Here is a 53,379-nt window from a genome sequence, read left to right as displayed (position 1 = left end):
CGCTTTGGCGCTGTTGTAAGGTTGCGGTCATGGTTTTATGATTGCTTTTCGTTTACGTATGTATGTGTTAGGCGTTTGTGCCTATGAAAATAATTTACATTGCTTTACAAAATTTAATCAAGTACTTTAAGTTTTGTAAAACTGATTGCCAATATTAGCTTTACTTATCTAAAGGTTAGACATATATTGCTGAGGTAGTGGCGTGTCTAGCCTTAAATGTTATAAAAAAATTGTAGGTTGGGTTGAGGAACGAAACCCAACCTACGTCATTAAATCTAATGCACTAAATTAGCTGAAACAGTCCACTGCTAGCGCGACCAGGCTAAAATAATGTAATAAGTTTTCTTGTGGGGTGGGCCGAAAAGCCATTGGTGTCAACTTAACGCGAAACCGCACGTCCGTCAGGGATTATAAATCCCTGTCTCATAGCTAAAGTCCTCTGAAGAGGACTAAATAGCGCGAACATTTTCAGTCTACTGAAGTAGACTTGAGCAATTATTGACACTCCCCGTCCTGAAGTTCGGGGATTCTTGGATCGCGCTTAGTCCATCGACTTTACCCTCACCAAGCTTCACCTCGACGTGCCCCGCCGATGAGTAGAGAAAATTCCGTGCGCTCCCTAGGAGCCAAAACTTTCTCAGGATTTGCCGCCCGTTGCGAGACAGGTTCCTCCACCGAAGTGCGAGCCTCTGCCTGTGTTGCGGATTCCTCTAGTCTATCAAAAAGCCGGGAAACGAAGCACGGGGCTTGTACCTATCTTTTCGGTCAGGGAATTATATTCCCTGGCTGGCGAACAACACCCAATGAGTATGCTATTTTTGGCTTAAGTTGACATTAATGGCATCTTGCCCACCACGGACGGGCGAGACGCCCATCCCACAAGAGTTATTTTTAATGCAACATTTAAGGCTAGACACGTCACTACTGGACTGACACAGCTAAAATGATGCAATAAATTTTCTGGTAGGACAGGATGGAAAAACCCCCACAGACGGGCAAGATGCCCATACCACAAGAGTTTTTCTAATACACTATTTTAGTTATGTTACGCCACTACTAGCGTGTCAAGGCTAAAATTTCATACAAGGTAGGTTGAAACCACGGAGGATTGTGGGCAACCTAGTTTTCCCTGTTAAAAAACTTTTCTACGCAACGAACAAATATTTCTACGCCCATGATTAAAGCAGTTTCATCAAAATCAAACCGGGGATGATGATGAGGATAGGCTAAGTCTTTGTCTGGATTAGCAGAACCTAAGAAGAAATAGCAACCAGGTACTTCTTGGAGGAAAAATGACATGTCTTCGGCAGCCATAGTTTGGCATTCTGGGACGACACTCATAGGGGTTTCTACTACTTGTTCTGCTACCGATCGCACTAATTCTGTAATCTCTGCATTGTTGATTACTGGAGGGTAAAGTCCCCAGTATTTTAAGTCATAATTCGCGCCGTGACTCTGGCAAATTCCAGCAATAATCTGCTCTACTCGTTGTGCAAAAAATCCCTGATAAGTGGGGTTAAAATACCTGACTGTCCCACTCATTTTAGCTGTATCAGCAATTACGTTATGTTTGGTTCCTGCGTGTAGTTCACCTACCGTAACCACCGCCGAATCAATGGGATTAACATTGCGAGCGACAATTGTTTGTAAAGCGTTGACAATTTGAGCCGCAACTACTACAGAATCAATGGTTTGATGAGGCATAGCCCCATGTCCACCTTTGCCAAAAAGCGTGCAATTGAAGGACTCTACAGCCGCCATTAATGCCCCACTCCGAACGCCCACCGTTCCTAAAGGCAGATTATTCCATAAGTGCAATCCGATAATTGCGTCAACATCAGGGTTTTTCAATACCCCAGCATCAATCATCGGTTTTGCGCCCCCTGGTGATTCTTCCGCCGGCTGAAAGATAATTTTGACGGTTCCAGAAAAGTCTTGGCGATGCTGCTGAAGATAGTAAGCTGTACCTAGAGCGATCGCTGTATGTCCGTCATGTCCACAAGCGTGCATCACTCCTTGATGCTGAGATTTGTAGGGCACTTCGTTGAGTTCTTGAATTGGCAAAGCATCCATATCGGCTCGAATCGCCAATACTTTGGCAGTGGGGAGTTGTTCGCCTTTGATGGTGGCAACGATGCCAGTTTGAGCAATGCCAGTTTGATGCTCTATTCCCCATTCTTGTAAATTATACCGAACAAACTCAGCTGTCAGTTTTTCTTGAAAACCCAACTCTGGTTGTTGATGCAATCGACGCCGCCACTCGGTTAATTGTGGTTGCAATGAGCGGATTGCCAGCCGGATACGAGAGAGGTCAACAGAAGCAGGGTTTGGGAATGTGGAAACCATGTGAAGACAAGCTAGTTTAAACAAAGCTAACTTAGATTATCTTCTCAGTTTAATTGCTCAGAAAGTGTTGAGTGTTTCCAAATCTAAATCTGATGCCACTTTGGCAAGTTTTTCTAAATCAGCAGGGTGATCTAAATAAGGTATGCAGCCTAAAACAGGCGTATTAGTTAGTGATTGAATTAAATCTGGTGGTGTCCAGTCTGCTATTTCTGCATCCGAACGGGGCTGCACGCAGTTGATTACAATGCCTTTGAGATCCACGTGTGATTGTCTAGCTAATGCTACATTCGCAACTGCTTGGGCGATCACACCTAATCTTACTGGTACTACTAATATAGTTGGTAAACGCCATTCTCCTGCCAAATCAGCTACTGTCAATTCCTCTGTGACTGGAGAACCTAACCCTCCCAAGGCTTCTATAAGGACGAAATCGCGACGCTTTTGCAGATTTGACAAAGCTTGCCAGACAACCGCTAAATCCACAGAACGATTTTCCCTTGCTGCTGCAATGGGAGGAGCCAGAGGTGCTTGAAAATATAAAGGTGTGATTTCTTGTGCAGATTGTTCTAGTGTAAACAGCTTTTGATACCACTCGCGATCGCCTACTCCCGACTGAATCGGTTTCATGATTCCTAAAGATTGCTGTGGATGATATTTCTGCCAATAGGCTGCCAAAGCTGTAGTTAAAACAGTTTTGCCAGCTTCTGTATCAGTTCCAGTAATGAGTAAGGTGTTTGAGGGCATGGGAATTGAGAATTGAGAATGGGGAATTTTGTTAACGCAATGGTAGCGAGTCCGCGTTTGCTTTTAGCGTCTCGTAGAGAGCGTCATTTTGAATTGTTTAACTACGAATTACGAATTAACGTTTAATGTGAATTAAGTTGGGAAAAATTGGTCTTGCTGATGTCATAAATCTTTGCCCTCACCCTAAATCCCTCTCCCAGTTTGGGAGAGGGACTTTGAAATTGCTCCTCTTCTCCCACACTTGGGAGAAGAGGTTGGGAGATGAGGGCTATTGTTGCATTCATCAACGGTATTCTAATTCACATCAGACGTAACTACGAATTACGAATCACGTTAGCGCAGCGGTAGCGAGTCCTCGATAGCGTCAGCGTAAAGCCTGCGGCATAGCTTCGCTTAGAGCGACACAGGAGCGTCGCGTCATTACGAATTATTTAATTCGTGCTGCTTGTGGGGAAAGTTTCAAACCTTTGCTTTTTCCCTGTTCGGTATCATTTGAGGGTTTACAAATTCAATGCTGCTAGTAGTTCTAAAACGACTCCGTTAGTCCAGCCGAAGCCGATTTCGTTGGAACTATAGCCGAAGCAGATTTCATCGGAGACTTTAGCAGAACAACGCTCAACATCATATTTCTCAACTATGGTACCGTGACGCTCGAATTCTTTAATTACCATAGCCAAAAAATTGTGAGCGATCGCATCACCTTCTTGCTGATAACCATAACGATGCAGTCCCTCGACAGCAATCAATGTTAAGGGTGCCCAACCAAAGGGTGCGTCCCATTGATTACCTGTAACACGAGTGCTGGTGAAAATTCCTCCCGGCGCTTCAAACACATAGATGTTTTCGGCAACGCGTTTGGCTTGTTCTGGTGAAGCCATGCCCATCCACAGGGGATAAAATGTGGTGGCAAATTCGTAGCGGCGGCGCTCTCCATTTTGCAGGTGATAATCTAGGTAAAGTCCCTGTTTTTCATCCCACAGGTACTTATTAATTTGATTGCGGCGATTCTCTGCCCGTTCGCGCCATTGTTGCACCAAGTCTTCGTTGCCAAAAATCTCGTTAATTTGCGCTAAGTCTTGCTCCATTTGATACAGTAAACTGTTGAGGCACACGGGAGCGTAGTGCAAGATATCAATACTGAAAGGGCCAAATCGGTTGGTGATATCAAAGCCAGACTCACGCATGGAGCGATCGCCTTTGTAAAATAAATTGGTCAGTTCGTCATTTTCCCGGTCATAGTAAAGACTCACATCGTAATCTTCTACCTCAAAGGTGCGGTAATATTCCTTAACACGCTCATAGTGACTTCGCCCTTCCTCATCTCGCTCAGAGAACAAAACTTCCGGTGCGGGGCCGTCCCCAAAGGCATAAAATCGGGATAAGCCCGTCGCTGGATTAAGGTGAGGCGGTACCACCCAGTAATAGTAAAATCGCTCTAGCAAAGGCACAGTTGACTTCAACCATTCTTCATCTTGGGTATGTTGAAACAGCGTCATCACCATCATACTGAGGACGGGGGGCTGCGATCGCGACAACATGTAAGTCCGGTTGGAATTTAGGATAGTACCGTAATGCTGCACCTGATATAGCAGTTGTTCAACCTGGCTTTTCGCTAAATCCAATTCTCCATCTCGCAACAATCCCAGCAAGATAAAGTAACTATCCCAGCCATACATTTCATTAAAGCGCCCACCAGGCACAACATAAGGCCCAGGCAAATACAGCAACCCATGGCCTCGAATCGCCTCAACTTCTGCTGGTAAAGTGCGAATCGCAATCTGTTCCATATCCTTAGCAGACAATGAGCGCTCCAACACAGACTGAACATTGGGACAATCTTCTTGGGGCGAAATATAGACAATCCAAGGAGTACCGGGCTTGTGTTCTAACTTGTCATCTTTGGCTGATTGTAATAAATGTTCGTGCGATCGCGTTAACGTTTTCCACGTTTTTTTAATATGTGCCCGCACGGCATTGATTTGCTTAGTAGCAAAAGTTGATTGAGTGTTCATCATATGTTTTGGGAATGGGGGGACTGGGGATTGGGGACTGGGACTGGGGACTGGGGATTGGGGACTGGGGAATTAAGAGGACGCGGGGAGTATAAATGAAAGTTTCTCCGCGTCACCGCGTCTTCCCTCTACTCCCATTGGTATCAAGTTAACGTAGAACCAATGTCCCGCAAGGAATTGAAGTTCCTTGCTGATAGCAAAAGTCATTCTTAGATGACTGAATATCCCCCAAGATTTTGAGTCTACTTCAGTAGACTTGAGCTATTAGCCAAGAAATAAATTTCTTGGCGGGTGAGGAAGCCAACACCGAAGCTATTTCTAGCTTAAGTTGACACCAATGCCCTACTCCCCACTCCCCACTCCCCACTCCCTCAATTACTGACTAACAACGCAACTGGAAAATCAGCCAGGGCGGCACCAATAGATAATGTTCCTTTTGCCTCTAGGGGTTGCTGAGTCAGGACGTTTTTCCAAGTGGAATTACTGTTTGGTAATTCTAGCTGTGTGTCTTGCCATACCGATTCACCTAAAGGGTCTTTTCCTGGTTTGATCAGGCGAGTGAAAAAGCGAGGGGCGATCGCGATCGCTGTTTGATTGCCCAAGCGACGGGCAAAGGCAATAACTTGATTAGCGTGGGTTCCTTGAATTTCTAATGGGAGATAGTCGCCATCTTGAAATAACTGACGATAATCTGTTCTGGCTTTGAGTACTTGCGCTGTTAAGAACAGTTTGATTCTGCCGTCGGTCTTGTGGCTGAGCAAATCTTGTATTAAGCCGAGAATATCTGCCTGAATTTGCTCTTTGATGGCGCTTAAATAAGTACGTCGCTGCTCAAAATCTACAGGACGGCGGTTGTCTGGGTCAACTAAGCTCAACTCCCAAAGTTCTGTTCCTTGGTAGAAGTCGGGTACGCCAGTTGCAGTGGCTTTCAAGAAAGTTTGCGAGAGGGAGTTGAACATTCCATAGTATGCAACCTGCTGCTGTAGGGGATAAAAAGCTTCGAGAAATTGCCCCGAAACCGCAGGATCTAGCACTTTTTCTACAAAGGAGGTGCAAGCTTGTTCGTATTCGCTGTCTGGCCGCAACCATGCAGTATGAACTTTCGCTTCCCGGATGGCTTTAATCATGTATTCCTTGACACGTTCAACGAAAGATGCATGTTCGTCTTCGGTAAAGGGAAAAGCCCCTACTAGTGTTTGATAAAGGAAATATTCATCGTTGCGATCAGGCATGGCAAAGCCGTGGCGATGGCTGCGATGTCCTTGATTAAAGTGACTCCAAATATTTACCTGTTCTTCCCACTCTTCGGGAATTTCTGACAGCACATTTAACCTGGCTCGCACATCTTCACCGCGCTTGGTGTCGTGGGTGGCTGTGGCGTTCATTGTATGGGGCCAGTTGGCTTGGTGCTGCTGGTTAAAGCGATGGAACTCAGCTACAGAAACACCAAAATGACTGGGATTTCCGCCCACTTCATTCAGTGATAGCAAGCGGTTGTAAACATATAATGTAGTGTCTTCTACGCCTTTGGCCATTAGGGGGCCGCTATATTGCTGCATTCGCAAAACAAAGTAGATCCATTGGTCGCGTTCTGTTTGATTGAGAGAGTTATCAAACTCTAATAACATCACCTTTTCGATAAAGTCCAGCTCGTGCTGCAAGAGGGGTGTTTGTTCCTTAGCGGCGCTAATTACTTCCCCAATAAAAACGCGATCGCCATCTTGAATGCCATCAGGGGTGATGTAGGTACGGTAAATCGGGAACAGCGTCAAAACTTCGGCGATCGCTCGTTTGAGTCCATTCAGTGTAAAGTCGTTGCCATAGCGATATTTGCTGGAAATATTCTTTAATAAACTAGCTAAATTATCCAGATCTCCTACTAAATTCTTATCTAAAATTAGTTGTTTTTTCTCTTTAACTAAGGATGAATAATTTACTTTTGCACCCAAGAAAGCATGGTAAATTTTATCGAACCAAGATTCAGTTTCCGATTGGCAAAATACACCATTTACATAGTTTAAAAAGTCGTATCCTGATGTGCCTTGAATTTTCCAGTTATTAGGCAAATCTTCAGTAAGTTCTAAAATCTTTTCTACAGTGATGTAAACATCACCCATCTTTTCTTGCAACCGTTCTAGATACTGGGTTGGGTGATAAAGCCCATCAATATGGTCAATGCGTAAGCCAGTAAATTTACCTGACTCAACCAATTTTTGAATCAAACTATGGGTGTTGTTAAATACGCGCAAATCTTCAACTTTGACGGAAATTAGTTCGTTGACAGTGAAGAAACGACGGTAATTCATTTCTTCCGCTCCTACTTTCCAGAAGGCAAGACGGTAAAATTGATCGTTCAGTAAATCATCTAGCAAGTTAAAACTTTCTGAATTTCCCGCCTCTCCATTAAAAGTTTTGAGGTTTTCGTCAATAAATTCGTGAATAGCATCGTTTGTAGTGTAGAGTTCCCAAACTAAACCTTTGATAAACGCGATTTGGTCTTGTCGCTGTTTTCCTGCTACTTCTGAAGGTACATTTTTGAGAATGTAAAGAACCCCTAATAACTTAATAAAATCAGGATGATTGCGTCCTAATGTCCGCGTGAGTTTGCCTAAATTGTAGGTGAGAAATTTGGTGTAAGACTCTAACCGCAGTGGTACTTTTAAGCTGTAATAGTTGACAGTTAAACCACTTTGTTCATATTGCAGTTGAATATCTCCGTTTTCTAAGCAGACACCATAAAAGTCTCCCAGCAAAGGAGCTAAAATTCGTTCTTCGCGATCGCCAAAAGGTGAATTCCAACAAATATCAAAGTAATCAGTGTAGCTAGAATCTGGGCCATGTTCCAAAATATCCATCAAATAGGGGTTTTCGCTACTGTATGCCATATGGTTAGGTACAATATCTTGTAGCCACCCCAAACCAAGGGATTGTAATTTGCTGACTAATGCCTCAAAAGACTCGGTAGTTCCTAATTGGGGATTGAGTTGTGCTGCATCTACTACATCATAACCATGAGTACTGCCAGTTCTAGCTTTAAAAATTGGCGAAGCATAAAAATCAGAAATACCCAAATCTGCTAAATAAGAAGCGATCGCTTGAGCGTTTTCAAAGCCAAATTCGGGTGTGAATTGAATTCGATAAGTTGCTGAAGGAATACGCATGGTTTTGTTTTTTGGGGAATAGGGACTGGGGAATAGTTCGTAGGTTGGGTTGAGGAACGAAACCCGACATTAACATTGCTTTGTTGGGTTGCGCTTCGCTTAACCCAACCTACTTTTCTGAATTACTGGAATAATAACTCTGTATTTGTAACCATAATTACGAATTACGCGCTTCGTAGCGGTAGGTTAGCGCAGCGTAAAGCCTAAGGCATAGCTTCGCTTAGAGCAAGGTAAGAGCGTCATTACGAATTAGTTTCATACAAAACTATCGAGGTAGATTGCAATGTCAATTCTTGCCCCACAGATAAATCCTCTGGTGCTTGAGAACCAGATCCCAACCATGAGGTATCTGCTGAGTCTAGGAGTTTGCGACTATTACCTGGAATTGGCAAAGTTACACTGACAGCAGATGAATTAAAATTCATCGCCAAAACTAACTCACTTGTCTCGCACCAACGCCGCACCATAACTAATTTTTTATCTTCATCGCTAGCCGCTTCTATAAAGTTACGGTCTTGTTTTAAAAGTGCTGGGTGCGTCTTCCGCAAATTAATTAACTGGCGATACCATTCCCACAGTATCTTGTGCTGACCTTCGTGGCGTAATTGCCAGTTGAGTTTAGAACGCAAGAAGGTTTCCGCCGCTTCTGGATCTGGTGGATCTTGTGCGTAGTGGAATGCTTCAAACTCTTGTTTGCGTCCAGCGCGAACGGCTTGAATTAAATCGGGATCGGAGTGACTAACAAAGTAGATAAAGGGTGCAGTTTCGCCGTATTCTTCTCCCATGAACAGCAGTGGCAAATATGGCGACAACAGTACAGCGCCGGCTGCTAACTTTAATCCCTCAAATGATATCCGCTCCCAAAGCCGTTCTCCTTTCATTTGGTTGCCGATTTGGTCGTGATTTTGAATACACACGACAAACTGTGATAAAGAGCGATCGCGGCAAGATATGCCATGAAATCGTTTACGGTGGGGAGCATAGCGCCAATCGTAGACAAAAGTATCTGTGTAAGCTTTTGCTAAATCAGCACACTTGCCAAAATCTTGATAATATCCTTGGCGATCGCCTGTTAAGAGAGCGTGCAATGCATGGTGAAAGTCGTCATTCCATTGGGCATCGATGCCATAGCCACCCAATTCTGGTGGACGAATGATTTGCGGATTATTCAAGTCACTTTCGGCAACTAGATGGCGTTGCCATGTTTGCCGCTGTGAAAAATTATCAACAGCTTCCGCTAATTCCCACAAAAAATGCTTAGCTCCTAAATCATAAATTGCATGAATTGCATCCAACCGCAAAGCATCAATGTGGAATTCTTGCAACCAATACAGCGCATTTTGGATGAAATAATTTCGTACACCTTGGCTATGGGCGTCATCGAAGTTCAGCGCGTCGCCCCATGGTGTCTTGTAGGTTTTGGTAAAGTAGGGTGCGAATTGACCCATGTAATTCCCTTCAGGGCCAAAGTGATTGTAAACCACATCCAGCACTACAGCAATGCCGTTTTGATGGCAGGCATTTACTAGCTGCTTGAGATCAGCAGGGCTACCGTAGGAATTTTGCACAGCAAACGGGTAAACGCCGTCATAACCCCAGTTACGGTATGTCAAAGCTGCCTCAATATGAGTATCGCCCGGAAACTGGGCGATCGGCATGATTTCAATGGCATTAATCCCTAGTTCCTGCAATTCTGATAAGCGGGGAATGATAGCGCTAAAGGTTCCTTCGGGCGTGAATGTACCAACATGGAGTTCATAGAAAATCATCGATTCTAGTGAAATGCCATCCCAAGCTTGATCCGTCCATGTAAACTGATGATCAACAACTTGAGACGCACCGTGAACGCCATCGGGTTGATATTGCGACGCCGGATCGGCATGGGTGTCTTGGCCATTCAAAACATACTGATACATTGTGCCTGGATACACATCATTAACTTTTGCTTGCCAGTATCCCTCTGCCTGATGTTTGAGTGCAATTGCTTGTTTTTGTGGTGTCAAAATTTGCACCGCGATGCTTTCTAATGTTGGACACCAAACTGTAAACTCGCACTCTCCGTTACCCAAGTAGTGAGCGCCAATTTTCACGCAGTATTCTCCCTGTAGATCGTGTGTTATGTCGAATAGCAGTCTGTGAGGGACTGGGGATCAGGGATTGACATTGCGTAATGTAAATTCGGATCAAGAAAATTATTTCCCAGTTTCCAATCCCCAGTCTCCAATCCCCCTAATTACAAACACGCCAGATAAAATCATGGTCGTTCTACCAGATAATTGGCTAGCATCGCAAGGTGGATTTTGGGTTGGAATTTTATCTACTTAAGGCATAATTGGTATTTGAATCACAAACTCTGAACCCTCATTTGGGAGGGAATTCACTTCTTCAGAATTAAACATGGAACGTGTTATCTCTGCTTTAGGAATCATATTTTTTGTCACTATCTCTTACATTTTCTCTGTGAAACGTAATGCAGTGCGTTGGCGCACAGTAGCATGGGGATTGGGATTAGAATTTATACTTGCATTAGTAATACTTAAAACTCCTTGGGGTTTAAATGTGTTCAAATCTTTGGGAGATATTGTTAGTAATTTTTTAGCATTCTCTGATGTTGGTGCCAAATTTGTGTTTGGAGAAAATTTTAAAGATCATTTATTTGCTTTTCAGGTACTGCCGACAATTATCTTTTTCTCAGCTTTTATCAGCGTCTTATATTACTACGGCATTTTGCAGCGAGTAGTGAATGTATTGGCATGGGTGATGATCAAAACGATGAAAACATCAGGTTCGGAGTCTTTATCTTGTGCAGGTAACATTTTTTTAGGGCCTACAGAATCGGCACTGATGGTTAAGCCTTACGTAGCTAACATGACGCAATCAGAACTCCATGTAGTGATGACAGGAGGTTTTGCTACAATTGCCGGCGGAGTTTTAGGAGCATATCTTTCCTTTGGGATACCGGCAGAACACCTAATTGCAGCTTTTTTTATGACTGCACCTACATCGTTGGTGGTATCAAAATTACTATATCCAGAAACAGAAACATCACAAACAGCTGGTAAAGTCAAGATGGATTTAGAGACCGATTACGTTAATGTAATTGATGCCGCAACTACCGGAGCAATTGACGGCGTGAAGCTAGCAGTTAACGTTGGGGTAATGATTATTGCTTTTTTGGGTTTGCTGGCTGCTTTCAATGCCCTGCTGGGATGGTTGGGGGCGCGTGTTGGTTTGGCGCAGCTATCATTAGAGTGGATTTTATCGTTTGTGATGGCTCCCGTAGCCTTTTTGATGGGTGTGCCTTGGGCTGATTGTACACAAGTGGGGGCATTGTTGGGTAAGAAAACTATCCTCAATGAATTTATTGCTTTCTTAGATTTAAAAACATTAATTGAGAGTGGCAAAATATCGCAACGGGCAGTAATTATAGCCACTTATGCATTGTGTAATTTTGCAAATATTGGTTCAATTGGGATTACTATTGGTGGCATTGCCGGGATGGCACCACAACGCCAACATGATTTAGCTCGCATGGGTGTAAGGGCAATGATTGGTGGATTACTTGCCAGTTTTATCACCGCTTCTATTGCTGGGATGCTGATTTAAAAGGACTGGGAATGCTCCCGAGCAACTCAGCTTAAACTGCTAAAATTTGCTGTGTTGTGAGAGTCAAATTTGGAAAAATAAAAGAAACAATTCTATTGTTACCTGAAAATTCTGTTTGCTTATAGATGCCATCAATCAGCAATAAAACAATAACTTGATATTTTTTCAGATCTACAATCCAATATTCAGAAATACCTACGCTCTTATATTCTTGCTCCTTAATTTTATAGTCTGTTTTTTGAGAGCTAGGACTAACAATTTCTACAGCCAATAGTGGCGCATCTTTCAAAACAGCAGATTGAGTTTTATCAGCTTTAACTTTAGTCTACTGTGCTTGAGTAATAACACATAAATCTGGAGTGCGAGAGCGGTCTTTCCCCGTTTTAGGGTTAATGCCTACATACACCCCCACATCACGTTTGACTATCCAAGGTTGTCCTTGTTTGCTAATTTCTGCTTTAAAAGTATCAGACAAAAAATCAATTACATCTGAGTGTTCGCCTGTTGGTAATGGAACCATCACTAGTTCTCCATCAACCAATTCATAGCGATTATCAGTCCCGTCATCGTAGGTAAGATATTCCTCAAAACTCAATTGTGTTTGTGTATTCGTCATAAATTTTATGACTCTTGAATTTTCGTGCTAGAGAGCGCTAGTAAAGCTTTTGGTTTCAAAGTAAAGCTTGCTATGGACAGGCAAGACGCCATTGGTGTCAACTTAAGCTAGAAATAGCTTCGGTGTTGGCTTCCTCACCCGCCAAGAAATAAATTTCTTGGCTAATAGCTCAAGTCTACTGAAGTAGACTCAAAATCTTGGGGGATATTCAGTCATCTTTAGATGACTTTCGCTATTAGCAAGGAACTGAAGTTCCTTGCGGGACATCGGTTCTATGTTAAGTTGACACCAATGGCTTTTCGGCCCATCCCACAAGAGGAGAATTAATGCAGTATTTTAAGGCAGTTGCGCGACTACCTGAAAAGCTAAAAAGATAAAGTTTATACGATAAAACAGCAGCGATCGCTTCGATCTTGGTAAATTAGCAGAAGCAATCAAATCAAGGCTAGCTAGCTGCAATCACAATGGTATCTAGTTCTACTTCCTTCTCGGATATTCAAAACCATTGGGCACGCCCGTTCATCGAGGCCTTGGCGGGGCGTGGTATATTAAATGGATATCCCAATGGCACTTTCCGCCCGGATAACTCAGTCACTCGCGCTGAGTTTGCCGCTATTATAGGGGCTGTCTTTGCTCTACCTCCCAAGCGGCAATATGTTCCTTTTGTTGATGTCCCAGCTAATCACTGGGCAATAAATGCAATTAAAAAAACTTACGAAACAGGGTTTATCTCTGGATACCCCGATAAACGCTTCCGCCCCAATGATCGGATTTTTCGGGGCGATGTTTTAGTAGCTATAGTCAATGGTTTGGATTTAGCCGCTAAGATCCAGCCTGACTTGCTGAATGCATTACCACAAATTTATCAAGATGCAGCTGCGATCGCAAGTTATGCTAAAAATCAAGTAGCGATCGCTACTCGTGTCGGATTAGTCGCCAGTCACCCCAATATCAAATTACTCAACTCGACCATAGCCGCAACTCGTGCTGATGTATCGGTGATCATTTATCAAGCTTTAGTCTATCTGGGTAAAGCACCAAAGATTAACTCCGCCTATATAGTCGTCCCCCAAACACTCACAACACCAACACCGACGCCAACACCGACGCCAACACCGACGCCAACACCGACGCCAACACCCACACCTATACCTGCTGGTAGTATCAAAGTTAGCCATCGGCGTGAGTTCCGGGGGGCATGGGTAGCATCTGTTTGGAATAGTGACTGGCCCTCAAAAGCAGGACTCCCCGTTGCTCAACAAAAAGCCGAACTCACCGAGATTATTAATAAATTACAAGCGCTAAATTTCAACGCCTTAATCTTGCAAGTGCGGCCAGAGGGAGATGCTTTGTATGCTTCTCAATTAGAACCCTGGAGTGCTTGGATTACAGGAACTCAAGGGAAAGCACCAGAACCATCTTACGACCCATTAGAGTTTGCGATCGCAGAATGTCACAAGCGTAATATTGAGCTTCACGCTTGGTTCAACCCCTACCGCGCTAAAACCAGCACCAAAAGTTCGCCCAATGTCCGCCCCCACATAGCTGTAACTAACCCAGAAGTAGTTTACCAATGGGGTAGTCAGTTGTGGATGGATCCAGGTTTGAAAATTGTGCAAGATAGAGCCTACAACGTCATTCTTGATGTTGTGCGTCGTTATGATATAGATGCGGTTCACTTGGATGATTATTTTTATCCCTATCCCATCCAAGGTAAGTCTTTCCCCGATGAGAAAACCTACGCCGCTTACAAAGCATCTGGTGGTGGACTCAACTTAGGCGACTGGCGACGGGCAAATGTTAATCAAATGGTACTACGCCTATCTGAAGGAATTAGAGCCACAAAGCCCTACGTCAAATTTGGTATTAGTCCCTTTGGTATCTACCGCCCTGGACAACCAGCAGGGGTGACTGGCTTGGATGCCTACGAGGTGCTGTATGCTGATTCTAAGAAATGGTTAGAACAAGGTTGGGTGGATTATATCGCCCCTCAACTTTACTGGCGTACTGACCAAACAAAACAGAGTTACCAAGCATTGCTGAAATGGTGGACACAAGTCAATCCCAAGCAACGACACATCTATGCAGGGAACAATATCGGTCAATTGGACGGTAAAGCTTGGAAGAATGAAGAAATTGAAAAGCAGATTAAGATTAGTCGCAATCTGGCGGGAGATTTGTCACTAGGGAATATCTTTTTTAGTATGAGTGCGATCGCTGACAATCGCCAAGGCATTTATGACAATTTCAACAATTCATATTATCCTAAACCTGCACTGGTACCTACGATGTCCTGGCAAAATCCAATATCACTAGCCCCACCAAAAGAATTACAAGTCAAAAACAGTAAACTAAGTTGGCAGCCTGGTGACGATAAACCAGTTCGTTCTTGGACACTGTATCGCAAAAGTGGCGACACTTGGACACTCCAACGGGTTTTATCAGCTGGTACAACCTTTGCCACCGTCGAACCAGGAACCTATGCTGTGTGTGCAGTAGATAGGTTAGCCAATGAAAGCGGGGGTGTAGTAATTTCAGTCAGTTGAGCAATTTGCCATAGCTCACAAACTTGCTCAACTCCTAGAATCAGAATCATCACTATCAAATGGGTAACACTCAAATATTCCATTTTACTGAGGGATTTGATGCGTTTGGCGTTCCCTCAGCATCAAGGAATTACGCCATAAAAAAAGAGGGACTTTCCCTCTGTGTAGGTTATTTATTTGTAGAACAACTTCTTATTCATCAATAGCTGGTGGGATTTCTTCATCAAGTTCTATTGCTGATGGAATCTCTTCATCCACTTCGGTTGCTGGTGGGATATCTTCTTCAACCGCAGCTACTACAGTTTCAGTTGCTTCCGTTTCTTCAGTTACTTCAGTTACTTCAGTTGCTTCAGTTGCTTCAGTTACTTCAGTTACTTCAGTTGCTTCAGTTGCTTCAGGTACTGCGGGTGCTGCGGTAGCACCTTGCTGTTTAGCTAGTAGCTGTTCTCGATACTTAGCAGCCATTTCTTCTGCTTTGTCGTAAACCAAATCGCGGTTTTTAATCATGTCACCGGGTTCTGGTTCTAGCTGCTTGGTAGACAAGGAAATCCGACCCCTTTCTGCATCCAAGTCAATAATCATCACCTTCACTTCATCATTGACATTGAAAACGCTGTGAGGTGTATCAATATGCTCGTGGGAGATTTCGGAGATGTGCAATAGACCACTGACGCCGCCGATATCAATGAATGCACCGTAAGGTTTGATGCCACGAACTGTACCAATTACTACTTCGCCAACTTCCAAGCGGTTCATCTTGCGCTCAACTAGCGCTCGACGATGAGATAGAACTAGACGGTTACGTTCTTCGTCTACCTCTAGGAATTTTAAGGGCAGTTCTTCGCCTACTAATTCTTCTTTGGGCTTGCGGGTGCTGATGTGGGAACCGGGGATAAAACCACGTAACCCCTCGATTCTGACCAATGCCCCCCCACGATTGGTTGCAAACACGCCAGAGCGGACAGTTGCATCTTCTGCTTGCAACTGACGCACGCGTTCCCAAGCCCGCATGTATTCAATGCGACGAATGGAAAGGGTTAACTGACCATCTTCATTTTCATCGGTGAGGATGAAAAATTCTCGCGTTTCGTTTGATTGTAAGACTTCTTCCGGGCTGTCTACCCGGTTAATAGACATTTCTTGTATAGGTATATAAGCTGCTGTTTTAGCACCTATGTCAATCAGAGCGCCGCGCGGCTCTATACTGAAAACTGTTCCTGGTACAATATCTCCAGGGCTAAAATGATAGTCGTATTTGTCTAGTAGAGCAGCGAAATCTTCGTGAGTGAATCCAATTTCTGTAGCGGTTAAGTTCTGATTGACCATGCTGATTTGTTCCTGCTTTTAGTCTCCGTAAAGGTTGTGTGGCAAGTGCGATGTATATGCAAGCATTTTTTTGGCAGTCTACAACTACATCTCTTCTCATCCTAGCGTAGAAAAGCTAGCCATAACACATATTAAGTCCCAGAAAAGAGATCATATCACATCTAACAAGATTAGTCAGTGGTTAATGTTCCAAAAACAACTGACAATCAAATACCCGCTGCCACCATGCCTGATAGCAACGGGTACTAGGTTTACATTTCCTTAAAAATCTGGTGTCTGCAAACTATTTATCTTTTCTCTCAAAGCGGGGGGGTTCGCGAAATGCGATCGCAAAGAAAAGAACACCTAATGCCAGGGTCAAAATCAAGATGTATGCAACGCTTTCCATATTACTAGTTCCTTCCTATCCAGCCAGTAATAATAGTGTATCAAGCTAGGGGATTGGGTATTGGGTACTGAGTATATTCGCAGTCCCCAGTACCCAGTTTGTTAGAGAGCTTCCTTCCGGCGGGTTGATTTGTCACCCACTTTTTGGAATAGACCCCACTCAACTTGCTCTTCTAGATCCGCGTCAACACCAGCAAATACATCTCGGTAGATTGTCCGAGCGCCATGCCAGAGATGACCAAAGAAGAACAACAGAGCAAATACAGCATGTCCAAAGGTAAACCAACCTCTGGGGCTGGTACGGAATACACCATCAGAGTTCAAGGTTTCCCGGTCAAATTCAAAGATTTCGCCGCCTTGAGCCTTACGGGCATATTTCTTCACGTCAGCGGGATCTGTAAAGGTTTTGCCATTTAAATCGCCACCGTAGAAACTAACGGTAACGCCAGATTGCTCAAAACTATACTTAGATTCTGCGCGACGGAAGGGGATGTCAGCACGGACAATGCCGTCTGCATCGGTCAAAATGACTGGGAAAGTTTCAAAGAAGTTGGGGAGACGGCGCACGGTCAACTCCCGACCTTCGGAATCTTTGAATACGGCGTGACCTTGCCAAGACTGGGCAATACCATCGCCCTTGACCATTGGCCCTGTACGGAATAGACCACCTTTAGCGGGGCTATTACCGACATAATCGTAGAAAGCGAGTTTTTCGGGAATCTGTGACCAAGCTTCGGAGAGACTTGCACCTTGAGCAACGTCATTTTGGACGCGACGCTCAATTTCTTGACGGAAGTAGTTTTGATCCCATTGGTAGCGGGTAGGGCCAAACAGCTCAATGGGGGTAGCAGCGTTACCGTACCACATAGTACCAGCAACAACGAAAGCGGCAAAGAATACCGCTGCAATACTGCTAGAAAGTACGGTTTCAATGTTCCCCATCCGTAGTGCTTTGTAGAGCCGTTCGGGGGGTCGTACTGAGAGGTGGAATAAACCAGCAATAATACCAACAACACCGGCGGCAATGTGGTGAGCCACAATCCCACCAGGGTTATATGGGTTAAACCCACCTGGCCCCCATTCTGGCGCTACTGGCTGGATGCTGCCAGTGACACCGAAGGCATCAGAAACCCACATTCCTGGGCCAAATAATCCGGTGAGGTGAAAAGCACCGAAGCCAAAGCAAAGTAAACCAGATAAAAATAGGTGAATGCCAAACATTTTTGGCAAGTCTAGTGCAGGTTCGCCTGTGCGGGGATCTCTAAATAGTTCTAAATCCCAGTAAACCCAGTGCCATACAGCAGCTAGGAACAACAAACCAGAAAGAATAATGTGAGCCGCAGCAACACCTTCAAATGACCAGAAACCAGGGTCAGTTGCTGGGCCACCTGTAACGCTCCAACCGCCCCAAGATTGGGTGACGCCTAGACGTGACATGAAGGGTAGCACGAACATACCCTGACGCCACATAGGGTTAAGAACAGGATCGCTGGGGTCATAAATAGCTAGTTCGTATAGTGCCATCGAACCGGCCCAGCCTGCCACCAAGGCTGTGTGCATCAAGTGTACAGAAATCAATCGCCCTGGATCATTCAGAACGACTGTGTGTACTCGGTACCAGGGTAGTCCCATCGACTACGCTCCTCCTCGACGAGTTAGTTTACAAAGCAGTTTTCTTACTGAGGTTTTGAGGTGCGAAAACCCTGTCCTTGGGGGATTTATGGGTTAATAGTCGCTTAGGTTGGGCTAACCTTACTAAGCGGCTATCTCACCGCCACTCATAAAACTCTCTGTTGTTTTTTTATTGCCAGAGCCTGAGTCAGACCACAGCTTAGTCTTGTGAGTTAGACAGAGTGGTCAGTCTGGCGATGCTAATACACTTGGGGTACTGTAACCCGTAGGATAGCGATCGCCAAGCAAAAATGAGAATGTTTTAAAAAGTGTAACTATTGATGGAATTGTTTGCAAGCGTGTAAATTGATGCGATCGCGTAGCATGTCAGTGTTATTTCGCTACCAACCCCAGTCAGAGATTTGATTTGCGTATTGTTACGGTTAGTGGGGATGAGGGGGATGAGGGAGACGCGGGGACGCAGGGACGCGGGGACACGGAGAATAATCAATTCCCCATTCCCCAGTCCCCAGTCCCCAGTCCCCAGTCCCCAATCCCCAGTCCCCAGTCCCCAATCCCCAATCCCCAGTCCCCAATCCCCTACTGCACCACCAATTGAATATTTTGCAGTTGGCACTTAGTCTCAGCTTTACCAAGGCGTTCGATGACTTGTTCGGCACTCATCAAACGCTTGAGTACTACTTGACCGATGGTTTTACTGGCTACTACTGGTGTTGTTGGCTTCACTTCTACGGTGAGAATGGCTTCTTCCACTCGATAAAGCCATAGCAATTCATTTTGTTCTACTAAACAAATATTCATTCGCTGAATATCTGGTTGGCGTCGCCATGCAGTTATTTGCCAAAGTCCATCAGATGCCCATACTCTGGCAACTATCCATCCCTCAGATAGAAAGAAATACTTCACTGTTTTAGTCTCACTATTTAAACTTTCAATCTGTTGTTCACAATGATGTTATGAATACGAGATTTTAAGTGGAGTTATGCAGCTTATGCCTCAGCAGCAACATCCAATTCTTGATGCATAGCACTTGAGCTACGGTCAAAGCTTAACAAACCTGTTCCCTGATGACTATGAATTTACGATAAATTTAGTCTACATTTTGAATTTAATAAACAAAAACTTTTGCACACTTAACAAATGACAAATTTTGTTTTTTGTCAATGATTGTTTGTAACAAAAACAATGTGCTTTTTTTAATTTTAAATTTACGCAAAAAAGGCATTTAAACCATCAATTTTACGTATGAAAAAGTAAAATCTTGCTAACCACGATACCTAGCGTGAGTGTTAAGCGTCTTGGTTTTAATTTTTAATTCTCCCTGAGAGGGTTGACAAATATTAATTTAGTTATGTGAAGAATTGGGTGTATGAGCCATAGATATAGTACGATTACTGACCGAAGAAGGCTTTGTTAAGGAACTCCAACAAATAAATTATCTAACTTAACTCAATCAAAACGACTTTCTCTCTCCCTGCCCCCTGCTTCTTAATTTGACCACTAATTTCAAAAAATTTTAATGCTATGGCCTGGTTTTCCTTGTCCGTGAACCGATGGGGTCGAATCATACAATTGTTATCTTTATTCTGTTTATGTTTATTTTTAGTCGTTAGTTGCAGTTCTCAACAAAATATCACTACCCCAGCACCTACTTCTACAGGTAGTGGTCGCATTACTATAGGTACAACGCAGAAACCGCGTACGCTTGATCCAGCTGATGCTTATGAGTTAGCATCCTTGGGTCTGGTGTTTAATATGAGCGATCGCCTCTACACCTACGAACCAGGAAGCACGGAAATTAAGCCTCAACTCGCTACAGCATTACCTAAAGTCAGTTCAGATGGTTTAACTTATGCTATCCCCCTACGCCAGGGAGTAGTCTTTCATGACGGCGCACCCTTCAATGCAGAGGCTATGGCGTTTAGCATTAAGCGCTTTATTGAAAATAAGGGTAAACCCGCCTTTTTGCTATCGGAAGTGGAATCAGTGCAAGCTACAGGTGAGTATGAGTTGACTCTCAAGCTGAAAAAACCTTTTGCAGCTTTTCCCTCGCTACTAGCGTTTTCTGGGGTTTGTGCAGTTTCACCCAAGGCTTATGAAATTGGTGAGGGAAAATTTCAGCCGAATATTTTTGTGGGTACTGGCCCTTATAAATTAGCCAATTTTGGCCCGGCATCAGTACAATTTGATGTTTTTGAAAATTATTGGGGAAAAAAGCCAGTTAATAGCGGTATTAACGTGCAAATTCTCAGCAGTGGGGTGAATTTATATAATGCTTTCCGTAAAAAAGCAGTAGATGTGGCTTATCTTTCTATGGATCCTGATCAAATTCGCAGTTTGGTAGAAAAAGCCAAAAAAGGTGATTGGCAAGCAATCCCGAATCAGGGTAGTGTGATGACCTACATGGCGATCAATCGCAATCAAAAGCCTTTGGATAACCCAGCTGTGAGACAAGCGATCGCTGCAATGGTGAATCGTTCGGTAATTCAAGAGCGAGTCTTGTATAATCAATCTGAAGCAGCCTACAGTATGATACCAACGACTTTAGATGTTTCCCTGCCAACTTTTAAAAAGCAATATGGCGATAGCAATACAGAAAAAGCTAAACAACTACTGACATCAACCGGATTCTCAAAAACCAATCCAGCAAAGGTAGAAATTTGGTATCGTGCTAGCTCTGCTACTAGCAGTTTAACGGCTATAGTACTTAAAGCTTTAGCTAAGAAAACATTAGACGGGATTTTGCAATTTGATATCATTGCTGTCGATTCTTCGACATTTTATCGACAGATTCCTAATGGTTTATATCAAACAGTTTTGTTTGATTGGTATCCCGATTTTTTGGATGCAGATAATTACATCCAACCATTTTTAGCTTGTGACAAAGGCTCAATAAAAAAAGGATGTCAAGACGGTGGTAGTAAGTCTTTGGGGTCTTTTTATTATAGCGATCGCATGAACAAACTCATTGATCAACAACGTCAAGCACAAAACCCAGAAGCTCGTAGTAAACTATTTGCCGAAATCCAAGAAATAGTAGCAAATGAAGTACCTTATGTTCCCCTTTGGCAAAGCAAAGACTTTGTTTTTGCTCAAAAAGGTATGAACGACGTTCAACTAGATCCCACCCAAAATTTAGTATATAAAACGATTACAAAGTAGTCATTTGTCATTTATCTAGTTACCAATTCCTAATACTTCTACTTCTCCTGTCAAAGACGCTACGCGTAGCTTGCTTTACCTTTGGGGTACGCTTAGTACAAGTCCCCAATTACGAATTACGCGCTTCGCAGCGTAAAGCCTACGGCATAGCTTCGCTTAGAGCGAGTCCTCGAGCGTCATTACGAATTACGAATTACGAATTACCCATATATGTCTCGTTCAAAAGCCATAACATATTACATAACTAGTCGCCTGCTTTTAGCTCCACTCCAGTTGTTAACTATTGTCACAATCGTTTTTCTTATACTTAGAGCTACACCAGGAGATCCAGCGGATGCAATTCTTGGTGGACGTGCGCCAGAAAGTGCTAAGGAAGAATTACGTAAACAACTCGGTTTAAACCTTCCTATTTGGTTACAATACCTCAATTATTTAGGGAAGTTACTACAACTCGATATGGGAAGTTCTATTAGTAGTCGAGGCCAGAAAGTATGGGATATTATCTGGCAACACTTCCCAGCAACGGCAGAGTTGGCGGTATTTAGTATTGCAACTGCTTTGATTGTCGGTATTGCGGTAGGTACAATTTCCGCTTCTCGTCCTGGAACACCTCTTGATGTAGGCGGCAGGTTATTTGGCATTATCACTTACTCACTGCCGATGTTTTGGGCGGGAATGGTTTTGCAATTAATTTTTGCAGTTCAGCTGGAATGGTTGCCTTTAGGAACACGCTTTCCCGCAGTTCTGCCAACACCACAAAATTTGACTGGACTATACACAATAGATAGCTTGTTACACGGCAATCTCACACAATTTTTTACTGCTTTGTACTATCTGATTCTTCCGAGTTGCACACTGGGAATTTTGCTAAGTGGAATTTTTGAGCGAATTGTGCGAGTGAATTTAAAGCAAACCATGCAAGCAGATTATGTAGAAGCAGCCAGAGCAAGAGGCATCCCTGAACAAAAGATTTTATTTTCCCACGCTTTAAAAAATGCTTTAATCCCAGTAATTACAGTTTTAGGATTGACATTTGCTTCTCTTTTGGGCGGAGCAATTTTGACTGAGGTAACATTTTCCTGGCCAGGATTAGCAAATCGCTTATATCAAGCGATTACCGAGCGGGATTATCCAACTGTACAGGGAATTATGGTATTTTTTGGAGCGATCGTGGTAACGGCAAGTATCTTAATTGATATTTTAAATGCTTATGTAGATCCACGAATTCGCTATTAGAGAAAATAGGGAGTGGGGAGTGGGGAGTGGGGAGTGGGGAAGAAATATTTTCGACGAAACCCACACAAAGGGATTTGAAATACCTAATTTTTGGTTAGTCCACGGAGGTGGATTAAGTTTTGTGTAGTAGCGAATTCTATTCACCCAATACTTTTAAAACTTAAGGCAAATTTCTGTCCTCAGAAAATGGTTCTAGTGTTTGATTAACTGGAGGAATATTTTGTTCTTCGCTAGTTGTGGGCGTTGGTGTTGGTATTTCTGTAGGGGTTGGTATTTCTGTAGGGGTTGGTGTGAGTGTGGGCGTCAATGTGGGCACTAGTGTGGGTATCAGTGTTGAGGTTGGTGTAGGTGTTGGGTTAAAGGGAGTTTCTAAAGAAACATTAAGGCTATAGTTACTAGCAGCAATTCCCGGATTGAGGCGTAACTCGATGGTGTATTTACCAGTTGTAGGTAGTGTCCCCTCATAAGATATTACTTCTTGTGATTGACTATCAATTGGTTTTTGATTGGGAGCTAAGATTGATAGTAAAATATCGCTGACTGGATCAACAATGACAGTGACAATTTGCCCCTTTTCACCCGCAAAAGTGTACTGAATAGTTTGGTTGGACTTGATAGTGTCCTCAACTAAAGTGATGTTAGTTGGCCCTAAATTGAGGCGTCTACTGTACACAACAGGCTGATCGTTGGTAAATATGGGTGTAGTAGGCGTAGGTGTAGATGTAAATGTTGTGCCACCAGAAACAACTGGTGAAGGGAAAGTTTGTGGTACTGCTTTTTCTGATGTATTCGACTGACTGCGGATAGCACTCACCAAGGCCCAAGAACCAAACCCAGCTAAGATAACTACAGCACTGCCAATAGCAGCGATCGCTAATGGATTATCTAAAACCGAGCGTTCACGGTTAGATGGAATTACTGGATCAGGTTTATCAGACGCAATCGGTGATTGTACTGAATCGGCGTGACCCACAGCCATCGTTTGGAAATTGGACACATTGGGCGCTGGGATATCGGGTTGATCGAGAAATTGTAACGCTTGAGCTACATCAGCGGCACTTTGGTAGCGATCGCCTGGTGCATAATTTAACATGCGATTCAAAACCAAAGCAAATTGTGGATTAACTCTTACCCACCTCTGCCAATGCCAACCTAGCTGGTTTTCATCATAAAGATTAGCTGGTTCTCTACCAGTCAACAACACAATCGCTGTCACCGCTAAAGCATATAAATCGCTACAAGCAAGAGCTTGCCCAGTTTGCATTTGCTCACTAGGAGAGTAGCCTAATTTTCCCACAGTAGTGACTGACGACGCGCTATCTGGAGATTGCAATCGCGTAGCCAATTCTTTGACCACCCCAAAATCAATCAATACAGGCTTGCTGTCGCCATCTCGCAAAATAATATTTTCTGGCGAAATATCTCGGTGAATAATCCCCCGGCTGTGAATATGCTCTAAGACAGGCAGCAAAGAGCGAACTAACTGCAAAATTTCTATCTCTGTGAAGGTTTCTCCTACAGCTTGTCTCTCACTCAGCAAAGTCCGGTAAGTCTTACCTGCAATATAGTCTTGCACTAAAAACAACCGCTGGTCTTGCTCAAATCGTTCACGAAATTTAGGAACTTGTGGATGGTCTATTTGATACAAGATCGCGGCTTCTCGGTGAAAAAGCTCTTGCGCCTTTTGCCAAGCCTCAGCCTCCATTGCCGCTGAAATCAATTCTTTGAGGGCGCAAAGCTCGTTAAAGCGCCTCTGGTCTTCTGCAAGATAGGTTCTACCAAATCCCCCCTGTCCGAGAATTTGAATTATGCGGTAACGATTTTGTAAGACAGTGCCAATTGTGATGGGTGGTTGCATGATCAATTGATTGAGTATATTTGCAACTGCAAAGAAAGTTACTTAAAGGATGAAGTACTTAGAAGAAAAATCTATATACGTAGCAATGGTAAACTCCGCTACTAAAAACTTCCAATACCCCGCGTTATTAACTGCCACACGCTTGATACACAAAGCACAGGCTTTTAAACACTGTAGCAATTTTACCCAAGATGGGCTGAAAGCATAAAAATAAGAGCTTTGTGGGAAATGCAGATGCTCTTGGAGCTGATGACTGTAAATTAAAATCTAAAATCAAGTCTGCTAGTTTATTAATTTGCCGCTAGTATCATAGAATAATCAGCTGCACCTTAGACGCTTATTTATAAGTGTTTTACTCTTTGGGAATCAATTTCAATATCACTCAAGCTGTCAAGACTTTACTCTCAGTTAGGAATAAGGTAGTTAGAAGCAGGAATCTACCATACCAAATTTTTGTCAGATTGGGGTTGTTGATCTCAATCCTAAAAATTTAAACAATAGAGCTAGTAGACAGAATTGATGTCAGTTAAACTCATAATGGTTGGTTCGTCAGAAAGATTAGATCATTAGCGAATGATAGTTTTATGGAGAAATGTTTAAAGTTTGTATGAAAGCTTCAACAAAACTCACAGATGTTTTCTTAGTCTATTTTTCGGTTAAATCTGCTAAATCTCTGATGATAATATTGCCATGAATGCACATCGAGGATCTGCTGTGCTTAGTTCTACCGCTTTTAAAGTGCAGCCGACTACAACAGGACTGACTGAGAATCATCGCCTACGGCTGTTTTCTGGCTCTGCCAACATACAACTGTCTCAAGAAGTTGCTCGTTATTTGGGCATGGACTTGGGGCCAATGATCCGTAAAAGATTTGCGGATGGAGAACTTTACGTTCAAATTCAAGAATCGATTCGGGGTTGCGATGTATATCTGATCCAGCCATGCTGTCAACCTGTTAACGATCATTTGATGGAATTATTGATTATGATCGACGCCTGTCGTCGAGCTTCCGCGCGACAGGTAACAGCAGTAATTCCATACTATGGCTATGCTCGTGCCGATCGCAAAACCGCAGGACGAGAGTCAATCACTGCCAAGTTGGTTGCTAACCTCATAACTCAAGCAGGTGCGGCTCGTGTTCTGGCTATGGATTTGCACGCAGCCCAGATTCAGGGCTATTTCGATATTCCCTTTGACCATGTTTACGGTTCACCAGTTTTACTCGATTACCTAGTGAGCAAGCAATTATCTGATATTGTGGTTGTCTCTCCCGATGTCGGTGGTGTGGCGCGGGCTAGAGCATTTGCAAAAAAGCTCAATGATGCGCCTTTAGCCATCATTGACAAACGTCGCCAAGCTCATAATGTCGCCGAAGTCTTAAATGTCATTGGCGATGTCAAAGGCAAAACCGCAGTTTTAGTTGATGACATGATCGACACTGGTGGCACAATTGCCGAGGGGGCAAGATTGCTACGTGAAGAAGGAGCAAATCAGGTATACGCCTGTGCAACTCACGCCGTATTCTCCCCACCCGCGATTGAACGTTTATCTTGTAGTGGTTTGTTTGAAGAAGTTATCGTCACCAACACAATTCCTATGGTAGAAAGCAACCGCTTTCCACAATTAGTAGTGCTTTCGGTAGCTAATCTACTAGGGGAAACCATCTGGCGGATTCACGAAGATAGTTCAGTTAGTAGTATGTTCCGCTAATCAAGAAAAGACTGTGATTTTTGTTATAAAACAAGAGAGCAGGGACTAGGGAACAGGGAACAGAATGTTCCCGTTCCTTTTGAGTTTCTGACTCAATTGGGGACTGACAAATAATAAAATATCCCATCGCTGCAAGCAAGCGATCGCACACTACTCACACAACCACCAGGAATGTTTCAAAACTTTCTTCTGGCACAGGCAAACCATCTTCCTCTAGGGCAGCAACATAACCTGTAATAGCCTCCTTAATGTTTGAAAGAGCTTCCTGTTTCGTTTTACCCTGGCTAACACAACCTTTAAGGCTTGGACATTCCACAACCCAGTAGCCATCTTCATCTCGATACATGATTACCTGCCTCATATTCTGGCCCACGCTCAAAAACTATCTATTACCATCTTTAAATTTTAAGTTTTAAGCACTTCAATGTAGCTGCGCCATAGAACAACACCTGAAGAAACTGCTTGAACAAGTACAATTTAGAAGCGTCTGATTCAAACTCTATTGGTTTGTGGAATAACAAATAGAGTCAAAGTAGTGTATTTTTGAGGAGTCTTAAGCTGTCGCGCTTATAAATTGCACTATGATGTTGTAAGTAAAAGCTTCAAACCCTCCCCCTTGCTCCCAGCCCCCTGCTCCCCTGCGGTCTCAACGCGCAAATTAAATGCTTAGCAGCTTACATATGGTACAAACTCCTACTCAATCTCTGACGCTAGAAGGGTTTCTCCAGTTGCCAGAGACAGAACCAGCTAGTGAGTACATTGATGGGCTAATTATCCAGAAACCGATGCCACAAGGAGAACACAGTGTAATTCAGACTGAATTAGCGCCTGCAATTAACTTAGTCGTCAAACCCAAACAGATTGCACGGGCTTTTACAGAACTACGCTGTACCTTTGGTGGACGCTCAACTGTACCTGATATTGCCGTGTTTCTCTGGGGTAGAATTCCACGCCGGGAAAATGGTGGAGTTGCGAACGTTTTTGCGATCGCTCCAGATTGGACAATCGAAATTCTTTCACCCGATCAAAGCCAAACCAAAGTTACCAAAAATATTCTGCATTGCCTGAAGCATGGAACTCAAATGGGATGGCTAATTGATCCAGATGAACAATCTGTGTTTATTTACCTACCGGATCAAGCGACTACTGTTTATGATCAACCGGAAACACGATTACCAGTGCCGGAATTTGCCCAAGACTTTCACCTCACAGTAGCAGGTCTATTTAGCTGGTTGACGGAGTGAGGGACAAAGAGGATAATAACTGATGGATATTATTAACACATAGTATATCAGTTTCAGCAATTTTGCTGAGAACATCTTGAGCAGAATTCAAATCAGAATTCATCATCCAAGCCAATACAGCATTTCTGTAAGCTAGGGTTCGATAGCTTGATTCTCAATTTCTTCTTGGTTGGGGTTAAATCCCCATTACAAAACTTAATTACGCGCTTCGTAGCGTAAAGCTTGCGGTATAGCTTCGCTTAGAGCGAGTCATCGATAGCGTTAGCAAAGCGGTAGCGTAAAGCCTGCGGCATCGCTTCGCTTAGAGCGAGTTATCGAGCGTCGGTACGAGCGTCAGCGTAAAGCCTACGGCATAGCTTCGCTTAGAGCGACACAGGAGCGTTGCGTCATTACGAATTACGAATTACGAATTACGAATTACGAATTATTTAACACTAGAGTCTCTAATTCTAAAACTACCCGTTCTAATTCTGTAACTATCTCAGTGTTTCCCGTCTGGATGAAAGTACTAACAAGTGCCCGATAATACCAAAGAGTTCCTGCTTTACCGCCTTGAAAACGTTGCCAAAGAGATTCATCCAACACCCGATAATCTTTGAGAATAGAGCGGGCGTTGTAAAGTTTATCAGCCACCGATACAAGTAGCACTGATGGGGAAGCAGTGGGAAGATGAGCAAGATATGCTTCCTTGCGCTGTCGCCATGGAGGTTTTGGTATAGTATCGGCGTCGGTGCAACCATCCACAATCGCTGTAACATTGTCTCCAAAACGGCGGCGAATTTCTTCTCTAGTTGCCGCACCACCTTGATCTTCTATAGCATCGTGCAAAAGGGCTGCTATAGCTTCATCTTCATTAGCCCCATATTCTAAAGCAATACTGGCAACGCCCAATAAATGGGCAATGTAGGGAATACCCGAACCTTTACGAACTTGGTTAGCGTGGAGTTGGGTAGCGTAGGTAAGAGCTGCGGTAAAGCGTTCTGAAAGCATGGTTGCGTAGGGAGTGGGGATGAGGAGGATGAGGGGGATGAGGGAGATGAGGGAGTAAAAAGTTGACAGGCAGGGGAAAAATCACAAACACCCACTCCTCACCTTTCACTTCCAATTCCCTATTAATTACGAATTACGAATTACGAATTACGTTAGCGAAGCGGTAGCGAGTCCTCGATAGCGAAGCGTTAGCGACACAGGAGCGTCGCGTCATTACGAATTATTTAATTACGAATCTGCACAGGCATTGCTAAATATGTCATTTTTAAGCCACCCACTGGTGTAAAAATTACTGGGGTTAAGCTTTGATTGAGGTGGATTTGAATTTCAGAAGATGGTAAAGCTTTTAATCCTTCCATCAAATATCTAACATTAAAAGCTATTTCTATATCTTCCCCAGAGATTTGTGCTGGCATTGACTCTCTACCACTGCCGACATCTTGTAGTTCACAAGATAAGGTGATTTCTTGGGCTGCACTATCAATGCTAATCTTGACAATATTATTCTTTTGATCTGCTAGTACAGCAATTCTTTCTAAGGTGCTGAGGAATTGGCGTCGCTCAATTGTGAGTTGCCGCTCGAATTGACGCGGAATCAGTTGCCGATATGTAGGATATTGTCCTTCTAGAGTGCGACTGGTCAAGCGTTGATTTTGCCAGGCAAAGACAACTTGACCTTGATCGAAATATAGAGCTACAGTTTCCTCTGATGATGAATGATGAGCCAACATCCGCTCTAGTTCACGCATCGCTCTACTGGGTACTGTAACCTGTAGTTGGCTTTCGTTACCAAGGGGACTTTCGTTGGTGGTTTCTACGACTGCTAAGCGATGTCCATCTGTGGCTGCAAATTCTAGTGTATCTTGTTTGACTGTTAAATGTACTCCTGTGAGTACTTGCTTGGTTTCATCACTGCTGGTGGCAAATAATGAACCCCGCAATCCTTCAATTAGTGCAGCTATGGTGAGGTGGAGGACTTCGGTATTTTCAATGATAGGTAGTTCGGGAAAATCTTCAGCCCCCATTGCTCGCACTTGATAATGTCCACTTTTGGGTGTGAGTGTGACGATTAAACCTTCGCCACTGGATGTTGCACCTGTAACGGCTGATTCATCATCTAGGGTGATTTCTCCCTCTGGGAGACGAGAGGTGATGTCTACAAGTAATTTAGCAGGAAGCGCGATCGCTCCTCCTTCCCATACCTCAGCATTAAAGCTGGTGCGGATACCTAAACTAAGGTCAAAGGCTGTTAAGCTCACCTGGTTGGTTTGAGCATCTGCTTGTAGTAGCACGTTAGCTAATACCGGATGAGTCGGTCGTGACGGGACAGCACGACTAACTAGTGAGAGGTTTGTACTAAGATCGCTTTGGGCACAAACTAATTTCATAATAATTCGTAATTCGTAATTGAAAATATAGCAATATTTACTTAGAAAATTTAATACTAGCAATTCAAAATCTAGTGTTTGGTTATGATTTTACTGTGCGAAAATGCTTAAAGGCGATCGCTAACAACTCAAGCCAAGGGAAGACAAAACCGAAACATACTACCAACTCCTAGTGTACTTTCTACCTGAATTTGACCAGCTTGCAATTCAATCAAACGGCGAGAAATCGTTAAACCAATACCAGTACCTCCAGAATGACGTGCCCGTGATTGATCAGCTCGCCAGAAACGCTCAAATACATGGGGCAAATTCTCCGCAGCAATACCAATACCTGTATCAATTACTGCAATCCATAATTGAGATGCTGCAATCCACGCACGTACAGTAATTGTACCTTCACTGGTATACCGTACTGCATTCCCCAGCAGATTGACTAGTACCTGTTCTGTGCGGTCAATATCCGCTAATACAGGAGGCAGTAAAGATGGACATTCCAAGTATAGAACTGGCCCATCTTCCAATAATTGATCGCTAAATCTTTCGACTAAAGACTCTAACAAAGGACGCAGATTAACTGGTTGGATATTAATAGGCAAATAACCAGCTTCTGCTTTTGAGAGTTCTTGTAAATCATTCACCAACCGTTCTAAACGTTTAGTTTCTTTTGCTAAACGCCGATAAATCTCAGGAGATGCTTCAATTGCCCCATCAGCAAGTTCCTCTAAGTAACCACGCACGACTGTCAGCGGTGTCCGTAATTCATGAGTCATGTCTCCAATCAATTCTCGTCGTCGGACTTCCACTCCTTCCAAACTGGCTGCCATGCGATTGAAACTAGCACCCAGTCGATTGAGTTCTGGAATATCAGATAGAGGCAACCGGGCATTCATCTGACCAGTAGCAAACTTTTGGGTAATTTGTTCCATCTCATTCAACCGCTGCATAATTCGTCTGGACACCCAATAGCTTAACCCTCCAGCGGCAGTAGTCCCTACTATAACTGACCAAAGAGTGCTGCGCTGCCAAGCAGTTTCAAATCCTTGAACCAAATCAGTGCGGATATTGATTAAATCTATTCTTTCGCTTTCTAATCTTTCTAAATGTAGGACAAAAAAGCGCGGAGAGGAAACTTTGCTCATGATCACAAGACTAATTATCCCCACTATCATCACTACTAGATGGGAGAAAAATAGGCGTGATGCTAAAGGTAAGGATTTCGTCCAACGCAGTCCCGTCTTCATGATGCTTAATGCATGAGGGGGTCTTCAAATTTATAGCCGACTCCAACAACAGTTTTAATAAAAGTAGGGTTTGCTGGGTCAGGTTCAATCTTTTTTCGCAACCGAGCTACATGAGTATCAACTACTCGTTCGTCACCAAAAAAGTTATCCCCCCATAGTTTATCAATTAGTTGAGTGCGGTTCCAAACCCTATTGGGGCTGCTGACAAAGGTGGTTAACAAATTAAATTCTAAGGTAGTTAAATCTAGAACTTCTGGCTGTTGGTTGTTCATTTGACGACTAGCTGTACGCTGGTCTATGTCTACTATAAAATGTTGGGTACGATTAACTTGATGTTGTCCCCCTTGGCGCAGACTACGCCGCAGTAGTGCCCGCACTCTAGCTACTAACTCTCTGGGACTAAATGGTTTGACCATGTAATCGTCTGCACCAGTAGATAAACCAATTACACGATCAATTTCTTCGCCCTTAGCTGTAAGCATTAAAATGTAGGGATCTTTCGCACCAGGTTTTTGGCGAATTCTCGCACAAACTTCTAGCCCATCCAAACCAGGAATCATTAAATCTAAAATAACTAAATCAGGTGGTAGTTCCTGAAATATTTTTAAGGCATTTACACCATCACAGCTAATCCGACAAAAAAAACCTTCTTTTACTAAAGTAAGTTGAATTAAATTGGCAATTTCTGGTTCATCTTCGACTATTAAAATATCCATTTTTATCGAGCTTGAGCAAAATTTGTGATTTTACTTTTAGGTAGTTTCTACAATTTTTGCAGATGTATTTTTTGATTAAAGATTGGAATTGGAAGGTGTGCGATGATTGTAGCCTAAATGAGTATCTTTTTGGATGTGTTTTTTAATACTGTCGATATCGATGAAGTAGTCAGCAACATCAATGAGACTATCGCTGGTTATGGTTCGCAGACTTACAATTTCTACCCGCACGCCCGTGCTGCTGATGGCATTCACAGCATAGGCTAAATCTCCATCTCCACTGACTAAGACAGCAGTATCGTAATAAGGAGCTAGACTAATCATGTCCACAGCAATTTCTACATTCAGATTTAATTTTTTTAAGTTATCTACTGGTGGGGCTGTGTCTTTGGTGACTACGCGATAACCATGACGACGCATCCACAATAAAAAACCTTGTTGTTTTTCGTTGTTGAAATCAACTCCAGTGTAGAAGAAGGCACGTAATAGCCGCGAACCGTTTGTTAAATGACAAAGCAATTTCACATAATCAATCTCAATACCAAGTTGTAAAGCTGTATGAAAGAGATTCAACCCATCAATAAAAATAGCAACTCGACCACGATTTAAGCCATTAAAAGTAGAATTTTCAGCTGTAGTATCTGGCATTTTAGAGTCTTGACTTTTGACATTATTAGTGACTGAAGGTTTTTGCTGCCAGTGTGGTTTATCTTTAAGGCTTTTATATTCATGAAATTCACTTGCCTGTTTATTAAAATGGTTAATGGTCACTTAATACCTCTAGATTTTAAACTCAAAATAATTATCTGTGGTCTGTGCTGAATTATAACCCTAGCAGGAAATGGTCTTCGGTCGCTGAACGCAAATAAACTTAACTTGCTTGGACTTGAAAGAATCCCAGGTACACAGCTTGAGGTTTTTTACTGATTTAAGCGCTAGTTTAGCAATCTATTTCCCCCTGTTCACAGATATGCTGGTCTTCATACACATTGAAAGCACGCAATTAGGCTAAAGGAGATTGTTCTTGGGTGAGTGGTTAAATTAGCGATCGCCATTAGCCCATCTTCATTTTAACTCCATATTTCAAGAATCATCCTGGCAGAAAACTTCTCTATATTGATTTAGTGATATTGCTCACAAAGCTTCTCAAGCCGAGATTAATGAATAGAAAATTTTAATAATTGAAGTCAAGTATCTCCAGGTAATATTTTGATATATCAATAGTAAGGTTAATTGAGATTTGTGTTCATACCATCTCTAGTCTGGGAAAAATCTAAAAACTTTCTTCAATTTTGGGCTGAAGATACATTCTTATATTAAGTATAGTGACTTGAATTTAACTTAGCCCCAATGGAAGGGAATGGGGAACTTGTACTGAGCAAAGTCGTACCCTTCTCCTTTGGAGACACTAACGCGAACGGGATCTTGCTATGCGTAGCGTCTTTGATAAAAGAAGTATGGGTGTTTGTTATTTCTCCCCCTGCCTCTTATCAACCTGATTATGGAATAATGACAATGCAGATTACCCAGAGTCTCCATACAGCTATTCTCGTGACTGATTTAGAACGCTCTGAACACTTTTATGTCCAAGTGTTGGGGTTATCTAAAATTAATCGCTCGTTGAAATATCCTGGTGTCTGGTATCAAGTTGGTAGCTATCAACTTCATTTGATAGTTGCGCCTGTCACTCCCACCGAAAACCCAAATGCCAAATGGGGGCGCAATCCCCACATCGCCTTTTCAGTCGTTGATTTAGATAATGCTAAAGAGGAATTGCTCAAACAAAATTATCCCATTCAAGCCAGCGCCTCCGGTCGTGCCGCCCTCTTTATTCAAGATCCTGATGGGAATATTATTGAACTGAGTCAGCAGTGAGGGATGAGGGGGATGAGGGGGATGAGGGGGATGAGGGGGATGAGGGGGACGCGGAGAATAATCAATAACAATTCCTAATTCCCCTACTCCCTACTCCCTACTCCCTACTCCCCATTCCCAATTCGCATGAAAATCATCGCCTACGTCTACATCGATCCTTTAATAGAACCTGCTACTGAGCAAATTAATTGGAAATGGGAGGTGGATCGGGTTTATGAAGATTTGGGCAAGCGATCGCAGCTACAACAATTACTTACTGATTGTAAAATCGAACCAGCAAATTATCTGTTACTCCGGCGTTTGCAAGAGTTGGGTGATACTGTAGAGCAAGTGAGCGATCGCTTGCATGAATTGGAAGCAATGGGAGTAATGATTATCGCCACTGAGCAACCCTACACTTCAGAAAACTCTCATCTGCGGGTTGAGTTAATCGATTTGCTACAGGAAATTCAACGTCAGCAGCGCAGCCGTCGTATCCGCCAAGGACATGCCCGCAGTCGTCTTGATAATGCACCCCCACCTGGCAAAGCTCCCTATGGCTACCGCAAGGGTAAGGAAAAATACATTATTGACCGTAGTACATCACCTGTAGTCAAAGATTTTTTTGAACATTTTTTACTCTATGGTTCTCTGCGGGGTTCAGTTCGCTACCTGGCGAAAAAATATGGCAAGAAAATTTCTGTCACCACTGGACGACGCTGGTTAACTAATCGAGTCTATCGTGGTGATACAGCTTATCAAAATGGTGAAATTATCTCTAATACTCATATTGCGATCATTTCCAAGGAAGAAGCAGCCCAAGTTGACCGACTTCTACGCCGCAATAGCCGTTTACCACCCCGAACAGCTAGCGCACCGCGTTCTTTAGCTGGGTTAGTTGTGTGTGGTGAGTGTGAGTCATATTTGACAGTTACCCGTGTTACCCAGCATCACCAAGATCAAGAGTATCTTTACCTTCGTTCTCCTAGCTGTCCCCGACACCCCAAATGTCGAGCTATTGCTTATCAACAGGTTTTAGAACAAACTATTGAAACGGTCTGCCGTGATTTACCCCTGGCAGTGGCAGGGATGAATTTTCCCCAGTTGGATGCTGTTAAGAATAGTCTAGGGGAAGCGATCGCTCGTCAGCAAGAAATACTTGCTCAATTACCTGATTTAGTCACCACAGGCATTCTAGATACCGAAACAGCCAAGTTAAGAGCTTATAAACTCCGCACAGAAATTTCTGCACTCCAGGCCAAGCTAGCGACTCTACCACCTGTAAACTTGCGTTCTGTCGCCCAAGCTGTTTCAATTGCTCAATTCTGGTTGGACTTATCAGAAACAGAACGCCGATTTTACTTTCGAGAATTCATTCAGAAAATTGAGATTATTCGGCAACAGCAAGAGTGGGAATTGCGAGTGGTGTTTATTTTTTGAGTATCCTGCCCATTTATGCCGAAATTTTTTGCTTTTTTGATTCTGGAGTCATATGTGTTGGACTGGTAGTTTATGTAGTCGCACTGATATAAAGCGTTTATTAGATGAGTCATACCCATGTCAAAACCATTTTAATTCTGGCAGCAAATCCGACAAATAGCTCAAGGCTGCGACTTGATGAAGAAGTTCGAGAAATTGATGAAGGATTGCGACGCGCTCACAAACGAGAGGAGTTTAAATTAGAGCAAAAATGGGCAGTGCGATCGCGTGACTTCTACCGAGCTATGGTAGATTATCGGCCCCAGATAGTTCACTTCTGCGGACACGGAACTGGGCAAGATGGGATTGTTTTAGAAGATGAAACAGGACAGCTAGCATTAATCTGTGCAGACACACTGGGGAGTATGTTTAAGTTGTTTGCTACTAGAGGAGTTGATTGCGTAGTTTTAAACGCTTGTTACTCACTCATGCAAGCAGAAGCAATTAGCCAACACATCAACTATGTGATTGGCATGAATCAGACAGTAGGGGATAAAGCAGCTATTGCTTTTGCTGTAGCGTTTTATGATGCGATCGCTGCGGGGGAAGAGGTAGAATTCGCCTATGAGCTTGGCTGTTCTCAAATGATTGCTTTTTCGGAACAGCAGATTCCGGTACTGAGAAAAAAACAGTCAATTATCCCTACAGCCTTCCAACCAGAAGTTATTCCTCCTAACCCCTACCAAGGATTGTCTGCATTTGGGGAAGAAGATGCAGCATTCTTTTTTGGACGAGAGGTGCTTGTGAATAACTTAGTGCAAGCAACTCATGCTGAGCCGTTGGTAGCAGTGATTGGCCCTTCTGGTAGTGGTAAATCTTCTGTGGTGTTTGCGGGACTAATTCCGCAATTGCGAAGTCAAGGAAGTTGGCTGATTGAATCTTTTCGTCCTGGTAATCAACCGTTTTATCAGCTGGCTTCTGCATTGGTACGTCAATTAGAACCAGAAGTTAGTGAGACTGAAAAATTGCGATCGGCAGTTGGACTAGCAGCAGATATGCAGCAGGGTAAAGTTACTTTGCTACACGTAGCGTCTCGGATTATAGAACGTAACTCAGATAAACGTCTGCTATTGTTTGCTGATCAATTTGAAGAACTGTACACCCTTTGTCAGAAAGGAGAACAGGAAAGCTTTATTGATACGTTACTCCAAGCGATCCATCATCAAAGGATCACGGTGGTTTTCACTTTACGCGCTGACTTTTACGGCTATGTCCTCTCTAATAGAGCTTTTCGGGATGCATTGCAGGAGTTTACACCCCAGCTAGTCAGTTCCATGAGTCGAGAGGAACTACAAGCGGCGATCGCTCTACCTGCCCAAAAGCTGGAAGTACAATTTGAGGCACAATTACAAGAGCGAATTTTGGATGATGTGGGACTTGAGCCGGGAAATTTACCACTGTTGGAATTTGCTCTTACCCGACTATGGTCAAAGCAGCAAAACCGGATATTAACTCACCAAGCATATACTGAAATTGGCGGTGTGAAACAAGCATTAGCTAATCATGCCCAGCAGATTTATCATCAACTGAGCGTCACAGAGCAAAAGCAGGCACAGCGAATTTTTGTCCAATTAGTGCGTCCTGGGGAAGGAACGGAAGATACTCGTCGATTAGCTACCCGCAAAGAAGTTGGGGAAGAGAATTGGGTATTAATAAGTTATTTAGCAGGATATCAAGCCCGTTTAGTTGTTACGGGACGCGATGACAACTCAAAAGAAGATACGGTAGAGGTTGTCCATGAAGCGCTGATTCGAGAATGGATCACTCTGCGCGAGTGGATGAATGCTAATCGTCAGTTCCGCGTTTGGCAGGAACGGTTAAAAGTAGCCATGCTGGAGTGGAAAAACAGCAGTCATGATTCTGGGGCATTGTTGCGAGGTGTGCCGTTAACTGTAGCAAAAGATTGGTTGCAAAAACGCTCAGAGCAAATGACGCAACAGGAGCGAGATTTTATTGCGGCTAGCACCAGTCAACGGGATAGGGAGAAGCAAGAACGCGATCGCCAAAGGCAGATGAGAGCGATCGCCGCTTGTTGCTTCTCTGCGATTACCCTAATTTTAGCTGGGGTAGCGAGTTTTGGTTGGCGGAGTGCTGCAATCAGAGAAATTACTTCTCTGATTATTACTGCCGATGCATTGCTGAACTCAAATGAACAAAAAGCTCTCAAAACCAGTTTAAAAGCTGTTGAGAAAATGCAACATATACCTTGGGTAGATACCGATACCCGCACACAGGTAGAACTGACATTACTCAATACAGTTGACAATGTTGCCGCCCCAAACACCTTGGGAGGACACGCCAGCGCGGTTTATGGCGTCAGCTTCAGCCCGGATGGCAAAATGCTAGCCTCTGCCAGTGATGACAACACAGTGAAACTGTGGAATACCGCCACAGGCAAAGAAATTAAAACCCTGTTTGGGCATACAAACATAATTAATGACGTCCGCTTTAGCCCAGATGGCAAAATATTGGCTTCTGCTAGTTATGAAGGCACAGTCAAACTATGGAATATCGACACAGGTCAAGTCATTAATACCTTCACCACTGGTCATGCAAACGCGGCTATGGGCATCAGCTTCAGCCCGGATGGCAAAATATTAGCTTCTGCTTACGGTGACAAGACAGTGAGACTATGGGATACCGCCACAGGTCGAGAAATTAAAATTCTCTATGGTCATACAGACTGGGTTAATAGTGTCAGCTTCAGCCCGGATGGCAAAATCCTGGCTTCTAGTGGTAATGACGGCACAGTGAGACTGTGGAATACCGACACAGGTCAAGAAATTAAAACCCTGACTGGGCATAGCAGCTGGGTTTATAGCGTCAGTTTCAGTCCAGATGGCAAAATCCTAGCTTCTGCTGGTCGTGACCGCATAGTCAAACTGTGGGATACCGCCACAGGTCAAGAAATTAAAACCCTTTCTGGTCACAGAGACTGGGTTAATAGTGTCAGCTTCAGTCGAAATGGCAAAATCCTGGCTTCTGCTAGTCGTGACAGCACAGTCAAACTGTGGGATACCGCCACAGGTCAAGAAATTAAAACCCTGACTGGTCATACAAACGCGGTTTTGGACGTCAGCTTCAGTTCAAATGGCAAAATGCTGGCAACCGCAAGTTATGACAACACAGTAAAACTGTGGGATACCGCCACAGATCAAGAAATTAAAACCCTGACTGGGCATAGAAACTGGGTTAATGACGTCAGCTTTAGCCCAGATGGCAAAATTTTGGCTTCTGCTAGTAGTGACAACACAGTGAAACTGTGGAATACCTCTACAGGCCAAGAAAACAAAACCCTCTATGGACATAGAAATTGGGTTAGTGGCGTCAGCTTCAGCCCAGATGGCAAAATGCTAGCTTCTGCAAGTGGTGACTACACGGTAAAACTGTGGGATCTCACCACAGGTCAAGAAATTAAAACCCTGACTGTGCATAAAAACGCGGTTTATGATGTTAGCTTCAGCCCAGATGGCAAAATCCTGGCAACGGCAAGTTACGACAAAACAGTGAAGTTGTGGGATACCGCCACAGGTCAAGAAATTAAAACCCTGACTGGACATACAAACGCGGTTAGGAACGTTAGCTTCAGCCCAGATGGCAAAATGCTCGCTTCTGCAAGTGATGACAACACGGTGAAACTGTGGAATGTTGCCACAGGTCAAGAAATTAAAACCCTGGCTGGGCATCGAAACTGGGTTTATGGCGTCAGCTTCAGCCCAGATGGCAAAATCCTGGCTTCTGCAAGTTATGACAACACAGTGAAATTGTGGGATACCGTCACAGGTCAAGAAATTAGAACCCTGTCTGAGCATAGAAGTTGGGTTGGTGGCGTCAGTTTCAGCCCGGATGGCAAAATCCTGGCTTCTGCTAGTGCTGACAACACAGTAAAACTGTGGAATGTTGCCACAGGTCAAGAAATTAAAACCCTCTCTGGGCATATGAGCAGGGTTAATGGTGTCAGCTTCAGCCCAGATGGCAAGATGCTGGCAACGGTAAGTGATGACAATATGGTGAAACTGTGGAGATGGGATTTTGATGATTTACGTAGGCAAGGGTGCGTGTTCATCCGTGAGTATTTCAAAACTAGCCCCAACGAGGCCGATGCTGAAATTATCAGTATGTGCGGTTGATAGTTTGCATCTATAAAACTCATATTTGATTTCATGTCTGGCTAATCACTTATCATAAAAATTTCACCGCGTCCCCCTTCGGGTGACGCTCGCAAGCTCGCTAACGCTGCGCTAACGCAGTCGCCTGCGGAGGGAAACCCTCCTTTACTCGCTGTCTCACCGCGTCTCCCTATCTCCGCGTCAGCCCAATCATAAGTCTTTAAACGGACATGATATGATTTCTGACTTTCCTACTCCCTGCCCACGTAAATAATTTCATGAATCAAGTCAGATTCTTTTATCAGCTTAACGATAGATCAATTACTGATATTGTTTGAAAATAATTATCAAATTTTTTAGAGCTGATTCGTAAAGAAAATCTGAAGAGAACAGAGCCTCAGTTTACTCAGGCTATAGGCTAAATCAATAACACTTATGTTCTTGTCGATGAGCCGTCTACCAGCGATTGAAAATCTGCACCGCAAGCCCTATCCAAGTGATTTAAGCGATGCCGAATGGTTAATCCTCAAGCCTCTTCTACCAAAACCCAAAGGATTTGGGCATCCTATAGAAGTAGATTTACGAGAAATTCTCAATGCGATTTTCTACGTACAACGAACTGGATGTCAATGGAAAATGTTACCTCATGACCTTCCACCGTACACAACAGTGTACGGATACTTTCAAAAATGGCAACGCAAAGGCATCTGGCAGAAAGTTCACGACCAAGTACGTCATCAACTGCGACAAGATTTAGGGCGAGATGAACACTCTACTGTGGCGATCGCAGACTCTCAGTCGGTGAAGACCACGGAAAAAAAGGAGCCAGTGCGTTGGGCGGCTTCGCCGACTTGAAGCAACTGGCGTGGGAGGTCTACGGTTTTGATGGTGGTAAAAAGGTTAAAGGGCGTAAGCGCCATATAGTTGTAGATTCTCAAGGTTTGTTGATCGGTGTTTTAGTGACCGAAGCCAATGCCTCGGAGCGTTTAGGAGCTGTAATTGTCCTAGACGAAGCTATTGAGGAATTGTCCAAATTAGAAGTTGTTTGGGTAGATCAGGGCTATTCGGGCGATAACTTTGCTCAAGCCGTTAAACAAGTTTGTGGACAACAGGTTCGAGTCGAGGTGATTCAAAGGAACTCGAAAACATTTGAGCGACTGCCGAAACGATGGATTGTAGAACGTACATTCGGCTGGCTCAATCGATTTCGGCGTTTGAGTAAGGATTATGAATTATATACAGAGTTAAGTGAAGCTATGATTTATGGTTCATTAATTCGTTTAATGATAAAACGAATGGTATCTTAAGCTTTTGTTTACGAATCAGCTCTAATGCCTCTCATCTTTAGTTGTTGCAAAAACAGCAACATAAACGGATTTATCTGAATAACTTAATAAAATAACAATAAATTTTCAGCAATATCCCTGAAGACAATCGAATAATTTATCATCCCCCTTTGTAGAGTCATTCAACAATTTTTACTTTTTAACCCCGGAGTGATCTCAATGACTAAAAAGCCTGTCTACAAACAACCTTTGGCTCTCTTTAGTGCTGGAATTCTGAGTACTTTGATTTTAGGTAGTTGGGTATCTGTACAAGCGCAAAAAGCACCACAACCAACTACGCCACCTAAATTCACCAAATTCCAAGAGGCAGGCCAGTTACAACTATCAGAAGTTGGTAAACCTTTCAAACCTTCGGGATTGAATCAGTCTGAAAAACCTACTGGTGATGTTAGAGGAATCCCCGATGGTATAGACGATCGCCTTCCCATGCTCAGCCGAGAATATCCTTGGTCGGCTATCGGTCGTGTGCAAGGCACAACAACGAATGCTAAAAGTTACCATTGCACAGGTACCTTAATCGCTGACAACATAATTTTGACAAATGCCCACTGCGTCATTGACCCCCAAACCCATCAATTAAGTAAGGAAATTCTATTTTTACCAAATGTCATCAATGGCAATGTCCAAAATAAAAGAGATGTAGCCTTAGTAGAACAAGTAATTTATGGTACAGACTTCAAGAGTGGCGGTATCACTGATCAAGTCAATGATTGGGCACTTTTGAAAATTAATAAGCCACTAGGTCGCAAGTATGGTTATTTAGGATGGAAATCTATACCTTCCTCGACTTTGATTAAGAACAAAGAAAAATTGTTCTTTGTCGGTTACTCTGGCGATTTTCCCGATCCTAATAAAAAAGGTTATGAGTTTCTGACTGCTGGCCCTGGATGGACTGCCGGTTATCAGGCTGGGTGTAGCATTGTTCGGGAGGAGCAAGAAGTGCTGCTGCATGATTGCGATACTGCTGGTGGTTCTTCTGGTGGCCCAATTATTGGCGTCATTAATGGTCAGCCTTATATTGTTGCTCTTAACAATGCTGAACTTAAAAACCCGCGATCTCATCAAGATATTATCAACCTGGCTGTAAAAGTCTCTTTCTTGGATCGATTAGCTGGCAGAAAGTAAAAGGGAATTGGGAATTGGCTTCTCCTGTCAAAGACGCTCTTGCTAGCAATTTTAATTCGGCAAATTTTGATTTCAGAGGGAGTGGCGATGTGGGAGTAGGGAGTAGGGAACCCACGCCTTAAGGCGTGGGATTGAAGTAAGGACGCATTGTGCCTCGTTGCAAGCAATCTCGGCACAAATCTTTTCCTAACAGTAATGACCCACAAAAGACAGTTTTTAATGTTTTTGTATCCCTACTCCCTACTCCCTACTCCCTGTTTTGGTAATAAACCTCAATTTTTAGAACCCCGATTAAAAAAATCGGGTTCTGACACAGTGTAAAATCTCTAGTTTTTATCTATTTTTATGGCTCTGCCGTCCTGCTTCGGCATGTTGTTCTCTTGTACCACCTTGAGTTCCTTTTGTTTGATTTTCTTCGTTATCAGTCTCATTATTCTCTTGGTTGCGGCCACCGGAGTGAGAGTGTTTGCCACCCTCACGTCCGATTTCTGCCATGTGTTCTCTATTCTGACTTACGGTTTCACCACCTTTACGTCCGGCTTCACGAGCTTCTTCAGATGTAAACTCATGAGCAGTACCTTTTTCATGGGCAGCATGTCCACCTTTGCTGGCAATTTCGCGCTGCTTGTCTTCATCCATTGAAGCAAAGCCACGCTTGCTTGTATTTGCCATAGTAATACTCCTTGTAACTAAATCAGTTAGTCAAGTTTCTATTGATTGACCCTCCCAATTTAGCCACCTCAATCAACTGTATTCATTGCCCTTTAGGGAGAAACGTTTTCAGCTAAGCTTTAACTTGAGATATATAACCTCAGCTTCAGAACTTGGGTAATTGCAGCTTTCCTGAAAATTTTGTAGTATTTGGGTAAATTAGCTAGTGCGATCGCGCATAGTTACAGCAATATCTACAAAATCACTAAATACGCCATCAATACCCAAACCAAAAAATAGTTCATACTCTCCTTGAGGATTTCCTAAAAAATCTCGTGGTAAAAAATAGTCTTCATTGCGGAATGTCCAAGCATGAACTAATAAACCAGCTGCATGTGCATCAGTAACTAAGGATGTTGGTGATAGTAATTTACCAATATTGTCTTGAGGAACAATCAAATTTTTATTGATACCAATTGCTTGAGCATATCGAGCAATTTCTTTTAATTCTGATACAGTTACTAAATCTGCATAGGTGCGAACATCACCACTGACTGTAAAATCGTAAGGTTTGCCACTAATATTAAGTAATTGTACTAAAGGTAAATCAGTTGTTGTAGATAAAGCCTGTAAATTACTCACTTCAAACGATTGAATAAATACGGGTGCATTAGTTCCTTGATAACCGTTGGCGTGCAAAGTTGCTAACAGAGGTGCTTCTAAGGATAAACCAATACTCTGAAAATAAGTCTGATGTTTAGTTTCTGGATAAATACCAATTATTCGCCCAATCTCTGCACTTTTAGACTTAACTAAATCAATGATTTCTTGCAGCGTAGGAATTTCAAATAATCCATCATAAATAATATTTTGTGGACGCAATTGAGGAATGCGTTCTTGAGCTTTAATAGTTTTGATTTCTGCTAGAGTAAAGTCTTCTGTAAACCAGCCAGTTTTGATTTCTCCATCAATTATCTTAGTAGTTTGGCGGTGAGCAAATTCTGCATGGCTGGCAACATCAGTGGTTTGAGAAATTTCATTCTCATGACGCGCGATTAATATCCCGTCTTTGGTGGTGACTAGATCTGGTTCAATATAATCAGCACCTAAAGCGATCGCAAGTTCATATGCAGCTAAAGTGTGTTCAGGACGGTAGCCGCTAGCACCTCTGTGAGCAATCACAATTGGAGATGTCACTGTCATCTTTTAGCCATTCGTATTACTCTTTGACACTGCTCATCTCAAAGTTAAAATAGAAGTATCAAATGCATCTTTTAATTATATCAGGCTTATGTCCAGCAATAACATCGAGATTGTTTTCAGCTTTGATACCACAGGAAGTATGTATCCTTGCCTGACTCAGGTACGGCGTAAAATCAAAAACACTGTCACCAGATTAATAGATGAAATCCCCTTGATCAAAATTGGAATTATTGCTCATGGTGACTACTGCGATGAAGGCTCAACTTATGTCACAAAGACATTTAACTTATCTGGTGATGTTGACGCCATTTGTGATTTTGTCCAAAATGTAGAACCTACTGGTGGCGGCGATGCACCGGAATGCTACGAATTAGTATTACATGAATCTCAATCTCTGTCTTGGTCAAAATCTGCATCAAAATCGCTGGTTTTAATCGGTGATGATATCCCCCATCCACCAGCGCACAATCCTAAAAAGCTCAATTGGCGTAAAGAGTTAGATAAATTAACTGATGCAGAAATTACAGTTTATGGAGTTCAGGCACTCAATCGCCCCCATGCCACTCCTTTTTATCAAGAACTTGCAGAAAAATCTGGTGGATTTCATATCAACTTAGACCAATTTGCTTATATTACTGACTTGTTTTTAGCAGTTTGTTATCAGCAATCTTCTAACGAACAACTGCAAGCTTATGAACAAGAAATAATTGATCAGGGACGTATGAGTCGTGGGTTGAATAAAATATTTAACACCATGATGAAACGAGAAGGAAAATCTTATTATGAATCGACAGATTTGCGGGCAGTTTCTCCAGGGCGCTTTCAAATTTTAGAAGTTGATCAAGATATTTCAATTAAAGCATTTGTTTTAGAAAATGCTTTGAGTTTCAAAGTTGGACGGGGGTTTTATGAATTTACTAAAACCGAAACTATCCAAGCTCAAAAAGAAATTATCCTGATGGATAGGGCAACTGGTGATTTATTTGAAGGTAGCGCGGCACGAGAAATGTTAGGTCTACCGATGGATGCAACAATTCGGATTAAACCGAGTAACCTAGAAAAGTATGTTGTATTTGTTCAAAGTACCTCTGCTAATCGCAAACTGATTGGCAAAACCCGATTTTTATATGAAGTCGAAGATTGGGATCGGTAATTATTGAAGAAGGGAACAGGGACTGCGTATTGAATCTGAAAAAACTACACTTGTGAGGGAGGTGAGGGAGGTGAGGGAGATGAGGGAGAAAATTTCGTAAGCGTCCCCATTCCCAATTCTCCAGTCCCCAGTCCCCATACTTCGACTTCGCTCAGTACAAGTTCCCAATTTCCATTTTCAAATAAATCTAATGATACAGATGAAGTTAGAAGTTAAGCGCACAGAAGAACTACGCCAGTTGTTACAACAAGCAAGCTATGCGTATTATGTCTTAGATGCGCCAATCATGGAGGATACAGTTTATGACCAGTTGTATCGAGAGTTACAAGATTTAGAAACTCAGTATCCAGAGTTAGTAACTGTTGATAGTCCTACTCGGCGGGTGGGTGAGAAACCAGCTACACAGTTCACATCAGTACGGCATAATATCCCCCTATACAGTTTGGAAAATGCATTTAATATTGATGAATTGCAAGGGTGGGATCAACGTTGGCGGCGACAATTACCTGCTGCTAATTCTTCCCTTGCTGATGGGGTAGAATATGTCTCTGAACTCAAAATAGATGGTTCTGCCATAGCTTTAACTTATGAGAATGGCATTCTAGTTAGAGGTGCTACTAGGGGCGATGGGGTGATGGGTGAAGATATCACTCAAAATGTGCGAACAATTCGCTCAATTCCGTTGCGCTTGACTTTGCAGACTTTACAAGCAGCGTCTTTACCAGAAAAGGTAGAAGTGCGTGGTGAGGCGTTTTTGCCGTTGGAAGTATTTAAACAAATTAACGAAGAGAGACAAAAAGCAGGTGAGCAGTTATTTGCTAATCCCCGCAATGCCGCAGCAGGTACACTCAGACAATTAGATTCCCGGATTGTAGCTAGACGACGGTTAGATTTTTTTGCCTATACACTGCATATTCCCGGTTGGGATGATACCAGTATTGCTAATACCCAGTGGGAAGCACTGGAATTGTTGGAAAAAATGGGTTTTCGGGTAAATCCTAACCACAAGTTATGTGCTTCAATAGCAGAAGTAGGAGAATATTACAACTACTGGGATACCCAAAGGCTGAATTTACCCTACATGACTGATGGGGTGGTAGTAAAGCTGAATTCTTTCAAGCTGCAAGAACAGTTGGGGTTTACGCAAAAATTCCCCCGGTGGGCAATAGCGTTGAAGTATCCAGCCGAAGAAGCGCCTACCCGTGTCGAGAATATTGCTGTGAATGTCGGTAGGACAGGGGCTTTAACGCCATTAGCAGAAATGCGCCCAGTACAATTAGCGGGGACGACAGTTTCTCGCGCTACATTACACAATAGCGATCGCATTGCTCAATTAGACATCCGTATTGGTGATACTGTCATCGTCCGTAAAGCCGGGGAAATTATTCCCGAAGTGGTGAGAGTCCTCAAAGAACTCCGTCCCGCTGACACCGCACCTTTCATCATGCCTACTCATTGCCCAGTCTGCGGCCAACCAGTGGTGCGAGAATCAGGTGAGGCAGTAACTCGATGCGTCAATGCTTCCTGTGCAGCGATTCTCAAAGGCGCGATTGAACATTGGGTAGGCCGTGATGCCTTAGATATCAAAGGCATGGGAGAAAAATTAGTGCATCAACTTGTGGATAAGGGTTTGGTGCATTCCGTTGCCGATTTATATGACTTGACAGCAGATAAATTATCTGCATTAGAAAGAATGGGGAACAAATCGGCAGAGAAATTAATTGATGCGATCGCTCAATCAAAAAATCAATCTTGGTCAAGAGTACTATATGGTTTAGGCATTCGTCACGTTGGTAGTGTAAATGCTCAACTATTAACCGAGAAATATTCCACAGTAGAAGAGCTTGCTACAGCCAAGCAATCAGACATCGCCGGAATTTACGGCATTGGTGCGGAAATTGCCCAATCTGTATATCAATGGTTTCAAATTGATGCCAATCAAACTTTAATTTCTCGCCTAAAAACAGCAGAGTTACAGTTAGCTAGCACAGAAGAAACAATACTTAATGATGGCAATCAAAAGTTTGCTGGTAAGACCTTTGTCATTACAGGGACATTGCCAACTTTAAAACGAGATGAAGCAAAAGCTTTAATTCAGAAAGCTGGGGGAAAGGTAACTGATTCTGTTAGTAAAAAAACAGATTATCTCGTTGTTGGAGAAGATGCAGGTTCAAAATTAGAGAAAGCACAAGCTTTAGGAATTATGCAGTTAAGTGAGGCACAGCTACTAGAAATTTTGGCAGATTCAGACTAATTATGTGAACTACCCCACCCTAGCAAAGCTAGAGGGTGGGGCTTCTGTACTCATCGGCGAGTGCCTCAAACTAGTAAAGTAAATAAAAAAATATTTGGCTACTCCTCATACATCTTTTCCCTTATACATAAAAATTATCAATAAACTCTGCATCCAGATCATAAAAAGAATAGTACTGGCAGAAATGGAGTATTAACCATGAAGTACTTATTTCTCATTTGCATAATGATACTATTATTTATCACTCCTAGTGAAGCGATCGCTCAAGCAAAACAGCCCTATCCGCTAATATCTGGACTTGGTATGTTGCATCATCAAGTTTCCACAAATAATCCCCAAGCGCAAAAGTTTTTTGACCAAGGATTAAGTTTGATTTACGCTTTCAATCATGATGAGGCTGCACATTCTTTTCAACATGCTGCGGAATTAGATCCGCAATTAGCCATGGCTTACTGGGGTATTGCTTTAGCTCTTGGGCCTAATATTAACTTGAACATTGACCCCGATCGCGAGCAAGCTGCTTATCAAGCAATACAACAAGCTTTGGTACTCTCCACTCAAGCACCAATTCCAGAAAAAGGCTACATCGCCGCCTTAGCAAAAAGATACACCAACAATCCCAATATCGATTTATATAAACTAGCAGTGGATTATAAAAACGCCATGGCAGAGTTAGTCAAGCGTTATCCAGATGATTTAGATGCTGCAACACTTTATGCTGAAAGTTTGATGGATTTGCATCCTTGGCAACACTGGACAAAAGATGGTAAGCCACAGCCAGATACTGAAGAGATTGTCAGTATTTTAGAATCGGTACTCAAACGTAACCCGAAACATATAGGTGCTAATCATTACTACATCCATGCAGTAGAGGCATCACTTTCGCCAGCACTCGCCCTCGAAAGCGCTAGGCGACTGGAAACTCTAGCCCCAGCGGCAGGGCACTTGGTACATATGCCTTCCCATATTTATTTTCGTGTGGGGGATTATCTCAAAGCAATGCGGTCAAATCAACAAGCGATCGCTATAGACGACAAATATATCAAAGAATACCATCCTCATGGCATCTATCCGCAAATGTACTATAACCATAACGTGCATTTCCTGATGGTGGCTAGCAGCATGGCGGGGAGATATCAAGACGCCCTCAAAGCTGCGGATAAATTAGTGAAAAATGCGATCGCGATCGACCCTCATGTACCATTCCTAGAAGGATTCTTAGGCAGTAAAATGCTGATTCAATTACGCTTTCATGACTGGGACGCCATCTTGAAAACTCCGACACCTGACGCACAACTACCTACAACCTCAGCAGTTTGGCATTTTGTTCGCGGTATGGCAAACGCTGCCACAGGAAAAATAGCAGCAGCCACAAGCGAGAGTCAGGCATTGCTAACCGCTTCACAGACAATTCCTCTAGAAGCAACCATTGGTTTTAGTCCTGCCAGTCGCATTTTAGACATTGCTACAAAAGTTCTAGATGCTAAAATTGCCCAAGCCAAGAAAGATTATGAATCTGCCATTCAATTACTCAAAACTGCAACAGTAGCAGAAGATGCGCTCGATTACGTAGAACTACCAGATTGGTACTTGCCTACACGGGAATTATTGGGTGGTGTACTTTTGGCTAAGGGCGACTATGCAGAAGCGGAAAAAGTCTTTCGTGCCGATTTAGCAAAGAATCCTCATAACGGACGTTCTTTATTGGGTTTGCAGACAAGTTTGGAGGCACAAAGTATTAAATAATTCGTAATTCGTAATACTTCGACTTCGCTCAGTACAAGTTCGTAATTCGTAATTCACGTCTAATGTAAATTAGATATTAAAACGAATGATGATTTTGTCAATACCCTCACTCTAAATCTAGGTTAAGTACCATTTGGTAGTAGTAGTGTGTCAAGACTAAAATATTGCATTAAAAAGAACTCTTGTGGGATGCGCGTCTCGCCCGTCCGTGGCGATTGTTGTCAAGTTAACGTAGAACCGATGTCCCGCAAGAAACTGAAGTTCCTTGCTAATAGCAAAAGTCATCTCAAGATGACTGAATATCCCCCAAGATTTTGAGTCTACTTCAGTAGACTTGAGCTATTAGCCAAGAAATTTATTTCTTGGCGGGTGAGGAAGCCAATACCGAAGATATTTCTAGCTTCAGTTGACACCAATGGCTTTACGGCCCATCCCACAAGAAAACTTATTACATCATTTTAGCCTAGTCGCACCCTACAAAATTAAAGTTTTTAATTCACATTAGGCGTAATTCGTAATTAAGTTTTGTAATGGGGATTTAGCGCCAAGTCACCAGGGGGTAATTGGTAATAGGCCTATTACCCATTACCAATTACCAAATTCCTCGTCCACAAGGGGACGAGGAATTTTAAAGTTGCCTGACCAATGGCTGACCATCTTTGACTTCGCCAACTAAAACTACATCCGCACAATTGACGAAGATTCCATTTTCCAGAACGCCGGGAATATTATTCAGTATTTTTTCGAGGTTAACCGGGTCATCAATCGAGTCAAATCTGACATCCAAAACAAAGTTACCTTGGTCGGTGATTACTGGGCCAGCTTTTTTTACGCCCATACGGAGTTCAGGCTGACCACCGAGTTTTTTAATAGCATCGGTGACGGGAGTAATTGCCATGGGGATGACTTCTACTGGTACAGGAAAGCTTGAACCTAAGCGGTCTACTAACTTACCACTATCTACCACGACAATAAACTGATTTGCTAAGTAGTCTACGACTTTTTCACGGGTATGGGCTGCACCACCGCCTTTAATCAAATTCTTCTGGGGATCAACTTCATCTGCACCATCAATGGCAATATCGATGTGGTTAATCGCATCTAAGGTGGTAAGAGGCACACCATACTGTTTTGCCAACACTTCTGACTGAAACGAGGTAGGAATACCCACAATATCTTGAAGTTCGCCAGACTTGAGGCGATCGCCCAAAAACTGAATTGTGTACGCTGTGGTTGACCCTGTACCCAATCCTACAATCGAACCTGATTTTACCAAAGCGGCAGCGGCTTTGCCAACTTCTTGCTTCATCAACTTTACGGGGTCTGCTGCTGCTGTCATTCCCAAAAACTCCTGAAAAACTGACTATAGTCAATAGTAGTGGGCAGACAACGCCAAAACTTAACAAATTTATTCGTACAGCAGCAAAAAGTGTTCTTGTGATGCGTCAATTTTCAATTACTCTTTCGTTAGTAGCACTACTCCAAAACTTACCAGTAATTGTTCAGGCTCAAGTTCCCCAAACCAATTCTGGGATGCCATCTGATTCAATTCAACAAGTAATTACTGCCAAATGGATGACAAACTTTGCCGATGGCAATTTTTATGCAGAAAGATTGCTGAGTCGAGCAGAATTAGCCGCGATTATGGTGAAAGTCTTTCGACTGGATAAAAGACAAGCCGCCAGCAAAGAAAATTTAGTCATTCCCGATGTGCCTACTTCCCATTGGGCATTTAATGATATTCAGATAGTCTTAAAAACTGATATTATGAAGGGTTATCGCGGTAAGTCATTTTTCCCTAACCAAAGAGTCACAAGAGCAGAAGCTTTTGCGATTTTCGCCCAAGCTTATGGCGTATTTCAATTTTCTGATGATGCTGTGAATGAAATTTTAGCATCCAAACCAGATCAAGCATCAATCCCAGTATGGGCCAGAAAAGCGATCGCTACAGTAGTTTCCGAAGGATTTATCAACACAGACACCCAAGGCAATATCTCCCCCCTACGACCGGCGACGCGTGGAGATATGGCCTATGTATTGAGTAAATATTTACAAAGACAACAAAAACAACCAGAAACACCAGAAGTGCCCATTATTCCTGATAGTCCACAATCTCCCTAAGTAGAAAATAGATCTACGGTATACACATGTCTTGCTCAAAACTTTACCCTCGCTTTTCGCTACGCTCAAATATTTCCTTCTGGGAAGTTAAAAAAGGGATGCCCAACAGCTTAGGGTGAGGTTTACAAGGACTTTTGAGTGATTCGATTACTTGTACGTGTACCGTATAAGTAGAAATGAGGTGACAAAGGAAATTATGGAGGTTAATGTAACAAGTAACACTCGAAAACTTACTAATTACGAAGTAGTTGTTACAAAGCTATACTTTCGGCTACAACCAACTTAGCAATAGTCAGATTTTGTGGGCAACCCGACCGTGGGAAAATCAAAATACCGAAACTAGAGAATAGAGAGGAAAACACCATAGTATGCATCTGAGCGAAATTACCCATCCCAATCAGTTGCACGGTTTGTCTATTCGGCAACTGCAACAAATTGCTCGTCAGATTCGAGACAAACATCTGCAAACCGTAGCAGCAACTGGGGGACACTTGGGGCCAGGGTTGGGTGTTGTAGAATTAACTCTAGGACTTTACCAGACACTAGACTTAGATCGGGATAAAGTAATTTGGGATGTAGGACACCAAGCTTATCCCCATAAACTCCTTACAGGACGCTACAGTAACTTTGACACCCTCAGGCAAAAAAACGGAATTGCCGGTTATCTCAAACGCTGTGAAAACAAGTTTGACCACTTTGGTGCTGGACATGCTTCTACTAGTATTTCAGCAGCATTGGGTATGGCTGTAGCACGAGACATGAAAGGAGAAAAATTTAAAGCCGTTGCCGTTATTGGCGATGGTGCCCTGACTGGGGGTATGGCGTTGGAAGCCATCAACCACGCGGGACACTTGCCAAAAACTAACCTACTAGTTGTGCTGAACGACAACGAAATGTCCATCTCTCCTAACGTGGGTGCAATTCCTCGCTATCTCAATAAAATGCGCTTGAGTCCCCCAGTGCAATTTATCAAAGACAATTTTGAGGAACAATTCAAGCAAATTCCCTTTGTTGGTGAATCCTTGTCTCCCGAACTAGGGCGCATCAAAGAAGGGATGAAGCGCTTAGCTGTCCCCAAGGTAGGTGCAGTTTTTGAAGAACTCGGCTTTACCTACATGGGGCCAGTAGATGGGCATAATCTAGAGGAATTGATTGCCACCTTCCAACAGGCACATCAGATACAGGGACCAGTGTTAGTACATGTGGCAACTGTGAAGGGCAAAGGCTATGAAATTGCCGAACAAGACCAAGTAGGCTATCATGCCCAAACCCCCTTCAACCTAGTAACCGGCAAAGCTATCCCTTCTAGCAAACCCAAGCCCCCAGCTTACGCTAAAGTTTTTGCTCATACCTTGGTGAAACTAGCTGAACAAAATCCCAAAATCATTGGGATTACTGCGGCAATGGCAACTGGGACAGGCTTAGATAAACTCCAAGCAAAACTACCCAATCAATATATAGATGTGGGTATTGCTGAACAACACGCCGTCACTTTAGCAGCGGGGCTGGCGACTGAAGGTATGCGCCCCATCGCCGCTATTTACTCTACCTTCTTGCAACGCGCCTACGACCAAATAATTCACGATGTTTGCATTCAAAACCTGCCAGTGTTCTTCTGCTTAGACAGAGCAGGAATTGTTGGGTCTGATGGGCCTACCCATCAAGGTATGTATGACATCGCCTATTTGCGTTGCATTCCCAACATGGTACTGATGGCACCCAAAGACGAAGCCGAACTCCAACGCATGATAGTAACTGGTGTTAACCATACCAGTGGCCCCATTGCTATGCGCTATCCTCGTGGCAATGGTTACGGTGTTCCTTTAATGGAAGAAGGTTGGGAACCTTTGGAAATCGGTAAAGGAGAAATTCTCCGTACAGGCGATGATGTGTTAATCGTCGGCTATGGCACAATGGTCTATCCGGGGATGCAAGCCGCTGAAATCCTCAGCGAACACGGCATTGAAGCAACTTTCATCAATGCCCGTTTTGCTAAGCCCTTAGATACTGAGTTGATTTTGCCTTTGGCTAAGAAAATCGGACGCGTCATCACCCTAGAAGAAGGTTGTGTGATGGGTGGCTTCGGTTCGGCAGTAGCAGAAGCCTTGTTAGATGCCGATGTTGTCGTGCCCATCAAGCGTATTGGTGTACCAGATGTGTTGGTAGACCATGCCACACCCGATGAATCTAAAGCAGACTTAGCTTTAACTAGCCATCAAATAGCAGAGAGAGTATTGCAAGCCTTCTTTCAAAAACAACCATCTGCTGTTATCTAATGAAAGGGAACGCTTAACATCAAAATAATCTGATAAAAATAACCTCTCACTGAGAGGTTATTTTCGTCAGTAGCTGCTAAAAGATCTCATATCATGTCCGTTTAAAGACTTATGATTTGGCTGACGCGGAGATAGGGAGAC

35 protein-coding genes and 2 pseudogenes are annotated in these 53,379 nt (G+C 43.1%); 16 read left to right on the top strand and 21 right to left on the bottom strand.

Features of this window, described 5'->3' with window-relative positions:
* Positions 1–1,119 precede the first annotated feature (1,119 nt).
* The 5 genes from AC5JMF_RS05065 to treZ form a co-directional block, all read right to left on the bottom strand.
* Positions 1,120–2,346, bottom strand: a complete 1,227-nt coding sequence (locus tag AC5JMF_RS05065) for a M20 family metallopeptidase (protein ID WP_495794635.1) — start codon at positions 2,344–2,346, stop codon at positions 1,120–1,122.
* A 57-nt stretch (positions 2,347–2,403) separates the two neighbouring features.
* Positions 2,404–3,090, bottom strand: coding sequence for a dethiobiotin synthase (gene bioD / locus AC5JMF_RS05060; RefSeq protein WP_495794634.1), 687 nt, complete (start codon positions 3,088–3,090; stop codon positions 2,404–2,406).
* Between the two features lie 500 nt (positions 3,091–3,590).
* The gene (locus tag AC5JMF_RS05055) at positions 3,591–5,105 is read right to left on the bottom strand and encodes a trehalase family glycosidase (protein ID WP_495794633.1); all 1,515 of its coding nucleotides are present in this window, start codon (positions 5,103–5,105) and stop codon (positions 3,591–3,593) included.
* A gap of 368 nt (positions 5,106–5,473) precedes the next feature.
* Positions 5,474–8,263: a malto-oligosyltrehalose synthase gene (gene treY, locus AC5JMF_RS05050; protein WP_495794632.1), complete on the bottom strand. Its 2,790-nt coding sequence runs from the start codon at positions 8,261–8,263 to the stop codon at positions 5,474–5,476.
* A 242-nt stretch (positions 8,264–8,505) separates the two neighbouring features.
* On the bottom strand, positions 8,506–10,353 hold the full coding sequence (gene treZ, locus AC5JMF_RS05045; RefSeq protein ID WP_495794631.1) for a malto-oligosyltrehalose trehalohydrolase: 1,848 nt from the start codon (positions 10,351–10,353) through the stop codon (positions 8,506–8,508).
* 307 nt (positions 10,354–10,660) lie between these two features.
* Here treZ and AC5JMF_RS05040 point away from each other — a divergent pair, with 307 nt between their 5' ends.
* Complete coding sequence (locus AC5JMF_RS05040; RefSeq protein ID WP_495794630.1) at positions 10,661–11,869, top strand: NupC/NupG family nucleoside CNT transporter; 1,209 nt, start codon at positions 10,661–10,663, stop codon at positions 11,867–11,869.
* Between the two features lie 31 nt (positions 11,870–11,900).
* Here the strand turns inward: AC5JMF_RS05040 and AC5JMF_RS05035 are convergent.
* Positions 11,901–12,485 (bottom strand): annotated as a pseudogene (locus tag AC5JMF_RS05035) (Uma2 family endonuclease).
* A 464-nt stretch (positions 12,486–12,949) separates the two neighbouring features.
* Between AC5JMF_RS05035 and AC5JMF_RS05030 the strand changes: the two are divergent.
* Positions 12,950–15,031, top strand: a complete 2,082-nt coding sequence (locus AC5JMF_RS05030) for a glycoside hydrolase family 10-like protein (protein ID WP_495794629.1) — start codon at positions 12,950–12,952, stop codon at positions 15,029–15,031.
* Between the two features lie 192 nt (positions 15,032–15,223).
* Here the strand turns inward: AC5JMF_RS05030 and AC5JMF_RS05025 are convergent, their stop codons facing one another.
* The 5 genes from AC5JMF_RS05025 to AC5JMF_RS05005 form a co-directional block, all read right to left on the bottom strand.
* Positions 15,224–16,357 (bottom strand): 30S ribosomal protein S1, encoded by a 1,134-nt coding sequence (locus AC5JMF_RS05025; RefSeq protein ID WP_495794628.1) that lies wholly within the window; start codon positions 16,355–16,357, stop codon positions 15,224–15,226.
* Between the two features lie 283 nt (positions 16,358–16,640).
* The gene (locus AC5JMF_RS05020) at positions 16,641–16,745 is read right to left on the bottom strand and encodes a photosystem II reaction center protein T (protein ID WP_495794627.1); all 105 of its coding nucleotides are present in this window, start codon (positions 16,743–16,745) and stop codon (positions 16,641–16,643) included.
* A gap of 101 nt (positions 16,746–16,846) precedes the next feature.
* A complete protein-coding gene (psbB, locus tag AC5JMF_RS05015; protein WP_495794626.1) occupies positions 16,847–18,376 on the bottom strand; it encodes a photosystem II chlorophyll-binding protein CP47 in 1,530 nt (509 codons plus the stop codon).
* Positions 18,377–18,677: 301 nt separating this feature from the next.
* Positions 18,678–18,992 carry a hypothetical protein gene (locus AC5JMF_RS05010; RefSeq protein WP_495794625.1) on the bottom strand — a complete coding sequence of 105 codons (315 nt, stop codon included), beginning with the start codon at positions 18,990–18,992 and terminating at the stop codon, positions 18,678–18,680.
* On the bottom strand, positions 18,956–19,282 hold the full coding sequence (locus AC5JMF_RS05005; protein ID WP_495794624.1) for a hypothetical protein: 327 nt from the start codon (positions 19,280–19,282) through the stop codon (positions 18,956–18,958). The genes AC5JMF_RS05010 and AC5JMF_RS05005 overlap by 37 nt, the downstream gene beginning before the upstream one ends.
* Before the next feature lie 618 nt (positions 19,283–19,900).
* On the opposite strand from AC5JMF_RS05005, the gene AC5JMF_RS05000 reads away from it, so the two are divergent.
* Positions 19,901–21,538 carry an ABC transporter substrate-binding protein gene (locus tag AC5JMF_RS05000; protein ID WP_495794623.1) on the top strand — a complete coding sequence of 546 codons (1,638 nt, stop codon included), beginning with the start codon at positions 19,901–19,903 and terminating at the stop codon, positions 21,536–21,538.
* Positions 21,539–21,748: 210 nt separating this feature from the next.
* Positions 21,749–22,774, top strand: a complete 1,026-nt coding sequence (locus tag AC5JMF_RS04995) for an ABC transporter permease (protein ID WP_495794622.1) — start codon at positions 21,749–21,751, stop codon at positions 22,772–22,774.
* A gap of 160 nt (positions 22,775–22,934) precedes the next feature.
* Here the strand turns inward: AC5JMF_RS04995 and AC5JMF_RS04990 are convergent, their stop codons facing one another.
* Positions 22,935–24,632 (bottom strand): protein kinase domain-containing protein, encoded by a 1,698-nt coding sequence (locus AC5JMF_RS04990; RefSeq protein WP_495794621.1) that lies wholly within the window; start codon positions 24,630–24,632, stop codon positions 22,935–22,937.
* 690 nt (positions 24,633–25,322) lie between these two features.
* Between AC5JMF_RS04990 and AC5JMF_RS04985 the strand changes: the two genes are divergently transcribed.
* The gene (locus AC5JMF_RS04985; protein WP_495794620.1) at positions 25,323–26,342 is read left to right on the top strand and encodes a ribose-phosphate pyrophosphokinase; all 1,020 of its coding nucleotides are present in this window, start codon (positions 25,323–25,325) and stop codon (positions 26,340–26,342) included.
* A 154-nt stretch (positions 26,343–26,496) separates the two neighbouring features.
* Here AC5JMF_RS04985 and AC5JMF_RS04980 read toward each other — a convergent pair whose 3' ends face one another.
* On the bottom strand, positions 26,497–26,703 hold the full coding sequence (locus AC5JMF_RS04980; RefSeq protein WP_495794619.1) for a type II toxin-antitoxin system HicB family antitoxin: 207 nt from the start codon (positions 26,701–26,703) through the stop codon (positions 26,497–26,499).
* 319 nt (positions 26,704–27,022) lie between these two features.
* Here AC5JMF_RS04980 and AC5JMF_RS04975 point away from each other — a divergent pair, with 319 nt between their 5' ends.
* Positions 27,023–27,586: a Uma2 family endonuclease gene (locus tag AC5JMF_RS04975; protein ID WP_495794636.1), complete on the top strand. Its 564-nt coding sequence runs from the start codon at positions 27,023–27,025 to the stop codon at positions 27,584–27,586.
* A gap of 417 nt (positions 27,587–28,003) precedes the next feature.
* Here the strand turns inward: AC5JMF_RS04975 and AC5JMF_RS04970 are convergent, their stop codons facing one another.
* The 5 genes from AC5JMF_RS04970 to AC5JMF_RS04950 form a co-directional block, all read right to left on the bottom strand.
* A complete protein-coding gene (locus AC5JMF_RS04970) occupies positions 28,004–28,576 on the bottom strand; it encodes an HD domain-containing protein (protein WP_495794618.1) in 573 nt (190 codons plus the stop codon).
* Positions 28,577–28,800: 224 nt separating this feature from the next.
* Positions 28,801–29,964, bottom strand: coding sequence for a DNA polymerase III subunit beta (dnaN, locus tag AC5JMF_RS04965; protein ID WP_495794617.1), 1,164 nt, complete (start codon positions 29,962–29,964; stop codon positions 28,801–28,803).
* A gap of 128 nt (positions 29,965–30,092) precedes the next feature.
* Positions 30,093–31,205: a sensor histidine kinase gene (locus tag AC5JMF_RS04960; RefSeq protein WP_495794616.1), complete on the bottom strand. Its 1,113-nt coding sequence runs from the start codon at positions 31,203–31,205 to the stop codon at positions 30,093–30,095.
* Positions 31,206–31,210: 5 nt separating this feature from the next.
* Positions 31,211–31,921, bottom strand: coding sequence for a response regulator (locus AC5JMF_RS04955; protein ID WP_495794615.1), 711 nt, complete (start codon positions 31,919–31,921; stop codon positions 31,211–31,213).
* Positions 31,922–31,996: 75 nt separating this feature from the next.
* Entirely contained in the window at positions 31,997–32,692 is a 696-nt protein-coding gene (locus AC5JMF_RS04950) for a LabA-like NYN domain-containing protein (RefSeq protein ID WP_495794614.1), read from the bottom strand.
* Between the two features lie 744 nt (positions 32,693–33,436).
* Here AC5JMF_RS04950 and AC5JMF_RS04945 point away from each other — a divergent pair.
* From AC5JMF_RS04945 to AC5JMF_RS04925, 5 genes and pseudogenes are all read left to right on the top strand, one after another.
* A complete protein-coding gene (locus tag AC5JMF_RS04945) occupies positions 33,437–33,796 on the top strand; it encodes a VOC family protein (RefSeq protein WP_495794613.1) in 360 nt (119 codons plus the stop codon).
* A 126-nt stretch (positions 33,797–33,922) separates the two neighbouring features.
* Positions 33,923–35,215, top strand: coding sequence for a recombinase family protein (locus tag AC5JMF_RS04940; protein ID WP_495794612.1), 1,293 nt, complete (start codon positions 33,923–33,925; stop codon positions 35,213–35,215).
* 104 nt (positions 35,216–35,319) lie between these two features.
* Positions 35,320–39,384, top strand: coding sequence for an nSTAND1 domain-containing NTPase (locus tag AC5JMF_RS04935; protein WP_495794611.1), 4,065 nt, complete (start codon positions 35,320–35,322; stop codon positions 39,382–39,384).
* Positions 39,385–39,810: 426 nt separating this feature from the next.
* Positions 39,811–40,670: pseudogene (locus tag AC5JMF_RS04930) on the top strand (IS5 family transposase).
* 198 nt (positions 40,671–40,868) lie between these two features.
* A complete protein-coding gene (locus tag AC5JMF_RS04925) occupies positions 40,869–41,834 on the top strand; it encodes a trypsin-like serine peptidase (protein ID WP_495794610.1) in 966 nt (321 codons plus the stop codon).
* Between the two features lie 333 nt (positions 41,835–42,167).
* Here AC5JMF_RS04925 and AC5JMF_RS04920 read toward each other — a convergent pair whose 3' ends face one another.
* Both AC5JMF_RS04920 and AC5JMF_RS04915 read right to left on the bottom strand, forming a co-directional pair.
* Positions 42,168–42,506: a KGG domain-containing protein gene (locus AC5JMF_RS04920; protein ID WP_495794609.1), complete on the bottom strand. Its 339-nt coding sequence runs from the start codon at positions 42,504–42,506 to the stop codon at positions 42,168–42,170.
* A 198-nt stretch (positions 42,507–42,704) separates the two neighbouring features.
* Positions 42,705–43,688, bottom strand: a complete 984-nt coding sequence (locus AC5JMF_RS04915) for a glycerophosphodiester phosphodiesterase (RefSeq protein ID WP_495794608.1) — start codon at positions 43,686–43,688, stop codon at positions 42,705–42,707.
* Between the two features lie 88 nt (positions 43,689–43,776).
* Here AC5JMF_RS04915 and AC5JMF_RS04910 point away from each other — a divergent pair, with 88 nt between their 5' ends.
* The 3 genes from AC5JMF_RS04910 (at position 43,777) to AC5JMF_RS04900 (ending at position 48,841) form a co-directional block, all read left to right on the top strand.
* On the top strand, positions 43,777–44,841 hold the full coding sequence (locus AC5JMF_RS04910) for a vWA domain-containing protein (RefSeq protein WP_495794607.1): 1,065 nt from the start codon (positions 43,777–43,779) through the stop codon (positions 44,839–44,841).
* A gap of 190 nt (positions 44,842–45,031) precedes the next feature.
* Positions 45,032–47,095 (top strand): NAD-dependent DNA ligase LigA, encoded by a 2,064-nt coding sequence (ligA, locus tag AC5JMF_RS04905; RefSeq protein WP_495794606.1) that lies wholly within the window; start codon positions 45,032–45,034, stop codon positions 47,093–47,095.
* 225 nt (positions 47,096–47,320) lie between these two features.
* The gene (locus AC5JMF_RS04900; protein ID WP_495794605.1) at positions 47,321–48,841 is read left to right on the top strand and encodes a tetratricopeptide repeat protein; all 1,521 of its coding nucleotides are present in this window, start codon (positions 47,321–47,323) and stop codon (positions 48,839–48,841) included.
* Positions 48,842–49,469: 628 nt separating this feature from the next.
* Here AC5JMF_RS04900 and rpiA read toward each other — a convergent pair.
* Positions 49,470–50,180, bottom strand: coding sequence for a ribose-5-phosphate isomerase RpiA (rpiA, locus tag AC5JMF_RS04895; RefSeq protein ID WP_495794604.1), 711 nt, complete (start codon positions 50,178–50,180; stop codon positions 49,470–49,472).
* 101 nt (positions 50,181–50,281) lie between these two features.
* Between rpiA and AC5JMF_RS04890 the strand changes: the two genes are divergently transcribed.
* The gene (locus AC5JMF_RS04890) at positions 50,282–50,962 is read left to right on the top strand and encodes an S-layer homology domain-containing protein (protein WP_495794603.1); all 681 of its coding nucleotides are present in this window, start codon (positions 50,282–50,284) and stop codon (positions 50,960–50,962) included.
* Positions 50,963–51,330: 368 nt separating this feature from the next.
* On the top strand, positions 51,331–53,238 hold the full coding sequence (gene dxs, locus AC5JMF_RS04885) for a 1-deoxy-D-xylulose-5-phosphate synthase (RefSeq protein ID WP_495794602.1): 1,908 nt from the start codon (positions 51,331–51,333) through the stop codon (positions 53,236–53,238).
* Positions 53,239–53,379: the final 141 nt, after the last annotated feature.

The sequence above is a fragment of the Desmonostoc vinosum genome, assembly GCF_059505385.1.
This window is presented reverse-complemented; position numbering and strand designations above follow the sequence as displayed.

Coding starts and splice junctions, on each gene's coding strand:
- AC5JMF_RS05065 (WP_495794635.1), bottom strand. CDS start 2,346: ATGGTTTCCACATTCCCAAACCCTGCTTCTGTTGACCTCTCTCGTATC.
- bioD (WP_495794634.1), bottom strand. CDS start 3,090: ATGCCCTCAAACACCTTACTCATTACTGGAACTGATACAGAAGCTGGC.
- AC5JMF_RS05055 (WP_495794633.1), bottom strand. CDS start 5,105: ATGATGAACACTCAATCAACTTTTGCTACTAAGCAAATCAATGCCGTG.
- treY (WP_495794632.1), bottom strand. CDS start 8,263: ATGCGTATTCCTTCAGCAACTTATCGAATTCAATTCACACCCGAATTT.
- AC5JMF_RS05040 (WP_495794630.1), top strand. CDS start 10,661: ATGGAACGTGTTATCTCTGCTTTAGGAATCATATTTTTTGTCACTATC.
- AC5JMF_RS05030 (WP_495794629.1), top strand. CDS start 12,950: ATGGTATCTAGTTCTACTTCCTTCTCGGATATTCAAAACCATTGGGCA.
- AC5JMF_RS05025 (WP_495794628.1), bottom strand. CDS start 16,357: ATGGTCAATCAGAACTTAACCGCTACAGAAATTGGATTCACTCACGAA.
- AC5JMF_RS05020 (WP_495794627.1), bottom strand. CDS start 16,745: ATGGAAAGCGTTGCATACATCTTGATTTTGACCCTGGCATTAGGTGTT.
- psbB (WP_495794626.1), bottom strand. CDS start 18,376: ATGGGACTACCCTGGTACCGAGTACACACAGTCGTTCTGAATGATCCA.
- AC5JMF_RS05000 (WP_495794623.1), top strand. CDS start 19,901: ATGGCCTGGTTTTCCTTGTCCGTGAACCGATGGGGTCGAATCATACAA.
- AC5JMF_RS04995 (WP_495794622.1), top strand. CDS start 21,749: ATGTCTCGTTCAAAAGCCATAACATATTACATAACTAGTCGCCTGCTT.
- AC5JMF_RS04990 (WP_495794621.1), bottom strand. CDS start 24,632: ATGCAACCACCCATCACAATTGGCACTGTCTTACAAAATCGTTACCGC.
- AC5JMF_RS04985 (WP_495794620.1), top strand. CDS start 25,323: ATGAATGCACATCGAGGATCTGCTGTGCTTAGTTCTACCGCTTTTAAA.
- AC5JMF_RS04980 (WP_495794619.1), bottom strand. CDS start 26,703: ATGAGGCAGGTAATCATGTATCGAGATGAAGATGGCTACTGGGTTGTG.
- AC5JMF_RS04975 (WP_495794636.1), top strand. CDS start 27,023: ATGGTACAAACTCCTACTCAATCTCTGACGCTAGAAGGGTTTCTCCAG.
- AC5JMF_RS04970 (WP_495794618.1), bottom strand. CDS start 28,576: ATGCTTTCAGAACGCTTTACCGCAGCTCTTACCTACGCTACCCAACTC.
- dnaN (WP_495794617.1), bottom strand. CDS start 29,964: ATGAAATTAGTTTGTGCCCAAAGCGATCTTAGTACAAACCTCTCACTA.
- AC5JMF_RS04960 (WP_495794616.1), bottom strand. CDS start 31,205: ATGAAGACGGGACTGCGTTGGACGAAATCCTTACCTTTAGCATCACGC.
- AC5JMF_RS04955 (WP_495794615.1), bottom strand. CDS start 31,921: ATGGATATTTTAATAGTCGAAGATGAACCAGAAATTGCCAATTTAATT.
- AC5JMF_RS04945 (WP_495794613.1), top strand. CDS start 33,437: ATGCAGATTACCCAGAGTCTCCATACAGCTATTCTCGTGACTGATTTA.
- AC5JMF_RS04940 (WP_495794612.1), top strand. CDS start 33,923: ATGAAAATCATCGCCTACGTCTACATCGATCCTTTAATAGAACCTGCT.
- AC5JMF_RS04935 (WP_495794611.1), top strand. CDS start 35,320: ATGAGTCATACCCATGTCAAAACCATTTTAATTCTGGCAGCAAATCCG.
- AC5JMF_RS04925 (WP_495794610.1), top strand. CDS start 40,869: ATGACTAAAAAGCCTGTCTACAAACAACCTTTGGCTCTCTTTAGTGCT.
- AC5JMF_RS04920 (WP_495794609.1), bottom strand. CDS start 42,506: ATGGCAAATACAAGCAAGCGTGGCTTTGCTTCAATGGATGAAGACAAG.
- AC5JMF_RS04915 (WP_495794608.1), bottom strand. CDS start 43,688: ATGACAGTGACATCTCCAATTGTGATTGCTCACAGAGGTGCTAGCGGC.
- AC5JMF_RS04910 (WP_495794607.1), top strand. CDS start 43,777: ATGTCCAGCAATAACATCGAGATTGTTTTCAGCTTTGATACCACAGGA.
- ligA (WP_495794606.1), top strand. CDS start 45,032: ATGATACAGATGAAGTTAGAAGTTAAGCGCACAGAAGAACTACGCCAG.
- AC5JMF_RS04900 (WP_495794605.1), top strand. CDS start 47,321: ATGATACTATTATTTATCACTCCTAGTGAAGCGATCGCTCAAGCAAAA.
- rpiA (WP_495794604.1), bottom strand. CDS start 50,180: ATGACAGCAGCAGCAGACCCCGTAAAGTTGATGAAGCAAGAAGTTGGC.
- AC5JMF_RS04890 (WP_495794603.1), top strand. CDS start 50,282: ATGCGTCAATTTTCAATTACTCTTTCGTTAGTAGCACTACTCCAAAAC.
- dxs (WP_495794602.1), top strand. CDS start 51,331: ATGCATCTGAGCGAAATTACCCATCCCAATCAGTTGCACGGTTTGTCT.